The following is a 56,453-nucleotide window of genomic DNA, read 5'->3' on the forward strand; positions in this document are numbered from 1 at the left end:
GGTGGCGCTGACGGTGAATGCCTCGGATGCGGAGCTGGAGCGGATTGTCGAGGCGGTGCCGCTCGACATGTTGCAACTGCACGGCTCGGAGAGCCCGGAGCGCGTAGCCGAATTGCGCGCGCGCTTTGGGTTGCCGATCATGAAGGCCGTGGGCGTGGCGAGCGAAGAGGATCTGCCGGCGCTGGTCGAGTATGGCCGGGTGGTGGACCAGTTGCTGGTCGATGCCAAGCCGCCCAAGGGGGCGGAGTTGCCTGGCGGCAATGGACTCTCCTTTGACTGGCGTTTGATCGCCGGGCGGAGATGGCCGGTGCCGTGGATGCTCGCGGGTGGGCTGACGCCCGGGAATGTGCGCGAGGCGATCCAGTTGACCGGCGCGCGGCAGGTGGATGTCTCCTCGGGCGTAGAGAGCGCGCCAGGCGTGAAGGACGCCGCTCGTATCGCCGCTTTCGTCGAGCAGGCGATAGTGTGCGCGTGATCTGGCGTGAGGCGACGCGGGAGGATGTGCCTGCGATTGTGGCGATGCTGGCCGATGACGTCTTGGGGCAGGGGCGCGAGAGCGCGGATGCAGCGCCGTATCTTGCGGCCTTCGATGCAATGCAGGCAGAAGGCGGCAACCTGCTCATCGTAGGCGAGATTGATGGTTCCGTTGTCGCGACCTACCAGCTGACGATGATTTCCGGCCTGTCGCTCAAGGCGGCACGGCGGGCGCAGGTGGAGAGCGTGCGCGTGGCCTCGGATCGCCGGGGAGAGGGGCTGGGAGCGGCGTTGATGCAGGATGCCGAAGCGCGGGCGCGTGCGGGCGGCTGTGCGTTGATCCAGCTCACCTCGAACCGGTCGCGGGAGCGGGCGCATGATTTTTATGCCGAGCTAGGCTATGTCGCCAGCCATGTCGGCTTCAAGAAGAGCCTTCGTTAGCGCACTGAAAGTGATCTTCCAGCGGAAGATCATGCCTCCGGCGGGGATATTTTTGAACAGATGATGGAGGAGGGGATTTTCCCCGCCCAGCGGTTTGTGTAGGGTCTGCGGACTGTCCGGCCGGGCGGTGGCAGAAGCGAGGTAGAGATGGCCCACGATCTTTTCAATTCCTTCATGAGCGGACCGGACGAGAAGGGTCGGTTCGGAAAGTTCGGCGGGCGGTTCGTGTCCGAGACGCTGATGCCGCTGATCCTGGATCTTGAAGCGCAATACGAGTTCGCCAAGACGGATGAGAGCTTCTGGGCCGAGATGGACGATTTGTGGAAGCATTACGTGGGCCGTCCCTCGCCGCTCTATTTTGCCGACCGCCTGACCGATCACCTCGGCGGGGCAAAGATCTATCTCAAGCGGGACGAGCTGAACCATACCGGCGCCCACAAGATCAACAACGTGTTGGGCCAGATCATCCTTGCCCGCCGCATGGGCAAGACCCGGATCATTGCCGAGACCGGCGCCGGCCAGCATGGCGTGGCCACCGCGACGGTTTGTGCCAAGTTCGGGCTGCAATGCGTGGTCTACATGGGCGCGACCGATGTCGAGCGGCAGGCGCCGAACGTGTTCCGCATGAAGCTTCTGGGGGCCGAGGTGATTCCCGTGACCTCCGGCCGGGGCACGCTCAAGGACGCGATGAACGACGCGCTGCGCGACTGGGTGACCAACGTGCGCGACACGTTCTACTGCATCGGGACGGTGGCGGGGCCACATCCGTACCCGGCCATGGTGCGCGATTTCCAGTGCATCATCGGCAAGGAAGCCAAGGCGCAGATGCTGGAGCGTGAGGGCCGTCTGCCTGATACGCTGATCGCGGCCATCGGTGGCGGCTCCAACGCGATGGGCCTGTTTTACCCGTTCCTTGACGACAAGGATGTCAACATCATCGGCGTCGAAGCGGGCGGCAAGGGTGTGAACGCGAAGATGGAGCATTGCGCCTCCCTCACCGGCGGCCGTCCCGGCGTGCTGCACGGCAACCGGACCTATCTTCTGCAAGACGACGACGGGCAGATCCTGGAAGGGCATTCGATCTCGGCCGGGCTCGACTATCCCGGAATCGGGCCGGAGCATTCCTGGCTGCATGATATCGGCCGGGCGAAATACGTCTCGATCACCGACAAGGAAGCGCTGGCGGCCTTCCAACTCAGCTGTGAGTTGGAGGGAATCATCCCGGCGCTGGAGCCCTCCCATGCGCTGGCTCATGTGGTCAAGATCGCTCCCGAACTGCCGGCCGATCATATCATCTGCATGAACATGTGCGGGCGCGGCGACAAGGACATCTTCACCGTGGCGCGTGCGCTCGGTGTGGATATGGGCGCAGCCGACTGACCGGCTTCGGCCACACACCCGTCTCGGCGTTCGACCAGCGCGCTTCAATGGCGCGACCGGTCATAAACCATGGTTTATGCGCCTCGGCGTCGGGGTTACACCCGCGCCGCTAAACCTCCGGCGGATGGATCGCCGCGCCGGCTTCCGTCACAATTGAGCTCATGACGAGACTGCTCATTGACGGGAGGAAAAAATGACAGGCAAGGCCAAAAAACTTCTTTCTCTGTCTTCTCTGCTCGCAGGATCCGCGTTGGTCTGGGCGGCGTCTGGTGCCGTCTCGATGGCAATGCCGGATATGGGTATGAGTGGCGCGACTGAGCCTTGGAAGGTTCCGTATGACGCCGGTCTGACCGTGACGGAGGGACCGGGAGAGTTCCTGCTCGCCGGGATGTCTGGAGACGCCGGTAACGGTGGCGATCAAGGCAAGGCGGGCAATGACAATGCGGGCGAAGCCCAGAGCGGTGATGACAAATCCGCCGCTGGGAGTGATAATGTCGGCGATCTGGACCGCGACCGGCTCCGGTATCGTGATGGTGACTGCGATGGTGATCAAGACGGTGATTGTGATCGCGACAGGGATCGCTTGCGCGACCGCGATTGTGACGGCGACCCCGACGAAGAGTGCGATCAGGATCGCGACCGTGACCGGGATCGCGATGGCAGCACCGACGACGCAGACGAGAGCTGAAACCTTTGTTCGGACCACCGATGCCCCCTTAGGACTTCGGTCCAGCTCTCCAGGCGCCCGGGCCCCCGGGCCGGGCGCCATTTTCTGATGGGAGGATCCGACATGTTTCGTGTTCTGACCGCCAGTGTTGCCCTTGTTGTTCTCGGCGCATTGCCCTTGGCCGCCGAGAGTGTGCAAGCGCGGGTGGTTCGGGAGTTGCAGGCTCTGGGATATACCGAAATCACCGGAAATCAGACCTGGCTTGGGCGGTACCGGATCGTTGCAAAGGCGCCGGGCCAGAGCCGGGAGATCGTTCTGAACCCCCGTACCGGCGAGGTTCTTCGTGATTACGTGCGCCGTATCGTGCTGGAGGAGGACGGCGACCGGGGGAGTGATCCTGTCGTCGAGGATCCATTGCTGGACGATGCCGATGGCCAGAGTGGCAATGGCGGTGTTGGCCAGGGCGCGGGGGAGGCCGGGAACGGCGCCGGAAACAGCGGAAGCAGCGGGCATGACTAGGCGTGCCGGAGCTGCGTCGAAACGCCCGTTCCCACGGAGCGTGATGGTTGTCGTCGTGGCATTCCAGGTTCTCGGGGCGATCTTCTTTTCCTATGACACGCTTGGGCCCTTGCTGGGGCTGCGCAATGAGCCGCTCGATTGGCACCTACACGAGTTGATCGAGATCTGCGCCGCGGCCGGTCTGATCGTCGGATCGGTCTTCGGTTTCGTGATCCTTCGGCGGAGCGATGCGCGCCGGCGGGTGGCGGAGGAAAAGCTTTCCGCGCTCTCGGTTGCCTTCTGCGAGATGCTGGAGGCGCGGTTCGTCGCATGGCAACTCACCCCGGCTGAACATGACGTCGCCTTCCTCGTCATCAAGGGCTTTTCCACCCAGGAGATTGCCGGGTTCCGCCAAACCTCTCCAGGCACAGTGAAGGCGCAGACCGCCGCGATTTATCGCAAGGCGGGGGTGACCGGACGGGCGCAACTGGTCAGCCTGCTGATCGATGACCTGATGGAAGCGGAGCACCTGCCGCTACGGGTTCCCGCTGCCTGAGGTGGCGTGGGTATAGAGCACTTCAAGAGGAACGATTTCCAGCGCGCGCGCATGGGTGGAGAGCAGGTCGACCTTGGGCGCGCAGCCTTCGTCATGCGCCTGCAGGAACCGGCCGGCGCAGAGGCACCAGTGGTCGCCGGGCTTGAGGCCCGGAAAGCGGAACTCGGGGCGCGGGGTGGACAGGTCATTGCCGACATATTTCGAGTAGGCGAGGAATTCGGCTGTCATCACCGCGCAGACGGTGTGGCTGCCGCGGTCCTCGTCACAGGTGTTGCAGGCGCCATCGCGAAAGAAGCCGGTCAAGGGATCCGTGGAGCACGGGGAGAGCGCGCTGCCGAGCACGTTGGTCGAAGGGTCTTTCTGCATGGTCGATCCCACCTGTTTCGCTGCCATCAAGATAGCGGAGAGAAGGGATCTGTCGAGGGGGAGGTTCCAGCGCTCACGCCAGTTCGGTTGGGCGCCAGTCAGCGAAAGCGGTCGGCAAGCCTTTGCAGGGCAGAACGCGTGTCCGGTTTGTCGGGTGGAGTTTGGGCTGCCGATCCACTGTCGGTGGGATCAGACCCGGTTGTCGGTTGGCTGGTGGAGGAACGCGGCGGGTTCACCCGGAGCGCGATGGCGTTCATGAACTTGCCGGCGTCGCCTGCGGCGAGCGCAGGTGCGCCATCGCCGATCCCGCGCAGCAGATCGTCGAGCCAGTCCGAGTCGGCCTTGGGAAAGTCGCGCAGAACGTAGCCGGAGACAGCGTCCTTGTGACCGGGATGGCCGATGCCGAGGCGCACGCGGCGGTAGTCGGGGCCGATGGCCGCGTGGATGGAGCGCAACCCGTTGTGGCCGGCATGACCGCCACCCTGTTTTACCCGCACCTTGCCGGGGGCCAGGTCCAGTTCGTCGTGAAAGACGGTGACGTCCTCCGGTTCGAGCTTGAAAAAGCGCATTGCTTCGCCGACGGATTGGCCAGAGCGGTTCATGAAGGTCTCGGGCTTGAGCAGCATGATCCGGTCCGAGCCGAAGCGGCCTTCCGAGAGTTGCCCCTGGAACTTGATCCGCCACGGGCCGAAACCATGATCGGCGGCGATCTGGTCCATCGCCATGAAGCCGATATTGTGCCGGTTGCGGGCATATTTTCCGCCCGGATTGCCGAGGCCGACGAAGAGTTGCACGGGACGTGGCTCCTGTTTCGCTTGTTTTGACCCCCTCATGCCGCGAACCGGCCGGCAATGCCAGCCCCACGGTGCAAAAGGGCTCTGACGGTGGAGGGGGCGCTGCCCCCCGCGCGCGGGCGCGCGTCCCCCGGGATACTTTCAGAAAGGTGAAGATCTGTGGTTTCGCGCGGAAATTCGCCTTGGAGAAATGACCAAGCAAAAAGGGCGCGCCGATTGGCACGCCCTTCCCTGTATTCTGAGAGGCGGAAGGATTACTCCTCCGTGCCTTCCTCTGCGTCTTCGTCCTCGTCGTCGCCGCTGGCGGCCAGGCCCGACGGGGCCGAGATGGAGGCGATGTTGAAGTCGCGGTCGATGGTTGCCTTGGAGCCTTCAGGCAGCTTGACCATCGAGATCGAGATGTGGTCGTTGATGTCGAGACCCGCGAGCGAGATTTCCACCTTTTCGGGGATCTCGCCGGCCGTCACGACCAGTTCGATTTCGGGGCGAACCACGGTCAGCACACCGCCACGCTTGATGCCGGGGCTGTCCTTCTCGTCGGTAAACTCGACGGGGATGAACAGCTTGACCTTCGAGGTACGGCGCAGGCGCATGAAATCGACATGCGTCGGCAGGTCCTTGACCACGTCACGCTGCACGTTCCGGCAGATGACGCGCACGTCTTCCTCGCCTTCGACTTGCAGGTTGAAGAGCGTGGACAGGAAGCGGCCCGCCTTGAGGCGCTTCAGCAGTTCGTTGAAGGGAAGGTTGATCGCAATCGGATCAGCGCCGCCGCCATAGACGACGCCCGGTACAAGCCCGTCACGACGAGCTTGGCGAGCGGCCCCCTTGCCTGTCCCCGCGCGAACCGTGGCATTAAGATTCGGAATCTCACCAGCCATTGGTATCTCCTGATATTTGGGCATCCTCCAAGGGTGTATGCCCGGTTGAATGAAGCTGGGGCTATAGGTCGGATTTGCCGTTTTGGAAAGGGGAATCGTGTTTTTGCGTGGCCGAATGTGCGTGCGTGCGATGGTTCGCCGGCCGAGGGAGCCTTGATCGAGGTCAAGGACAGTCTGTTTACCCAAAGTAATGCTGCGAAGACCGGTTCGACGAATCGCGTGCGAGGGGGGAGACTTGCAATGACCGAAACGAATTCCGCCGCCCAGGCGGCCACGGAGCAGATGATGTCGCTGTTCGGGGATTGGCAGAAGGCCGGGCTGGGTGCCTGGGCCTGGGCCAATCCGATGTGGTATGAAATGGTGGTGGAGATGAATGCCGAGATTGCGCGCTTTATTTCCGATCGTCTGAAACAGGATCTCGAGTTCCAGGCGCGGGTTTTACAATGCAGGGACCCGGCGGCGTTGCGCGAATTGCAGTGCCAGTTCATGAAGGAAGCCTTCGAACAATACAGCTCCGAGACGGGCAAGCTGTTCAAGATGAACAGCGCCGCGTTGGATGCCGTCACCGGCCGCGGCACGGACGGCTAACCTTCGATTTTAAACGTGGAAGCCGGGGAGGACCCATATGGGGCGGCTTTCGCGCGGGACTGGAACCCATCCGGTCCCCGGCCGCCGCTTTTCTGCACAAGAATGGCGGCGGTCCTTTTTCCATCATGATGCGCCCCGGAATTGGCAGGCCGAAGGGAAATCCTGTTCCAGGGGGGCGATCTGCGGGTGAGCGCTCTGGCGAAGGCAAGTTCTGCGGGGAGACGGCGCGCGGATACGAAAGGCTCGGATGTCCGTTCTCTGGGGGAGTGAACTTCCGGCTGGCCGATCGTCCGACTCATGGTGATGCGACCGAGCTCCGCTTTTCCATGATGGCAAGTGGCGAGACAAACGGGGAACGCCATGCCCGGTGAGGGCGTGGCAGATTGACGCCAGTGATACCGCTACCCTTGCCGTTTCATGTCCGTTCCGTCGGGAAATCGCGCGGTTTTCCGGTTTCAAAGCGCCAAAAGGCCGAAAGCATGAGATTGTTTTGCAACGTGGTGGGGCGCAGGTATCCGGATGTGCGGGGGCGAGAAAACACCAACAAAATCAGTCATGAAGGTCGGTGGGGGAACTCGGCCTGTCGTTTTTGTGCGCGCCGCAAGTTGGGTTGTAACCGGGGGCCTTGCCATGGCCGGGCGTGCCAGCGCCACGCGAAGGGCCGCTTGCCCCCAAGCCTGCCATGCAGTGAGTGAGGACCCGTTAGCGGTATTTGAATGGTGACAAAACTGCCTATCTCGGTAAGACAACGCCCAAGGGCCTGAGCCTTCCGCAAGGGACCTTGGACCAACAGTTTCGGCGCCATGGAAGATTGCCATTGGCGCTACGATGATCCTGCTCTGAAATGAGGAAAAGACCATGACAGTGAAAGTTGCCATCAACGGTTTCGGCCGCATCGGACGGAACGTGCTCCGCGCCATCGTGGAGAATGGCCGTGACGATATCGAAGTCGTTGCGATCAACGATCTGGGTCCGGTCGAGACCAATGCCCACCTCATCCGCTTCGACTCCGTGCATGGCCGTTTCCCCGCCACGGTCACCACGACCGAAGACACCATCGATGTCGGCACCGGCCCCATCAAAGTAACCGCGCTCCGCGACCCCAAGGAACTTCCCTGGGAAGGTGTCGATATCGCTCTGGAATGCACCGGCATCTTCACCGCTCGTGAAAAGGCCGCAATGCACCTGGAGAACGGCTCCAAGCGCGTGCTGATCTCGGCTCCCGGCGCCGGCGCCGACAAGACCATCGTCTATGGCGTGAACGACGACATTCTGACCGCCGAAGACACCGTCGTGTCGAACGCGTCCTGCACCACCAACTGCCTCTCCCCGTTTGCCAAGGCGATCAATGACGCCATCGGCATCGAGAAGGGCATGATGACCACGATCCACTCCTACACTGGTGACCAGCCGACGCTGGACACGCTGCACAGCGATCTCTATCGCGGCCGTGCGGCTGCAATGTCGATGATCCCGACCTCGACCGGTGCTGCCAAGGCCGTTGGCCTCGTTCTGCCCGACCTGGCCGGCAAGCTCGACGGTTTTGCCATTCGCGTGCCCACGCCGAATGTCTCGGTCGTTGACCTGAAGTTCATCGCCAAGCGTGCAACCTCCGTCGAGGAAATCAACGCCGCCGTGAAGGCCGCTGCCGATGGCCCGATGAAAGGTGTTCTGGGTTACACCAACCTCAAGAACGTCTCCATCGACTTCAACCACGACCCGCATTCGTCGATCTTCCACATGGATCAGACGAAGGTCATGGACGGCACCCTGTGCTCGGTCCTGTCCTGGTACGACAACGAATGGGGTTTCTCGAACCGGATGGCCGACACGGCCGTCAAGATGGGTTCGCTTATCTGAGTTCCCTCGCGGTCAGGATGAACCACCTGACCGAAACTAAAGGAAGCCCCGGCGCTCTCGCCGGGGCTTTCTTCTTGGGGCAATGCAAGTCCGGTGGTGAAGCCCGGGGGGTGAAACCCCAATGGCGGTGCCAGAAGAACGCCTTGGCTAGGTCCGCCAGTTCAGGACACGTTTCTCGATCGCGCCAATCGCCGTGCTGACAAGGATGCCGAGCGCAGACAGGATCACCACGCCGGCAAAGAGCCGTTCAAGATCATAGAGCGCGCCCGCTTCGAGGATATAGGCGCCAATGCCGTATTCGGCGCCCAGCATCTCGGCCGCGACAAGAAGGATGATGCCGATGGCAAGCGAGATCCGGAGCCCCGAGAGGATGCCGGGCATGGCGCCGGGCAGCACGATCTTGCGAACAATGGAGAACCAGCCCATTCCGAAACTCTGCCCCATGCGGATCAGCGTGCGATCCACGTTGTCGACGGCGCCATAGGTTGCCACGACCGTGGGTGTGAAGGTGCCGAAGGCGATAAGCGCGTATTTGGAGCCTTCGTCGATTCCGAACCAGATGACGAAAAGCGGCAGCAGGGCGATCTTCGGGATCGGGAACAGCGCGGCGACGAGCGGGACGAGGCCTGAACGGACATAGGAGAACAGCCCGATCAGGATGCCGGTCGAGACGCCCAGCGTGACGCCGATGGAGGCTCCAACAACGAGGCGCGTGAGCGACGGAACCAGATGCTTGAACAGCATCCCCGTGCTCCAGAGTTCGCCGAAGGTTTTCACCACATCGCTCGGCCGGGGCAGGGTGAGGGCGGAGATCCACCCGGAACGGGTGCCCCATTCGGCCAGGATCAGCAGGCTGGCAAAGACAGCCAGACCAGCCCCACGGATTGCCACCGGGCGGAAACCGCCGCCGCGAAAGGGAACGGGTTGGGCGTGCGTTTCAGGCATTGAGCAGCTCCGCATCGGCCGCGCGGGCCTCTTCACGCATCAGGTTCCACAGGTGCTCCTGCGTCGTTTCAAGCTCGGCATCCATGTGGATGCGATCGGCGAGAGGCTTGTCGATGTGCACGATCTCGCGGATCCGGCCGGGGCGGCGCGAGAGCACCGCGATGGAATGGCCAAGCCGGACCGCCTCGGCGAGGTTATGGGTGACGTAGACGGCGGTGAAGGGGGCGCGTGCCCATAGCGAGACAAGATCCTCCATCAGCAACTCGCGGGTCTGCGCGTCCAGCGCCGAAAGCGGCTCGTCGAGCAGCATGACGGCGGGGTTCACGGCCAGCGCCCTGGCAATAGCCACGCGCTGTTTCATGCCGCCCGAAAGCTGTTTGGGCAGCGCGTCGGCAAAGTCCGACAGGTTGGTGCGGGCGAGTACGTCCGCGGTGATCTCGGCCATGCGGGACTCTGGAAGCCCATGCGCCTCCAGCCCGAGACGCACATTTCCGGCAACGCTGCGCCAGGGCAGCAGGGCGAAATCCTGGAACACGTAGGTCAGCGGGTTCAGGCAGCCCTCCGGCGGGGTGCCGAGCTGCATCACCTGGCCGCTTTCGGGGCGCTCCAGCCCGCCGATGATCCGCAACAGGGTCGATTTCCCGCATCCCGACGGGCCGACCAGGCAAAGGATCTGCCCCGTGGCGATGTCGAGGTCTATTCCGTCGAGCACCGCCATGCCGTCATAGGCGTGGCTGAGCCCTTCAACGCGCAGATCCATCCGCGCTCCTTTCCTTCACGGGCGCCGAACGCGCCCGGTCACAAGAACCGGCCCGATGTTCGGGCCGGTCGGGGGATTGGCAGGACGGTTTCGCCGCCGCCATTGCTTTCAATCGGCTCAGAGCGTCTCGACGAAGCTCGGATTCACCAGCGTGTCCATGGTGATCGCGGCATCGACCAGACCCTCGGACTGGAACCAGCTCAGCTGGTCCTCGACCGAGGCCATGTTGAGCGCGGCGCCCTCGTTGAGACGCATGGTGCCGTTGATGATGCCCGGCGCCGCCTTCTCGCGTTCGCGGTCGGTGTAGACATATTTGTGGATCAGATCGACCATGGCATTGACGCCATACTCGCCGGCGGCCTTGTCGATCATCGTGCTGTTATAGTCGGCAACGCCATTGGAATAGGCTCCGAGGAAGGATTTCACCAGATCGGCCTCGCCGGAGGCGTTCTTCTCGGAAGTGAAGACGGTCGTGACCTGGTAGTTGGGGATATAGTCCGAGACATTGCCGATGATGTGGACCGCGCCGGAGCCGGCGAGCGGCTTGGCGATATGGGGCACTATGGACCAGGCGTCGATCTGGCCGGATTTAAGTGCACCGATGATCGCGCCGACCTTTTGCAGGGGCTTGAACTTGACGCTGACGCCTTCGGCGGCGGCGATCTTGGAGCCCATGTAGTGGAAGGAGGAGCCGGCGGTGGACATGCCGAAGGTCTTGCCGTCCAGCCCCGAGGGCGCTGTAAGACCGGCCTGGAAGGCGGCGTCGGAGGCAAGGATCTTCTGGCCGTCAATGCCGTCTTCCTCGGAGAGCGCGCCGCCGATGACCTTGACCGCGCCCTTCTGCGCCAGCGAGATCAACCCGCCGGAAATGGCGGTGACGCCGAAATCGACATCGCCCGAGGCAATGGCCACGGCCATGGGCTGGGCGGCCTGGAAGAATTTCAGCTCCACATCGACGCCGGCTTCGGTGAAATAGCTGTTCTCATAGGCGACAAACGTGCCGGCATGGCTGGTGAAACGCAGCGCGCCCACCGTGATCTTGCGGTTTTGCGCTATTGCGGGGGCGGCAAGGGCCGCCGCGGTGGCGCCTCCCACAAGCCCGATGGCCTGGCGGCGGTTGAATTTATGCATGGGTTTCCTCCCTCTCACCGTAATCAAATTTGCTTATGGCGCCGGGCGGAACCGGCCCACGCACCGCGCAGGCGAGTCAAACCCTTTGACGCCGGGGCCGCAAGGGTGAAGCCGGATTCATTTCGGGTGAATCTGCCGCAGGGTGTTCCGCTGGGAGGGGCTCCCGCCGGTTTCCAGCGCATCGGAGATGCTTTGGAAACGGTTGGACCGGGCGCGCCCGTCGGGCGCGATGGCGACGGAGTGCCAGGAGCCAGTCTTGTTCTGACCGGAAGCATCCCCGCCGGAGGCGCAGTCCAACGGACTGCTCTGGCCCCTTTGGTGTCAGGCTCTCGCGGCTTCCGCCGCTGTACGGATCGCCTGGATATTTTCGCCATAGGGCGCGGGGTCCGAAACCGAGCCGCCCTTGAACACGGCCGAGCCGGCGACCAGCACATCGGCACCGGCTGCAGCCATGAGCGGGGCGGTTTCGGGTGTCATGCCGCCATCGATCTCGATATGGATCGGGCGGTCGCCGATCATGGCGCGCAGCTTGCGCACTTTCTCGACCTGGGAGTGTATGAATTTCTGCCCTCCGAAACCGGGGTTCACGCTCATCACGCAAATCAGGTCGACCATGTCGAGCATGTACTCGATTTCTTCGATGCCGGTGCCGGGGTTGAGCGCCAGTCCCGCTTTGCAGCCCGCGCCACGGATGGCCTGTAGCGTGCGGTGGGTATGGGGGCCGGCTTCCAGATGGGCGGTGATGATATCGGAGCCGGCCTCGGCGAAGGCGTCGATATAGGCATCGACAGGCGAGATCATCAGGTGCACATCCATCACCGTCGCGATATGCGGGCGGATCGCGGCGCAGAGCGGCGGACCGAATGTAAGGTTCGGCACGAAATGCCCGTCCATCACGTCAACATGAATCCAGTCGGCGCCTTGCGCCTCCACGGCGAGGATCTCCTGGCCGAAATTGGCGAAATCCGCCGACAGGATGGATGGTGCGATCTTGATGGAACGGTCGAACATGGCTCTCTTCCCTTTGGCCAAACGGGCCTTCGGGAGCGGGTTTTACAGGTTCCCACGCTGCTGTCGAGCCGGTTCCGGGCCGCGCCCGCGGATCAGGCGACGTCGAGACGCTTCCAGTGCAGCATTTCCGATTCTACCACCCGGCGGGCAAAGGGGGCCATGCCGGCAGGCCCCGAGGCGCGGTCCTTCACATGGATGCACAGATCGGGCCGCCGGGAAGCGATCACACCGATCAACTCGCCCCGGATGGCATCGTCCAGCCCGGCGCCAATCACGACGCTCTGGATATTCGGCTCGGCGTCCAGTTGCGCGATAACCTCGTCACGGTCATGCGCGCCGAGCCACTGGATCGGCAGGTCCTCCAACTCGTGAATGACATTGCGCATGACATCCGGCAAACGACCGACCAACAGGACAACAGGTTTCATTTCTCCCTCCCTGCAATTGCAAATTGGAAGATCGCCGCCCCAAAGCGGCGGTCCTTTCCCAGCCTAGCACATCCCGAGAGGCGAATCGCTGATCCGGCGCAAGGGCGGGACATGTTTTCCGCTTGTACCCGTGGCGGATAGGGCTTGAAGTGGCTTGGAAATCAGATGGGGCTTCGCATGCTGAGCAATTCCGATCTTGTCGAACTGACCGCATTCCGCAGGGAGTTGCACCGCCATCCCGAACTTTCGGGCGAGGAGGTCGACACCGCGCGCCGCATAGGGGCGGCGCTCGAACCACTGGGAGCGGACAAGGTGCTGACCGGTCTTGGCGGGCATGGGGTCGCGGCTGTGTTCGACACGGGTGTCGAGGGACCGACCGTCCTGTTCCGGGCCGAGCTGGATGCATTGCCGATCGAGGAGATATCGGAGGCGCCCTGGCGCTCGACGGTTCCCGGCAAGGGGCACCTGTGTGGTCATGACGGCCATATGACCATGCTGCTCGCGCTTGGCCGCCTGCTAGAGCGCAAGCCCGTGGCGCGTGGCCGCGTGGTGCTGATGTTCCAGCCCGCCGAAGAGGACGGCAGCGGCGCGCGCGCCGTGGTGGCCGATCCGGGTTTCGAAGCAATCCGGCCCGATTGGGCCTTCGCCATCCATAATGAGCCGGGCCGGCCCTTCGGCACCGTCTCCACCCGTGTCGGCTTGATCAATTGCGCCTCGCGGGGGCTGGAAATCCGGCTGACGGGCAAGACCGCCCATGCGGCGAACCCGGAGGACGGCACCTCGCCCGCCCATGCCGTGGCTAGGCTCATCCCGGCGCTGGAAGGACTGGGGCAGGGGGGCAAGCTGGACGATGATTTCCAGCTGGTGACGCTTACCCATCTCCGCGTCGGCGAGCCGGCCTTTGGCGTGGCACCGGGCGAGGCTGTGCTTTTTGCCACCCTGCGCACGGCACATGATGAAGCGATGGCGGCGATGGAGCAGGATGCGCGGGCGCGCGTGACGGAGATCGCGGAGGCGGAGGGGTTGGAGGTCTCTTTCGCGCTGCACGACATCTTCGCGGCCTCCATCAACGACGCCGAGGCGACGGCGGTTGCCGTTGCGGCGATGGACGCCATTGGCGTGGCCAACGGCGATCAGGGCCTGCCGATGCGCGCCTCGGAGGATTTCGGTGTTTTCGGCTGGGGAGCGAAGGCGTCAATGCTCTGTCTCGGGCCGGGCGAGGATCACGCGGCCTTGCACAACCCGGACTACGATTTCCCGGACGACCTCATCCCCATCGGCGCGGCGATCTTCGAGCGCATCGCGCGGGACCTGCTGGGCTGAGCCTTGCCGTCAGCCCGTGTGACGGGCGCGGAAACGGGCAAATTCCGTCTCGCTCGGCTCACGTCCCGTGAACACGGCGACATAGGCGGGGATGCGGGCAAGGCGCGTCTCGGGGCGCTCCTCGATCTGCATCGAGATATAGCCGAGCTGGGTATAGAGAACTGTCATCGCACGCACCTCGGCCTCCTGAGATGGATAGCCGAAACGTAGGAAAACGTCGGTAATGGCCTTGATCCGCCGCCCGTCTGCCTGCTCGACGCGCGGGTGCAACACTGGATCGGTCCGCGCCCAGTTGCGGATCGCCAAATCCAGCCGGGAGTCGAACAGCTCCGGCATCAGCCAGCAATCGCAGATGTTCAGCATCGCCTCGCAGATCGTCTCGGCATAGGCCACGCATCGCGCTTCAAGGTTGCCGGAATTGCGTGCCTCCCACCGGGTCACCATCGCCTCCAGCAGCGCCTCGCGATCCTTGAAATGCCAGTAGAAGCTGGTCCGCGACAGGCCAAGCGACTTGGCCAGCGGCATCACCTTCACGGCCTCCACGCCGCTCTCGGTCAGCAGCCGATAGGCCGCGTCCAGCCAGAGCTCCTCGGTTCCGCGCTGCTTGGGATGTGACACTGCAATCATGGAGCAGACGTAGCAAGACTCGACAGGTATGACAACTTTCTTGACACATATGTCGAGATACTGCCCGATTGACGCGCGGCGACTCATTCCCGGTCAGAACCACATACCAGCGCAGGAGAAAGACATGCCCAACGATCCGCTGTTGCAGCCCTACCAGCTCAAGCACCTGACGCTTCGCAACCGGATCATGACAACAAGCCACGAGCCCGCCTATTCCGAGGACGGCATGCCCAAGGAACGCTACATTGCCTATCACGAGGAGCGGGCAAAGGGCGGCGTGGCGTTGGCGATGACGGCGGGGTCTGCGGTCGTCTCGCGCGACAGCCCACCCTCGTTCAACAATATTCTCGCCTACAAGGACGAAGTGGTGCCATGGATCCGCCGGCTGACGGACGCGCTGCACGAACATGGCTGTGCGGCAATGATCCAGCTCACGCATCTGGGCCGGCGCACGGGCTGGTCCAAGGGCGACTGGCTGCCCTCGGTGGCGCCGGGGCCGCATTACGAGCCGGCGCACAAGTTCTTTCCCAAGGTGATGGAAGACTGGGACATCGCTCGGATCATCCGGGAGTATGCCGATGCGGCCGAGCGGATGCAGGCAGGCGGCATGGACGGGATCGAGCTGGAGGCCTATGGTCACCTGATCGACAATTTCTGGTCGCCGCTGACCAATGCGCTGGACGGGCCTTACGGTCCGCAGACGCTGGAAAGCCGGATGAAATTCGGCCTGGAGGTGATCGACGCCATTCGCAATCGGGTGGACGACGAATTCATCCTCGGCGTCCGTTTCGAGGCCGACGAGGCTTGGGAAGGGGGCATCGACCGGGCGATGGGGCTGGCCATGGCCGAGCGGATGAAGGCGACGGGGCAGGTCGATTTCCTCAACATCATTCGCGGCCGCATCCACACCGACGCGGCGCTGACCGGCGTGATCCCGGTTCAGGGAATGCGCAACGCACCGCATCTGGAATTTGCCGGATCGCTGCGTGAAGCGGTGGGGCTGCCGACCTTCCATGCCGCCAAGATCCCCGATGTGGCGACGGCGCGCCACGCGGTTTCCGCGGGGCTGCTGGACATGGTCGGGATGACGCGGGCCCACATCGCGGACCCGCATATCGTGCGCAAGATCATGGCCGGGCGGGAAGAGGACATACGCCCCTGCGTCGGTGCCAATTACTGTCTCGACCGGATCTACCAGGGCGGTGAGGCGCTGTGCATGCACAACGCGGCCACGGGGCGCGAGCTGACCATGCCGCATGACATTCCGCGCGCCGAGGTGAAGAAGAAGGTGGTCATCATCGGTGCCGGACCCGGCGGGCTGGAGGCCGCGCGCGTCGCGGCGGCGCGCGGGCATGCGGTGGTCGTATTCGAGGCCGCGCCCGATCCCGGCGGTCAGGTTCGGCTTACCGCGCAATCGGAACGGCGGCGCGAAATGATCTCGATCATCGACTGGCGCATGGCGCAATGCGTGGCCGACGGGGTGGAGTTCCGCTTCAATACATGGGCGGAAGCTATTGATGTTGAGAAAGAAAGCCCGGATGCCGTCATCGTTGCGACGGGTGGTTTACCGAATACGGAGCTTTTCGAGCAAAGCGGAGAGAACGCGCTGCTGACCACGACCTGGGACATCATCTCGGGCGATGTGAAACCGGCTCGTACCGTTCTGGTCTACGACGAATCCGGTGATCATCCGGGCTTGCAGGCCGCACTGGGGGCGGCGCAGGCCGGCGCACAGGTCGAGATCATGACGCCGGATCGGAGTTTTGCGCCCGATATCATGGGGATGAACCTTGTTCCTTACGTTGCTGAACTGCAGGAAAAGGGTGCCACCCTGACCGTCGCGCGCCGGCTGCTTGCCGTTGTGCAGGACGGAAACCGGTTGAAGGCGACGATCGGATCGGACTTCAACAGTCAGACCACCGATCTGTCTGTCGATCAGGTCGTGGTGAATTATGGCACGCGGCCCTTGGATGCCCTCTATTTCGACCTGAAACCCGGATCGACGAACCTTGGCGAAGTGGATTACGATGCGTTGATTTCCGGAGATCCCCAACGGGTTTGCCGCAACCCCGAGGGGCATTACCAAGTCTACCGCATTGGCGATGCCGTCGCCCCGCGCAACACGCATGCCGCGATCTATGACGCGCTGCGCCTGCTCAAGGATATCTGAAGCCTCGATCTGCGCTTGCGGGAACGACCCTCCGGATCGTGCCTCCGGCAGAGATATTTCCGGAAAGATGAAACAAAGACGCGTGTCCCGTCTTCTGCAAGGGCGCGGGGGGCAAAGCCCCTCTTGGCCTTGGGCATTTGGGCCAGTTTCCGAGCAATGCGCCCCTGGCCCAAAAGAAACGGCGCGCCTGTATCAGACGCGCCGTCATGGATTTCGTAGAAGGGGCCGGAACTCAGCCCACGATCATCTGTTTGAGCTTCAACGCTTCGTATTCCAGTTCGCGAAGGCGGAATTTCACCACGTCGCCGATGGAAATCAGACCGGCGATATGTTCGCCGTCCAGAACCGGGATATGGCGGAAACGGCCTTCGGACATGCTGCGCAGAAGGTCCAGAAGCGGGGTCTCGGGAGTGGCCGTGATGACCTCCGTCGTCATCAGGTCCGCGGCGGTCTCATCGAAAGTGTCGTCGGGTTCGTCGGCAAACCCGCGGACGATGTCACGCTCGGTCAGGATGCCAACCATGTGGCCATTCTGATCCTTCACCAGAACCGAGCCGATGCCATGTTCCTTCATCACCTCGGTGACCTTGTGGATCGTGTCGGTGGGGCGGACGGAAATAACGTCATGCCCCTTGCTGGACAGAATGGACTCGGCTGTCGCCTTTGATCTGTCCACAACCGCGGCCTCGACCGACTGGCTGTGGGTGTGCATGCTTTCATGCCCGAAATGGGGCTTCTTGTTCTTGGATACCATCTATCCCTCTCATTGACTTCCCTGGGGCGTGGTTACGCTGTTTCGGCCTGGGACCTGACACAAGTTTAGACCGGGAAGTTGCGACTTCCCAAAGGTAAAATAGGTATTGCTGCCTTGTTGTTAGCGTCATGCATAAAAAAGGGCCGATACGTTTTCCGCATCGGCCCCCTGATCCTTGGACTTGTCCCGGCTCAGCCGCCGAAATCGTCCAGCATGATGTCTTCGCGATCCACGCCCAGTTCCAGCAGCATGTTGATCACCGACTGGTTCATGATCGGCGGGCCACACATGTAGAACTCGCAATCTTCTGGCGCGGGGTGGTTCTTGAGATATTCGTCGTAGAGCACGTTGTGGATGAAGCCGGTGTAACCGGTCCAGTTATCCTCGGGCAACGCATCGGAAAGCGCCACGTGCCATTCGAAATTCGGGAACTCGGCCGCAAGCTCGTCGAAATCCTCGACGAAGAACATCTCGCGCTTGGAGCGGGCTCCGTACCAGAAAGTGATCTTCCGATCCTTGTTCTGCAGCCGCTTGAGCTGGTCGAAGATAAGGCTGCGCATTGGGGCCATGCCGGCACCGCCGCCGATAAAGACCATCTCCTTGTCCGTGTCGCGGGCAAAGAACTCGCCGAACGGACCCGAGATCGTGACCTTGTCGCCCGGCTTGAGGTTGAAGATGTAGGACGACATCTTGCCCGGCGGGATGCCCTGCGTGCCCGGGGGCGGCGAGGCCACGCGGACGTTGAGCATGATCATGCCCCTTTCGTCGGGGTAGTTGGCCATGGAATAGGCACGCTCGATCGGCTCGTCGACGACGGACTCGTACTGCCAGAGATTGAACTTGTCCCAGTCCTCCCGGTACTCGCCCTCGATGTCGAACTCGGTATATTTGAGCTCGTGGGCCGGGGCCTCGATCTGGATATAGCCACCGGCGCGGAAGTTCACGGCCTCGCCTTCCGGCAGGTCCAGAACCAACGCCTTGATGAAGGTCGCCACGTTTTCGTTCGAGCGAACCGTGCATTCCCATTTCTTGACGCCGAAGACCTCTTCGGGGACCTCGACATCCATGTCCTGCTTCACGGCCACCTGGCAGGAGAGACGGTCGCCAGCGGCGGCCTCCCGCTTGGTGATGTGGCTTTCTTCGGTCGGAAGGATCGAACCGCCGCCGGAATGCACACGCACCCGGCATTGCGCGCAGGTGCCGCCGCCGCCACAGGCCGAGGGCACGAAGAGCTTCTCGGCGGCCAGCGTTTGCAGCAGCTTGCCACCGGCAGGGACGTGGATGGTCTTTTCGCCATTGATGGTGATCGCCACGTCGCCCTGTGCCACCAGCTTGGAGCGGGCGAACATGATGATCGTGACCAGCGCGATCACGATCAGGGTGAACAGGGCAACGCCCAGGATGAATGTGGTCATCTCTGCGCCTCCCTTAGAGTTTCACGCCGCTGAAGGACATGAAGCCCATGGCCATCAGGCCCGCGGTGATGAAGGTGATGCCGAGGCCCTGCAAGCCGTCCGGAATGTCCGAATACTTGAGCTTCTCGCGCACGCCGGCCATCGCGGTGATGGCGAGCGCCCAGCCGAAGCCGGAGGAGAGGCCGTAGGTGACGGATTCGGCGAAGTTGTAATCGCGTTCCACCATGAAGAGCGAGCCACCAAGGATGGCGCAGTTCACGGTGATCAGCGGCAGGAAGATGCCCAACGCGTTGTAGAGCGGCGGGAAGTACTTATCGAGCACCATCTCCAGGATCTGCACCATGGCCGCGATCACGCCGATATAGGAGATCAGGCCGAGGAAGGTGAGGTCTACATCGCCGAAGCCCGCCCATTCGAGCGCACCGGGCTTCAGAAGTCCGTTCAGGATGAGGTTGTTGGCGGGCACGGTGATGGTCTGCACCACCATGACCGAGATGCCGAGGCCAAGCGCGGTGGCCACGTTCTTTGAAACGGCGATGAAGGTACACATGCCGAGGAAGAAGGAGAGCGCGAGGTTCTCGACGAAGATCGCCTTAACGGCGAGGGAAATAAGCCCTTCCATCAGTGCGCCTCCTCAATGTGTTGGATCTGGAATTCACGGTCTTCGACCTGCTCCGGCTTCCAGCTGCGGAAGGCCCAGATGATCAGCCCGATGATGAAGAACGCCGAAGGCGGCAGAAGCAGCATGCCATTGGGCACGTACCAGCCGCCATTGTTGACGGTCGGCAGCACCGTGATGCCAAAGAGCGTTCCGGCGCCGAAAAGCTCACGAACGAAGCCGACCAGCATCAGGATCAGGCCGTAGCCCAGCCCGTTGCCGATCCCGTCGACGAAGCTGTCGAGCGGCGGGTTCTTCATTGCAAAGGCTTCGGCGCGGCCCATCACGATGCAGTTGGTGATGATCAGGCCGACAAACACCGAGAGCGTTTTCGAAATGTCGTAGAGATAGGCCTTGAGGACCTGATCCACGAGGATCACGAGCGAGGCGATGATGACCATCTGCACGATGATCCGGATCGAACCGGGGATGTGATTGCGCAGCATCGAGATGAACATCGAGGCGAAGGCCGTCACGAAGGTCACGGCGAGCGCCATGACGAAAGAGACCTGCAACGAGGATGTCACCGCCAATGCTGAGCAGATCCCCAGAACCTGCAGCGTGATCGGGTTGTTGTCGACCAGCGGATCGACCAGGTAGGTGCGTCTTGTCTGCGCCATTTAGAGGCCCCCCGCCTTGAGGTTTTCGAGGAAGGGCGCGAAGCCCTCTTCCCCCATCCAGAAGCGCACAAGGTTGTCGACACCGACCGAGGTCAGCGTGGCACCGGCCAGCGCATCGATATGGTGGTTTTCCATGACCGGCGACGGCACGCCCTTGGCCACCGTGATCTTCAGCTCGCCGCTTTCGTCGCGCAGCGCCTTGCCGGGCCACATGGCCTTCCAGCGCGGGTTGTCCACCTCGGCACCGAGGCCGGGCGTCTCCGCATGGTCGTAGAATTGCAGCCCGAAGATCGAGTTGCCGTCCTCCTCTAGGGCAATGAAGCCATAAAGCGTGGACCAGAGACCGTATCCGCTGATCGGCAGGATTACCTTGTCCAGCTCTCCGGCCGCATCATTGAGCAGGTAGACGACGGAATAGTTGCTCTGGCGGCCGAGCCCGGCAGGGTCCTCTGTCAGAGCCCGGCTCAGCTCCGGATCGGACACCGCGGCGCGGTCGTCGAAACTTGCCGCGTCGAACTGGTCGGTGAAGGTGCCGGTCGTGAGATCGACCACCCTTGGCTCGAAGGCGGAAAAGGCCTCGCGGACGTTGACCCCATCCTCGTAGAGGCCCGCGACCTGCAGAATGTTCATCTGCTTGTCCTTGAGCTTGTTCACCTCCTGGATGGGCCGCAGGCTCACCGCGGCGGCCGAGACCACCATGGAGCAGAACAGGCAGAGCGCGGTGGCGACGAACACGGTCTTTGGAACCGAGTCGACCGGAAGCGCCTTCCAGCGGGCCAGCAGGCCCTCGTTATTGGCGTCGTTCTCAGGCATTTCGCTTTGCCCTCCGAGCGATGTTGGCCCGCACGACGAACCAGTCGATGAGCGGGGCGAAGATATTGGCGAACAGGATGGCGAGCATCATGCCCTCGGGGAAGGCCGGGTTGACCACGCGGATCATCACGACCATGAAACCGATCAGCGCCCCATACCAGAAGCGGCCGACATTGGTATGCGAGGCCGTCACCGGCTCGGTCACCATGAAGGCGAGGCCGAAGGCCCAGCCCCCCAGCACCATGTGCCACCAGAACGGCATTGCGAACATCGGGTTGGTGTCCGACCCGATCAGGTTCAGCAGGGTGGAGAAGGCGATTGTGCCAGCGATGCACCCCACGACCAGCCGCCAGTTGGCGATCTTGGTGACGAGCAGGAAGGCCAGCCCGATCATGCACATGAAGACCGAGGTCTCGCCGAAGGAGCCCTGCATGTTGCCCCAGAAGGCCGAGGCGAAGGAGATGTCATGCGCGGCCAGCCCGGACACGCCCTCCTGCGCGGTGATCCCGAGCGCTGTTGCGCCGGAGAAGCCGTCCACCGGGGTCCAGATCGAGTCACCGGACATCTGCGCGGGATAGGCGAAATATAGGAAGGCCCGTGCGACAAGCGCCGGGTTGAGGAAGTTTTTCCCTGTCCCGCCAAAGACTTCCTTGCCGATCACGACACCGAAGGAAATGCCGAGCGCCACCTGCCAGAGCGGCGTGGAGGCCGGCACGATCAGCACGTAGAGGATCGATGTGACGAAGAAGCCCTCGTTGACCTCGTGGCCGCGGATGATCGCGAACAGGATTTCCCAGAAGAGACCCACGATCATCGTGACCGCGTAGATCGGCAGGAAATAGAGGAAACCGTGGAACATGCTGGACAGGATGCTGTCGGGGTTCAGCCCGAACCCGAGCCACTGCATGAGGGCGATCCGCCAGCCGGTATGCGCGTCCTCGCCGAGCGCGGCAAGCGCCACGTTGGCGCCGTGGCCGGTGTTCCACATGCCGAAGAAGGCACAGGGCAGGGCGGCGATCAGGACATAGATCATGATCCGCTGCATGTTCGTGAAGGTACGGGCATGCGGCGCGACGGTGGTGACTGTGCGGTGCGAGAAGAACAGCGCCGCGATGGATTCGTAGAGCGGATACCAGGACTGGTACTTCCCGCCCTTCACAAAATGCGGTTCGAGCTTGTCGAAGAAATTCTGGATAAACTTCATCCCTCAGCCCTCCTTCTCGATCTTGGTCAGGCTGTCGCGCAGCGCGATGCCGTACTCGTATTTGGCCGGGCAGGCAAAAGTGCAGAGCGCGAGATCTTCCTCGTCCAACTCCAGCGCGCCAAGTTTCTGGGCGTTGTCGGTGTCCATCACAAGCAAGGAGCGCAGCAACTGCGTCGGCAGGAAGTCCTGCGGCATCAGTTCCTCGAATGTCCCGATCGGCACCATCGCACGGCGTCCGCCATTCAGGTTCGAGCCCATCGAGAACTTCTTTGCCCGGGTGAAGGCGGAGGCCAGCACCGGCAGAACGGCGTATTGCTCAGGGCGCGGTGTGATCCAGGCCAGGAACTTCTGCGTGCGGTCCTCGTCGATCAGCGTCACGGCGCGGGCATAACGGCCGAGATAGTCGAAAGCGGCCCCATCGCTCATCCGTCCGGTCAGGACCGAACCGGAAATCGTGCGCAGCGGTGCATCGCCGTCAACTTCGCCATCGGTCAGATCGGCGAGCGAGGCGCCGAGATTGGTTCGAATCAGACGCGGGTTGGAAGCGCGCGGACCGGCCAGCGAAATCACCACGGAGGTGTCCAGCTTGCCGGTGTCCATCAGCGTGCCAATCGCGATGACATCCTGGTAGGAAATGGTCCAGACATGGCGCTCGGCGGTGGGCGGTTCGAGGTAGTGAATATGCGTCCCGGCAAGGCCCGCAGGATGCGGCCCGGAAAAAGTGGCCACCTCGACGCCCGCGACATCTCCGCCCGGAACAGACGCGCCGCTCGCGTGGCACAACCATGTCCGGCCTTCGCTCAGCTGCGCAACGGCCCTGAGGCCGGCCACGAAGGCTTGCGGTTTCTCGGCGATGATCAGGGCCGGGTCCGCAGCCAGCGGCTCGCTATCCATCGCGGTGACATAGATCGCGGCCGGCCGTGTGTCGGCGGCGGGGATCTTGGAATAGGGGCGCGTGCGGAACGCCGTCCAAAGGCCTGATTTCAGGATTTTTTCGGCAACTTCGTCTCCGCCGGAACCCTCCGGAAGAATGCCGAAATCCACGCCCGCATCGAACATGTTGTCGACATCGATCACCACGCTCTGCAACACCCGTCGGGCGCCGCGATTGATCGCGCGCACCCGCCCCGTGGCTGGCGCGGTAAAGACGACCTCAGGCGAATCCTTGTGACAATAAAGCGGCTGGCCGCGTTGGACACTGTCGCCCTCGGCGACAAGCATCTTGGGTTTGAGACCGATGGAATCGGCCCCGATCACCGCGACGGAGCCAATCGCTGGCCCATCGTGGATTGTCTGTTCCGGCGCCCCGTTAATGGGTAGGTCCAGACCCTTCTTGAATGAGAATTCGGGCATGTAACTCGCTGCGGTTTCCGTTCCGGTTCGATCGTTCCTCCGACCTGCGGACCATACGCCCCGTGCTGCTTTCCGGGGGCATTGTATGCATTGGCCTACAGACGTTCCTGATCCTATTAAGGAGTTCTACGCCGCAGCGCAACATTTTGCCCGGAAGCCGATTGTCTCAGTGCGGAAGGCCTTCCTCTTTCCGGAAATACCCTTGGGGGGAGCGCCGCCCCTCGGGCGGCGCGCAGGGGGCAGACTGCCCCCATCCGGCCCCGTTACCGGCAAAAGACCGCCCGCGTTGACAGCCCCCCCAAAAAGGTGCCAGACCCCCGGAAAAGCAATTCCACCCGGGAGCTTCCCTATGCGCGCCATTTACCTGCTGCCCCTTGGCCTCCTGCTTTCCGGCTGTTTCGGAGAGGAAGAGGGCGAAACCTATCGCTTTTCCGGCGAGACGATGGGCACGAGCTACAATGTCGTTGCTGTCGACGTACCCTCCGAGGTTACCGAGACGGAAATCGCCGTGGCGATCGAGGAGACGCTCAAGGCGGTCAATGCGTCGATGTCGAATTGGGACAAGCAATCGGAAGTCTCGCTCTTCAATGCCATTCAGAGCACCGAACCGGTAGAGATCTCGGCCGAGTTCGCCCATGTCATGGCGGCGGCGGACAAGGTGCACGCGCTTTCCGATGGCCGCTTCGACGTGACGCTGTTTCCGCTGATCGAACTGTGGGGGTTTGGCGCCAAGAAACCGGGCGAGCCGATTCCGTCGGACGCGGAGATCGCGGCGGCGCTGGAGCATGTCGGGCAGGCAGAGTTGGTCACGCTCGAGGGCGAGACGCTGACCAAGCGCGATCCGGCTGTCTCCGTCAACCTGTCCGCAATCGCCAAGGGCTATGGCAATGACGCGGTGGCCGAAAAACTGCGGGAATTCGGTATCGAGAACTACCTCGTCGAGATCGGCGGCGACCTGGTCTCGGCCGGCCGGAATGACAAGGACGAGGCCTGGAAGATCGGCATCGAGACGCCGGATTCCAAGACGCAGACGGTGGAAATGGTTCTGCCGGTCTCCGATCTCGGCATGGCGACCTCCGGTGATTACCGCAACTTCTTCGAGCAGGACGGCGTGCGCTATTCGCACCTGATCGACCCGACCACCGGCCGGCCGGTGACACACCGGGCGACCTCTGTGACGGTGCTGGCCGAGAACGGGATGATGGCCGATGCGCTGGCCACGGCAATGATGGTTATGGGCGAGGAGACCGGCATGGCTGTTGCCGAGGCGAACGATCTGGCCGTGTTTTTCATCTCGCGCGCTCCGCAAGGGTCCGATCAGGATTACGTGAAACATGCCAGCGCGGCATTTGAAAAACTGCGCAAGGCAGAGTAGATACGGAAGACCGGCCGCAAGGACAGACCCATGGCAACATTCGTGCTCGCATTCCTCCTGTTGACGACCATCGTCGTGGCGATGGCCATTGGCGTGATCGTCGTCGGTCAGAAAATGCGCATCAAGGGAAGCTGCGGCGGGCTCAACGCCATCGCCGGCGCGGATAAATGCGTGGTCTGCCAGAAAGACATCGATCCGGATTCGCCCTTGCGGGACAAGCTTCAATGCAAGCGCGCCCGGCGGATGGTCGAGGAGATGGAGGCGTCCTGACAGCTCCGACTGCATGGACCGCATGTCGAAGCCAGAGGCTTCGATGCCTTCCGCGAGGATATTTTCGGTCAGAAGAAGCGTGAAGTCGCTCCAATCGGGGGGCTTCACATTTCCATTGGCAGGAAGGCCAGGGCGAGGAAGGCAGCGAGCGCGGGCAGCCCGTAGGCCCAGGATTTCAGTTTCCAGTTCGGCCCCTGCGCCTTCCAGTTTTGTCGGAAGCCGCGTCCACAGAAGACAAGCAGCAGAAATAGCGGCACGGCCGTGATTGGCGTCAGGAAAAACGTGTCGTGCATGGGCGCATCCGGTATCAGGGAGCGCCTGTCTTGGCACAGCCGGGCTTGCCGGTCCAGAGCCGAGCGGGCTGTTTGCATTTTGGCCAAAACGGACAAAAACGCCCCATTTGGCGGAGGCGTGTAGAAAACTCAGGGTTTCGGAAGCCCGGTCAGGGGTCAGGCGGTCCTGAGCATCTTTTGCTGGGTTTCGATCTGGGTGTGGTCGATCTGGCCCAGGATCCTGTGGTCCGGCTCGCTGAGAAGCGTGGCGCCGGTATTGTCGAGCATCGCGGAGAAGGCGCGGGTTGCGTCATCGGCGACGATCATCACCACGGCTTTCAGTCCGCCATCGTCTGCCTTTCCGATGGAATGCACCGAGGCGCTGGTCAGCGTGGCAGGTTCCGCCAGGCTGTCCAGCAGAAGATGGATTGCACAGGCCGCATGCAGGTGATGGCAGACCTGGATCGCCAATTTTGCCCGCGATGTTGGGGTGACGGCCAGGCGTTTTCCCAGTTTGTGCGGATAGTGGAAAAGGATTTCGTCGATCCGGTCATAGCGGAGGCGGCGCAGTTCGGCGAGGCTCGGGCCGGGCGCGGCTGCCTGTGGCCGCTCCGGGACGGCCTCAAACAGGGCGAAACCTTCCTCGATCAGGACACCGAATCTTTCGCCGGCAACGGTGCGCATCCAGCGGGCAGGGGCGATCTTGTCCGGGCCGGTGGTCAGGTGCTGGACACAGCCGATATGGATCACGGGTTCGGGCGTCTGCCGGGACGCAGCGGCCATGCCAAAGCCGACATTTGCCGGGTTGGACAGGAAATGATCGATCTCGGCTATGGTTTCGGCGATTCCGGAGCCACGGCGCCGCCGGGCCTTCGTGATTGCGCGCCGTTGGGCGCGTCCGAAGTCCGAATCGTCGACCACTTCGAGCCAGGGTTGCGTGATGATCCATTCCGCGAGGGCCGAGACAAGCAGGCCCTCGGCTTCCAGCGCCTGGAACTGGTGATCGAGGCGCGTCAGCTCGGGCGCTTCGTCTTCATCCTCGCCGGTCAGGTCGGCGGCATCTTCAGGGTTGAGCGCGATCCAGGTCTGCATCTTTTCGAACAGGTCACGATACCTGTCGGCCCCGCAAGCCCGAAGTGCCTTGCCGGAATCGGACAGGGCGTCGGCCAGGCTTTGTTGGGAGCGACCGATGAAGCCGGCATGACCCCATGTGTTCACTTCACGGCGGTAGAGGTCGGCGTGATAGAGTTGCAGCGCTTCGGCGGGGAAGTCTTCCCGGCGGTAGCGTGCCTTTTCTGTCAGAACCGAGACATGGGAAGAGATATCGGCCACCAATGCGCCGGGATCCGTGGCGATGGAGCGGATGGAACAGGAACGCACGATGACCGGCTCGAAGGTTCTTTGAGTAGGGGTCATGGGCGGAATCGAAGGGGACGTCGTGTCGGGCGCAGCGGCGGAAACTCTTCGAAATCTTGAAAGAAGCTTCCTGAGCATTCTGCTTTCCCTTCATGCCATATTCCGGTGTTCCATTTGTCTCCAAAGCTCACGGCAGAAACATGGCGAAAGCGGGGAGTTCATCTGAAGTTTGACCTAAAGGAAGGCGGTTCTGTGACGCTGTCGCGAGGCAAAACAGGACGCCCCGCCACGGCAAATCCAGCAGCGTCGGGGCGATCAATGGGCGGGGCGTTCAGGCTTGCGGTTCGGGCGGCCTGCCGCTCAAGTTAGTCTTTGAAAACGCGTGCGAAAATTGTATCTACATGCTTGGTGTGATAGCCGAGATCGAACTTCTCCTCGATCTCCTCGGCCGACAGAGCGGCGCAGACATCGGCGTCGCCCAGCAGCTCGGTCTTGAAGTCCTTGCCTTCTTCCCAGACCTTCATCGCGTTGCGCTGCACGAGGCGATAGGCATCTTCTCGACTCACGCCGGCCTGGGTGAGCGCCAGCAGCACGCGCTGCGACATGACCAGCCCGCGGAACTTGTTCATGTTGGCAATCATGTTGTCGGGGTAGATCACCAGCTTGTCGATCACCGTGGTCAGGCGCGCGAGGGCGAAATCGAGCGTGATGGTGGCGTCGGGGCCGATATTGCGCTCCACCGAGCTGTGCGAGATGTCGCGTTCGTGCCAGAGGGCGACGTTCTCCATCGCCGGCACCACGGTCATGCGCACCAGACGGGCGAGGCCGGTGAGGTTCTCGGTGAGCACCGGATTGCGCTTGTGCGGCATGGCCGACGAGCCTTTCTGGCCCTTGGAGAAGAACTCCTCGGCTTCCAGCACTTCGGTGCGCTGCATGTGACGAATCTCGGTGGCGACATTCTCGATCGAGGAGGCGACGACGCCGAGCGCGGCAAAAAAGGCGGCGTGGCGGTCGCGCGGGATGACCTGGGTCGAGATCGGTTCGACCTCCAGACCCATCTTGGCGCAGACATGCTCCTCGACCGCCGGGTCGATATTGGCAAAGGTGCCGACCGCGCCTGAGACGGCGCCGGTGGCGATTTCCATCCGCGCCTTTTTCAACCGGTTCAGGTTGCGGTCCATCTCGGCATAGAAGCGGGCGAAAGTGAGGCCCATCGTGGTGGGCTCGGCGTGGATGCCGTGCGAGCGGCCAATGCGAATCGTGTCCTTGTGCTCCAGCGCACGGCGCTTGAGAGCGGCCAGAAGGCCCTTCACATCCTCGATCAGGATATCGGCGGCGCGCACGAGCTGGACGTTGAAACAGGTGTCGAGCACATCCGAGGAGGTCATGCCCTGGTGGACGAAACGGGCCTCATCGTTGCCGATGATCTCGGCAAGGTGGGTGAGGAAGGCGATGACGTCGTGCTTGGTGACGGCCTCGATCTCGTCGATGCGGGCAACGTCGAACTCGACATCCTTGGCTTTCCAGACGGCCTCGGCATTCGCCTTCGGGATCACGCCAAGCGCGGCCTGGGCGTCGCAGGCATGGGCCTCGATCTCGTACCAGATGCGGAACTTGGTCTCGGGCGACCAGATGGCAACCATGTCGGGGCGGGAATAGCGAGGGATCATGCGGGCGGCCTTCGGTTTGATATGAAAAGCGCCGGTGTCATAGCGGGCGGGGCGGGATGGAGCAAGCGTTCTGGCGTGTCGGACACGCGCTTGCCCGGCGAGAGGCAAGCGGCTAGTCCCGCGGGGACGGGAAAAGGCGTGAGGCGGGCGGAGATGACGGGAGCGGAGCACAAGCCGATGGACGGGCCGGATCTGGGCGGTTTTCTCGGCCTGTGGCGCATGGAGCGCGTAATTGACGACCGCCGCGCGGGCGAGATCCTGCGCCTGAGCGGTCGGGCGGAGTTGTCGAAGGCCGGCGACGGTCGGTTATGCTACTGCGAGACCGGGCAGCTGGATCTGGCCGGCGGGCAGAAGCTGCAGGCGGTACGGCGCTATTTCTGGCGCGCGGAGGGCGGCACGATCCGGGTGGATTTCGAGGACGGCCGCTATTTCCACAGCTTCGATCCTGCCGCTGCCGATCCCGATGCCGCGCATTGGTGCGACCCCGACCAATATGATGTGCGCTACGATTTCGCGCGGTGGCCGCGCTGGAAATCGGTCTGGCAGGTTCTGGGTCCACGCAAGGATTACACGATGACGACCTGGTACCGGCGCTCGCAGGACGGCTCAGCGTAGGCCGGTTTCCTCCAGCATTCCCCGACGCTTGGCCTCGTAATAATAGCCGCGCGAGTACCATTGGACGGCGCGGTCGAAACTGCCATCGGCGAGCATCCATGCGCCGCGCAGGTATTTCACCGCGTATTTGAGGTTGGTCTCGGCGTCGAGCAAAGCGCTGGGCGGGCCGTCATGGCCCATGGTGCGCGCCGTAGCCGGCAGGATTTGCATCAGCCCATAATAAGGCCCGTTGCGAGCGGCGGGGGTGTGGGTGCTTTCGCGGATCACCACCCGGTGTACCAGCGCGGGGGGCACTTCGTAGAGAAGCGCGTAGCGGTTGATCAAAAGGCGCAGTTCGGGGGTTTCGTTTGGATGCAGCGGCGCGTCATAGGCGGCGTTCAAGCGGCTGACATCGGGGCCCTTGCCCGCACCACTCGTGCCGCAGGCGGCAAGGCTTACCAGCAGCAGGACGAGGGCAGGGCGCAGAAGAAATGGTGGCATGAAGACACTCCGGGAACTCGGGAGAAGTGCTAAGCCGTCGCCGCGCCGCCGGGCAAGCGAAACTTTCAGGCGGAGCAGCTCGCCCCGCCGAGTACGCAGAATTTCGCGCAGTGCGGGTGATTGAGCGCCACGGCGCCCTCTGCCTCGGCCAGTGTCTTGCCCATCTCGAATTCCGGCTCGTAGGCCAGCAGCGTGCAGGCCAGCACGGCCGGGCTCGCCGCGCCGCGCCGTTTCACGACCATCCGCGAGGAGGCGCACATCACGGAGGCAGGCGATTTGCCAAGGATGTCCCAACAGGCGGTGGTGATCTCGGGCACCTCGACCGACATGTCCATTTCCGGAAACAGCACCGTCATGGCCGGATCCTGCGCATCGATGGCGAAATCCTTCGCCGCAAAAAGGCTTGCATAGCCGTTGCGAGCCGCGGCCTCGCTCTCGCCCCAAACGGTGCGCCCGGCCACTGCCATGCGGAACCCGCCGTCGCGCAGCCATTCCATGCCTTCGATCGTGCGGTCGAAACTGCCGGCGCCGCGTTCCTCTTCATGATGCTCGCGCGTCCAGTGATCGAGCGAGATACGCAGCGTGAGCCTGTCGCCAAAGCGGTCGCGGAGCATTTCCAGCCCCTTCTGCATCTGTGGACGCATCATCGGCCGCATCGCATTGGTCAGGATCAGCACCTCGTAGCCGCGCTCAAGGCTGCGGCGTGCCATCTCGATCATCTCGGGGTTCATGAACGGCTCGCCGCCGGTGAATCCGATCTCGCGCACGCCCCAGCCGCGCTCCTCCAATTGGTCGAGATAGGTTTCGACCTCGTCGGCGGTGATATAGACGAGCGCGTCATTTTCCGGCGAGCTGTCGATGTAGCAGTTCCGGCAGGTGATATTGCACAGCGTTCCGGTGTTGAACCACAGCGTCTGCGGGTCGCTCAGCGCCACCTGTGCGCGTTCCTCTCCATCCGCCGTCCGGTTCGGATCGGAGAATTTCCCGGCATTCGCCCCGTCGGTCTTTTCGTTCAACCCGTCATTCAGGTCCTTCACCCGCATCACTCCCTGCAGCTGCGCTGTTTCACCAAGTGCTAATCCCTGCTAACAGGAACCGAAAGGGCACAACCCGTAACTGACGTTGATGTGAACCCCTTGGATCAAGGTCGTGTTTGCGCTAACGGTGCAGGCGAAACCAAGCCTACCCAGTTTGCCGCGCGCTCGCGGCTTCGCTTTGCAGGAGCTCGAAAATGGTAGCACGCATTATTCCGGTGGAGCCGTTCGATCTGGTGATCTTCGGCGGGACGGGCGATCTGGCCCGGCGCAAGATCTTTCCCGGTCTTTACCGTCGTCTGGCCGATGGGCAGATGCCGCCGGAGGCGCGGCTGATAGGCGCGGCGCGCAGTGATTCTGATGATGCGGAATTTCGCGCGCTGATATCCGCCGCATTGGAGGAATTCCTGCCTGCGGAAAGTCTTCGGCCCGAAATCGTCTCGCAATTCCTCGACATGCTGTCCTATGTGAAAATCGATGCGCTCGGCGAAGGCGGCTGGCCAGAGCTCAAGGGGAAGATGCGGGAGGGTGCGGTTCACGCTTTCTATTTCTCTGTCGCGCCGTCTCTTTTCGGCCCGATTGCCGAGCGGCTCAAGGAGCGCGGCATCGCGGACGGACAGGCGCGGATCGTGGTGGAAAAGCCCTTCGGCCATGATCTCGCCTCGGCCAAGGCGCTCAATGCGAGCCTTGCGGCGCATTTCGATGAGACGCAGATCTACCGGATCGACCATTACCTGGGCAAGGAGACGGTGCAGAACCTGATGGCGGTCCGCTTCGGCAACATGCTGTTCGAGCCGCTCTGGAACAGCCAGTATGTCGATCACATTCAGATCACCGTCGCCGAGACGGTGGGCGTGGGCGGCCGGGGTGAGTATTACGACCGGATCGGCGCGATGCGGGACATGGTGCAGAACCACCTGTTGCAGCTCGTCTGCCTGATCGCGATGGAGCCGCCCGCGCGTTACGACCATGACGCGGTGCGGGACGAGAAGCTCAAGGTGATCCGGGCACTCGACCCGATGGAGCCCGACGACATCGTGCGCGGCCAGTATGCCGCGGGTCCGGGCGGGCCGTCCTACCTCGAAGACGTGGGCGATCCGCGCAGCCGTACGGAGAGTTTCCTTGCTATGCGGTTGGAAGTGTCTAACTGGCGTTGGGCGGGCACGCCCTTCTACGTGCGCACCGGCAAGCGGCTCAAGGCACGTGCCTCGGAGATCGCCATCGTCTTCAAGGACGCGCCGCACTCGATCTTTGACGTGCCGCGCGGGCGGCACTCCAACATCCTGTCGATCCGGTTGCAGCCCAACGAGGGCATGCAGCTTGGCGTGACGATCAAGGAGCCGGGGCCGGGGGGCATGCGGCTGATCGACGTGCCGCTCGACATGACCTTTGCCGAGGCGCTCGGCGACGACCATGACGCCATTCCTGATGCCTATGAACGCCTGATCATGGACGTGATCCGTGGCAACCAGACGCTCTTCATGCGCGGCGACGAGGTCGAAGCGGCCTGGGCCTGGACCGATCCGGTGATTGCAGGTTGGGAAGCGCGGGGGCATATTCCCTCACCATACGATCAGGGCTCGTCCGGGCCCGACGACGCGCTGATGCTGTTGCATCGCGACGGCAGGAGATGGAGGGAAATCCGGCCATGAATTTCATCGAGTACCCTGACAGGGATCTGATGATGATCGGCCTTGCCGATCGATTGTCGAGCGAGTTGGAAAACACGCTGCTGACGCAGGCACGTGCAACGCTTTGCGTGCCCGGCGGTACGACCCCGGGGCCGGCCTTCGATTCGCTCTCGGCTTCCAACCTCGACTGGAGCCGCGTGAACGTCGTGCTGTCGGATGAACGCTGGGTGACCGAGGACCAGCCGCGCTCCAACACGCGGCTGCTGAAGGAGCGTCTTCTGGTCGGCAATGCGGAGCGCGCCTACTTGCAGCGGATCCGTGCCGAAACCGCGACGCCCGAAGAGGCGATGGATGCGATGATCGCCGAAGTGCGGCTGATCCTGCCGATCACGGTCCTGCTGCTGGGGATGGGCAATGATTACCACATTGCCTCGATCTTCCACGATGCCGACAATTTCGAGAAAGCGCTCGCGCCCGACGCGCCGCCGCTGATGGCGATGCGTTCGCCCACCGCGCCGGAACCGCGGGTGACGCTGACGGCGCCCGTGCTCGCCAACGCCATGCATACGCATATTCTCATCACCGGGCCGGAGAAACGCGAGGCCCTTGAGCGGGCGCGCAACTTGTCGCCTCGTGAAGCGCCGGTGAAGCTCGTATTGAATGACGCAACCGTTCATTGGGCAGAATAGAGGTCCCCATGTGGAATGAGCTGAAGGCCTACCGGGCCAGTGTCGACAACCGCTCCATCCTGTCGCTTTTCGACTCCGATCCCGGTCGCGGCGGCAATTTCTCCGCCAGTTTCGGCGATATGCTTTTCGATTTCTCGAAGACCAATATCGATGCCAAGGCGCTCGACCTGCTGATCAAGCTTGCCGAGGGCGCGGATCTGGCGGGCCGACGCGACGCGATGTTCTCGGGCGAAAAGATCAACGAGACCGAGGGCCGCGCCGTGCTGCACACCGCGCTGCGCAATCTCGATGGCGGCCCGGTTCTGGTCGATGGCGCGGACGTGATGCCGGAGGTGCTGGCCACGCTCGACCGCATGGAAGGTTTCGCCGCCAACGTGCGCGACGGGATTTTCAAGGGGCAGGGCGGCAAGATCACAGATGTCGTCAATATCGGCATTGGTGGCTCCGATCTCGGCCCGGTCATGGCGCTGCAGGCGCTGATGCCCTATGCGGACGGGCCGAAATGCCACTTCGTTTCCAACGTGGATGGCGCGCATGTGTCAGACGTGCTGCGTCCGCTCGACCCGGCGACGACGCTGGTGATCGTCGCGTCCAAGACCTTCACCACCATCGAGACCATGACCAACGCGCAGACCGCGCGGGCCTGGATGAGCGAGAAAGTCGCCGATCCGGCGGCGCAGTTCGCGGCGCTCAGCTCGGCCACGGAGAAGACCGCCGCCTTCGGCATCGATGCCTCCCGCGTCTTCGGCTTCGAGGACTGGGTCGGCGGGCGCTATTCCATGTGGGGGCCGATCGGCCTCAGCGTGATGCTCGCCATCGGTGGCCCGGCTTTCCGCGCCTTCCTGCGTGGCGCGCAGGCGATGGACAATCATTTCAAGGCGGCGCCGCTGGCGGAAAACCTGCCGGTCCTGCTGGCGCTTGTCGGCATCTGGCATCACCAGATCTGCGGCTACCCCTCGCGCGCCGTGCTGCCCTATGAGCAGCGGCTGCTGCGCCTGCCGGCCTATCTCCAGCAGCTTGAAATGGAGAGCAACGGCAAGCGCGTCTCGATGGACGGCGCCGATCTGGAGGTGGTCTCGGGCCCGATCGTCTGGGGCGAGCCGGGCACCAATGGCCAGCACGCCTTCTACCAGTTGATTCACCAGGGCACCGGCGTTGTGCCGTGCGAATTCATGGTCGGCGCGCAGGGGCACGAGGCGGACCTCGCCCATATGCATCGTCTGCTCGTGGCCAACTGCCTTGCCCAATCCGAAGCGCTGCTGCGTGGCCGGTCTCTGGAAGAAGCGACCGCGATCATGGCGGCCAAGGGGCTGGAAGGGGCTGAGCTGGAACGTCAGGCGCGCCACCGCGTCTTCCCGGGCAACCGTCCCTCCACCACGCTGGTCTACCCGCTGCTGACGCCCGAGATTTTCGGCCAGATCGTGGCGCTTTACGAGCACCGTGTGTTTGTCGAAGGCGTGATCCTCGGCATCAACAGCTTCGACCAATGGGGCGTCGAGCTTGGCAAGGAGCTTGCCACGGCGCTTGGCCCGGTCGTGGCCGGCGAGAAGGGTACCGAGGGCAAGGACGGCTCCACCGCGCTGCTGGTGGAAACAATCCGCAAACACGGCGGCTGATCGAAAGACGTAGCGGGAGGCCGTTCGCGCGGCCTCCGCGAAAACTGGATGACGGGGGCAGGCCGAGAGATTCGGTGCCTGCCCTTTGTCTTTATTTGGGGGCGAAGGTCGGCCCGACAGAACTCCACGAGACATTCAGGTGGGTCACCAGCGCCTCCTCGGCGGCGTCCGGGTCCCGTTCCAGAATCGCGGTGTAGATCGCCAGGTGACTGGCATAGCTTTTCCGGTTGAACTCTGGAGAGCCCTCCATCCGCCGCCAATGTGGCGCCAGCCACGTGGTATAGGCGCTGTGAAGCGTCGGGAAGATCGGGTTTCCGGGGATCGTGTAAAGGACCCCGTGAAAATCCATGTCGGTGTCATAGAAGGCATCGAAATCCATGATCGCCGCCTCATTGGCAGCAAGGGCTTCCTTCAGTTCGGCGATATTCTCCCGAGTGGCCGATGTTGCGGCATCCCGAACCAGCCCTCGCTCGACAAAGACGCGGCTCTCGAACAACGATTCCGCGCCCTGTTGATGCTGCAGCATGAGTTGCACGATCGAACCGACGGTGTTGAGCGCGGTATCGAAGCCGGGTTTGCGGATGATCGGCCTGTAGCGCGGCTTCGCTTCCAGCAGGCCGCGCCCGGCAAGGGTCGCGACCGCTTCCCGCACGACGGTCCGGCTGGCCGAGAACCTTTCCATGAGGTCCCGTTCCGACGGCAATGGCGTGTTGTGCAGCAGCGTCCCAGACAGGATCTGTTCCTGGATCCGCTCGACGATTGCGTCCGAGGCGCGTCCGTCCGGCGCGGCGTTTTCGATGGCCTTTGAGCGACTCGCCTTGGTCACGGTTATGTGCCTTTGGTCTGATGATACGGGTAGGGTATAACCTTCTGGGCCGGGTATTCCAGTAAAAACCTACCAAATCCGGTTGGTTGTTGTCGTTTGCGCTAAAGGAGATTGACCTTTGGGCGCTAGTTCGTTTAGGTTCGCCCCAATTTGGTCGGTCCAAAGCATTCGGGCGAAACGGAGGATTTTTCGAAATCCGGTGGGGCATCCCGCCACCCGTTATCTGCGCCCTTCTGTGCTGGAGCGTCCTTGCCACATGTGCCGGAAAGGGAACCAGATATGGCCTGCATCGTTTCTCTTCGGGCACAGCGTTTCGCGCTCCCGCTCGGCGAGCTGCATTCTTTCCCGATCGACGGTTACACAACCCGCCCTGACGTGTTCGAGGACAGCCTTGCTGTTGCCCCCGACACGCCCGGCACCGGTGTGGTTTTCGATTGGGACAAACTGAACGCCGCCAACGACCTGGCGGCCTGAGGAGGACGAAAGAGAGTCATGACTATCACGGCAGCATTCTACCGAGGCGACAAGAGCTTCGAAGTGAAACAGATCGAGGCCGAGGCGCCGGGCGCCGGTCAGGTCCAGATCGAAGTCGCGTTCTGCGGCATTTGCGGCACGGACCTGCACGCCTATCTCGGGCACATGGACGGGCGCGTGGGCTTCGACCGCATTCTTGGCCACGAGATGTCGGGCACCGTCAAGGCCGTCGGCGAGGCTGTCGAGGGCTGGAAGGAAGGCGACCGTGTCGTCGTTCGCCCGCTCGATCCTTGCGGCGAATGCCCGGCCTGCAAACGTGGCCACAGCCATATCTGCCACAAGCAGACCTTCATTGGTCTCGACAGCCAGGGCGCGATGCAGCAGCTCTGGAATGTGCCGGCCCACACGCTGCACCGCGTCCCCGAGACTGTCTCGCTGCGCGACGCTGCTCTGATCGAGCCGTTGGCCGTGGCCTGCCACGACGTACGTATGGCCGAAGTGGCGGAGGGCGAGGACGTCCTGGTCATCGGTGGTGGACCCATCGGCATGCTGGTCGCCATGGTGGCCCGTGCCGCCGGCGGCAAGGTGACGATCTCCGAGGTGAACGAGAACCGCCTGGCCTATGCCGACAAGCTCGGCTTCGACACGATCAACCCGAAAGAGGTCGATGCCGCCGCAGAGATCATGAAGAAGACCGGCGACAAGGGCGCGGATGTGATCTTCGAGGTCTCCGGCACCCAGCCGGGCGTTGACCTGATGACGGAAGCCGCCTGCACCCGCTGCCGCATTGTCATGGTTGCCATTCATGCGAGCAAACCGACGGTGGACATCTTCCGCTTCTTCTGGCGCGAACTGAAACTCATCGGCACGCGCGTCTACGAACCCGAGGATTACGAAAAGGCGATCGCTTCCATCGCGGCCGGTGACATCGATGCCGACAGCTTCATCACCGATATTCGTCCCCTCGACAAGATCGGTGAGGCCTTTGCCGAGCTGACCGCCAACCCCAACGCGATGAAATCGCTTCTCCAGATCAACGGGTGATAAAATGTCTGACCTGAACATGTTCGACCTTACGGGCAAGACTGCCCTCGTAACCGGCGCCAAGCGCGGCATCGGCAAAGGCATGGCGCTTGGCCTCGCGCAGGCGGGTGCCGACATCATCGGTGTTTCGGCCTCTCTTGAAGCCGAAGGTTCGGCAGTGGGCAAGGAAGTCGAGGCACTGGGCCGCAAATTCAAGGGCTATTCCTGCGACTTTGCCGACCGTTCCGCGGTGACCGCTTTCGCCGCCAAGGTTCTGGAAGAGAACCCGCAGATCGATATCCTGATCAACAATGCCGGCACCATCATGCGCAAGCCGGCCGCCGAGCACCCCGATGAGTGGTGGGACAAAGTGATCGAGGTGAACCTCAGCGCACAATTCGTGCTGACGCGCGAGATCGGCCGCTCGATGATCGAGCGCGGCTCGGGCAAGATCATCTTCACCGCCTCGCTGCTGACCTTCCAGGGCGGTATCACCGTGCCGGGCTACGCGGCATCCAAGGGCGGGATCGGCCAGCTCACCATGGCCTTCGCCAACGAATGGGCGTCCAAGGGCGTGAACGTCAACGCCATCGCTCCGGGCTACATCGCCACCGACAACACCCAGGCGCTGCAGGACGACCCGGAGCGCTCCGTCGCCATACTCGGCCGCATCCCGGCTGGCCGCTGGGGCAAGCCCGAAGACTTTGCCGGCCCGGCCGTCTTCCTTGCCTCGGATGCCGCCAACTACGTCCACGGCGCGACACTGCTGGTCGATGGCGGCTGGATGGGCCGCTAAGTCAAACAGGCTGGGCAGAAAGACACCGGGGGTCGCCTTTGGGCGGCCCCTTTGCTTTTGGCCGGTTCGAAACGCCTTCGCCTTGAGATGGGAGCGTATAGACCGTTCGGGGGCACGCGCTTCGCGCGCGGGGGGGGGGGCAACACCCCCATTGCTATCCTGTCGATATTGGCGCAGCGAAAGGACCTTGCTCTTCGGCGTTCTGTCGCGCTCGGGAGGGCTGGTTCGAACGCTCAGTTCAGCGCTACGACATATTTCACCACTCGGTTATTGTCGCTGTCGGAAAAGTAATAGGCGGGGCCACGTATGGCGACGCCTTCGGGATCGTCGAGCAGGCCGGGGCCCATGCCAGGGCTGCCGCTGCCGATCACGCCCAGAAGGCTGTCGGTGGCCGGGTCGATCAGAAGCACCCGATGGGCGTCCTGGTCGGCGACCACGAGCTTTCCGAAATCGTCCACATCGAGGTAGCGCGGGCCGATGAAGCCGAATTGCGGGCCGGACAGGATTCGAAGTTGTTCGAGCTCGGGGGAGAATTGCACAAGGCGGCGGTTGAAATTGTCGGCGACCCAGATCGTGCCATCCGGAGCCTCGGCAACATCATGTGCGCCGGGCATGCCGCCGGCGGTGGCAAGTAGGGTCTCTCCTTCAACGGCCATTAGCTGGCCCGTTCCCGAGGCCATGACATAGAGACGCCCGTTCGAATGGGCCAGCGCGCCTTCGGTGCGGGGGAAGGGACCAATGAGCCCTTCGTTAACGGGTGCGTCGCCCGAGAAGTCGAATATCCCGACGGCGTTCGAACCGGTCACGGCGATATAGGCCTTGCCGTCCGGTCCGAAGGAGATGTCATGCACATTTGGCAGCATCCCGTCGCCAAAGGTTTCCAGCAATTCGAGCGTGTCGGGGTCCAGCACGGCGATGCGGCTGCCGAATTTGTCGGCCACGTAGAGCCGTCCGTCCGGTCCGAATGCAAGGTCATGCGGGTCGTTCAGCACCTGCGGACTGGCGCCGGCGAAGCTGGCGAAAGGGGCAGGGGCGTCCTGCGCCATGGGCGCCTGTGCGAGCGCAAGCAAGGCCAGCGCCGTTCGGCAGGCATGGCGAATTGGATTCAACATCGCGGTCTCCGTTCCTGTTCGACAGGGTAGCGGCGTTCTGGAACGGAGCAAGTCCCTGCTTCTCTCCTGCTGTCAGCCGAACAGCGAGAGAGCCGCTCCGCCAAGGGCTGCGACCAGCACAACGATCCAGGGCGGCGTTTTCCAACTGATCAGCAGAACGAAGCAGAGAAGCCCGAGCGCAAAGCTGCGCATATCGGTGATCGCGCTGGTGAAGACCGGCGCGTAGAGGGCGGCGCCTAGGATGCCAACCACGGCGGCGTTTGTGCCCATCATGGCGGCCTGTGCGCGGGCGAGGTTGCTAAAACGCCCCCAGAAGGGCAGCGCGGCCAGCAACAGCAGGAAGCCGGGCAGGAAGATCGCCAGCAGCGCGATGCAGGCGCCGGTTTGGCCGTTGGGGGCAGGCGTGACGCTTGCGCCGAGATAGGCGGCGAAGGTGAAGAGCGGGCCCGGAACGGCCTGTGCCGCGCCATAACCGGCAAGGAAACTGTCATGGCTCAGCCAGCCATTGCCGACGGTTTCGGCCTCCAGCAGTGGCAGCACGACATGGCCGCCGCCAAAGACAAGCGCCCCCGAGCGGTAGAAACCATCGAAGAGCGCCCAGCCCTGTCCCAGACCCGCCAGAAGCGGCAGGCCCAGCAGGAGCAGGGTGAAGATGGCAAGGCAGGCAAGGGCAAAGGCGCGCGAAACCGGCACGGCGAGCGCGCCTTCGGCTGGCGCGGGCTGGGGGCGCAGGAAGGTCAGACCGGCAAGCCCGCCCGCAAGGATCGCCGCGATCATACCGACGGCGCCGGGCAGGACGGCCAGAAGGCCCACGGCCAGCACGCCAATGGCCGCGCGCTCCCTGTCGGGGCAGAGGCTTCGGGCCATGCCGAGGACGGCCTGGGCAACGATGGCCACGGCGACGATCTTGAGGCCCGACAGCAGGCCAAGCCCAACTGGACCGGAGAGCGAGGCCGACCCAAGGGCAAAGACCAGCAGCAATAGGGCGGAGGGCAATGTGAAGGCCGTGAAGGCGGCAAGCGCCCCCAGCGGGCCGGCGCGCATCAGTCCGATTGCAAAACCCGTCTGGCTCGATGCGGGACCGGGCAGGAACTGGCACAACGCCACGAGGTCGGCATAGCTCCTGTCGGTCAGCCAGCCGCGGCGGCTGACGAACTCCTCCCGGAAGTAGCCCAGATGCGCGATCGGGCCCCCGAAGGAGGTCAGGCCGAGCTTGAGAAAGGCAGCGAAGACCTCGCTTGGGGTGCCCGGTTGCGATGTCGGGGAGGGGCGCTGCCCGCCCGCGCCGGAGGGGGTTTTCTGCACTGTCATCGGTCCTGTTCCCGAGCGATTTCCGCTTCCCGGAGATTTGCAGCTTTGGCTCGGATCGCAAGGGGCGATTGCGGGCGAAGCCTGCGCCGGAGGGACTCAGGAGTGAATGCAACCGCAGCGCAACTATGTTGCGGTTTTCGTGACAATTCTTTAGCTATGCAATTCTGTGGTGGCGCTATGCGCTGAAAGCATGACGGGAATACACTACAGTCAGGCCTTTGACGTCGAGGGCAAGAAAATTTACAAATTTTATCAGAAATTTGCAAAGGCGTCGGGGTAGCGATAACAAAGCCGGTTGGCAGCGAAACTATGGGCCGTTTCGGTCCCTTTTTGTGATATGGTCGCCGGTAGTTCATTTTCCGTACGACCCGGTCCCCGGAAGGTCTGTGTCTAATCGTGGTATGTTTGGTCGGACCTAAAAGTTGTATGCATGCGTCAAATGAAATGTGGTGGATATGATGAAAGACACTCTCCAGAAGGATCCGAAATTCCCCGGTGTACCGGCCGTCATCCACGGTAATGGCGCGATCGCGCAGGTGATGGGGCAGGTTTGCGGCGGTGTCATCGGCTATCCGATCACGCCCTCGACCGAAATCGCCGAAATCTACGAGGCGTTCCGTGCCGGAGGGGGGGTCAACATCTGGGGCCGTCACCCGTTCTTCTTCGAGCCTGAAGGCGAGCACTCGGCGCAATCCGGCGCCCTCGGTGCGGCCCTGACGGGCGGGCAGTATATATCGAACGCCTCGTCGAGCCAGGGCATCCTCTACGGGATCGAATCCCACTATGTGACCGTCGGCAAGAAAGTCGGCGGTTTTGTCATGCAGGTGGCCGCGCGCTCCGTCTCGCGCCATTCGCTGAACGTGATGGCCGGCCATGACGACGTCTATGCGCTGCTGCCGTCGGGCTACACCATCCTGTTCGGCTCCAACCCGCAGGAAGCGGCCGACCTCGCCGCGATCTCCTACAAGGTCTCCTCACTGTCGATGATCCCCGTCGCCAACGCGATGGACGGTTTCGTGACTTCGCACATGATGAGCGAAGTGATGATGCCGGAGGACGCACTGCTCGAGGAGTTCGTCGGCGATCCGAACGGCCGCATCCCGTGCCCGACCGTGGCCCAGGAGATGCTGTTTGGCGCCAAGGGGCGGGTCTTCCATCTCAAGCGCTATCTTGGCCGCCATAGCGCCGACCTCGCGCAGGACGACTATGTTGCACTCGTCGATTTCCTCGATGCCAATGCCGAGGCCGTCGAAAAGGACAATGAAGCCGCGCTGGTCGATCAGACGCTCGCCAGGCTTCCCGAGGAGTTGCACGCGCAATGGCGCCGGCAGTGGAAGAACGCCTTTGAAAAAGGTACCCGCCAGCGCGTTCCGGCGCAGGTGGACGTGCATAACCCCGGCCTCACCGGCGGTGTGCAGAACCAGCCGGACTACCAGGCCGGCGCTGTCGATCACCGCACCCACTTTGTGCGCGACGTGCCGCGCTTCGTCCGCGAAGCGATGGACGAATACACCGCGCTTACCGGTCGCCACTACTCGCCCGTGAAAACCTTCGAATGCGAGGATGCCGAGACCGTCCTCGTGGGCCTCGGCTCCGTCACCGACGATGCCGAAGCCATCGCCTCCTATCTGCGCCGTCAGGGCCGCAAAGTGGGTGTCGTCTCCATCAAGATGCTCCAGCCCTTCCCGGAGGCCGAACTGGTCGCCGCCCTCAAGGGCAAGCGGGCCGTTACCATTCTTGAGCGTTCCGACGTCACCGCGCTGACCGGCCTGGTCAACCAGGCGCTGGTCAAGGCGGTCGAGAATGCCGCCGGGACACGCTACCCGGGCATCGAGCCGCTCAGCGAGCTGCCCAAGCTGACCACCGCGATCTTCGGGCTTGGCGCGCATGACCTGCAGCCGCGCCACCTGATCGCGGCCTATGACAACATGGACGAGCGCTGCGAGCCCTTCGTCTATCTCGGCTCCCAGTTCTTCTCCAAGACGCCGAGCCCGCAGCTTGCCGCGCTTCAGGACAAACTGCGTGCCGCCTATCCGGAAACGGAGCTGATGGCGCTGGAGACCAAGCCCAACCCGCGGCTTCTGCCCGATGACGGCCTGCGCATCCGCTTCCACTCGGTTGGCGGCTACGGCACGATCGCCACCGGCAAACTGCTGACGGATATCCTTGCCAATGCGCTCCAGCTGCATTCCAAGGCGGCACCGAAATATGGCTCGGAGAAATCCGGGGCGCCGACGAATTACTACATTACCCTCAGCCCCGAAGAGGTGAAGATCACCAACGCGGATCTTGAGGATGTCGAGGTCGTGGTCTCGCCCGACCACAAGGTCTTTGCGCATTCCAACCCGCTGCGCGGGTTGGTCGAGGGAGGCACTTTCGTTCTCCAATCGCAGCTCTCGCCGCTGGAGGTATGGGAGGAACTCCCCTCCGCGATGCGCAAATTTATTGTCGAGAAGAAGATCCGCTTCTTCGTGCTCGACGGGTTCTCCATTGCCAAGAAACATGCCCCGCGTCCCGAGCTTGAGACACGGATGATGGGCATCGCCTTTATCGGCGCAATCTGTGGCAACGTGGAACGCATCACCGAAGGCGCCTCCGACGAGGCGGTGATGGAAAAGATCCGCACCCAGATCGCCAAGAAGTTCGGCGGCAAGGGGCAGGCGGTTGTCGATGGCAACATGGCGGTGATCCGCGATGGTGCGGCGGCGACGGTTCGGGTCGATTATACCGCGCCGGAGTTCGTCGAGGTGACCGCAAAGGCCGATATCGCGCCGCATTTCTCTTCCGCGATCTCCGGCAACATGTGCCGCATCGCGCAGGATTCCTCGTCCGCCGGCCTGTTCGACGCCGAGTATTTCGAGGAAACCGTTGGCCGACCGACCCGCGAGGGGACCGTCGGCGAGGCACCGGTTCTGCCCGGAGTTGGCATGTTCATGCCTTCGGGGACCGCTGCGGCGCGTGACAAGGGCCTGTTCCGGCGCGATGTGCCGGTGCTGGATCCGTCGCTCTGCACTGGCTGCCTGGAATGCACCATGGTCTGCCCCGATGCCGCCATCCCGGCCACGGTTGTCGATATCGACGACCTGCTGAAAACGGCGCTGAAGGAGATCGAGATGCCGGCCGCGCAGCGCGAGACGGTGCGCGATCATATCCGCGATATCGGCGCCAATGTCCGCGCGGCCTATCTTGCCAGCAAGGAGGCCAAGGGCTTCGGCCAGCTGGTCTCAGAGGTGGTGGATTCGATCGAGGTCGAGAGCGCGGTCGTCAAGCGCAACCTCAAGCTAATGGCCGAAGGTGCGGCGCTTCTGCCGGTCTCCCGCACGCGTCCCTTCTTCGACGCGATGGAAGCGGAGCGTGGCGGTTCGGGTGGCCTGTTCGCGGTCGTCGTCGATCCGTGGAAATGCTCCGGCTGTCTGGAATGTATCGAACTCTGTGGCCCCGGCGCGCTGAGCGTCGCCGAGCAGGACGAGCCGCTGCTCGAAAAGCTCCAGGCGGAATTCGAGTTCCTGTCGAAAACGCCGAACACGCCGGCCCGCTTCATCGAACATGCCTTTGATCCAGGCGGGGACATCAAGCGCATGATGCTTGACCGCGACACCTATTACGCCACCACCGGCGGGCATGGCGCCTGTCGTGGTTGCGGCGAGGTGACGGCCCTGCGGCAGGTGGTTTCGGCCACCCATGCGATCCATGACCGCAAGCTCAAGACCCATGTCCACGAGCTTGAGGACCTGATTGCCGAGTTGGAAGCCAAGCTTCCGCAGGTTGGCGATGACGCGGCCCGCAAGGCGCGGATCACCGATGCGTTGAAGGTGCTCGAAAAACGGCTCTTCCTGATGGAAGGCGGCCCGACCGGCAACGGCCCGGCGGCGATGGTCGTGGCGAACGCCACCGGCTGTTCCTCGGTCTATGCCTCGACCTTCCCGTACAACCCCTATCAGGACCCTTGGGTGAACTCGCTCTTCCAGGACGGCCCGGCGCTTTCCAAGGGGATCTTCGAGGGGATCACGGCGTCGACCAATGTCGACTTCAAGGCGATGCGGGTTGCCAGGCTGGAACTGGCGGACGCCTATGACACCGCCGACGAGGCCCTCCTGCGCAAGTTCGAGTGGCAGGATTACAATCCGGCCGAACGCGCCCTGCTGCCAACGGTGATCAACATCTCCGGCGACGGCGCGGCCTATGACATCGGCTTCGGCGCGCTGTCGCGGCTGCTGGCCTCCAACACGCCCGTAAAGGTGATGGTGCTCAACTCGGGCGTCTATTCCAACACCGGCGGGCAGGCCTCCACGGCCTCGCTCTCGGGGCAGGACAGCGACCTGAGCCGCTTCGGCCCGGCCTCCCACGGCAAGCAGGAAGACCGCAAGGAACTCGGCATGATTGCCGCCTTCCACCCGGAAGTCTACGTGGTGCAATCCGCCACGGCGATGCCGGGGCACTTCCTCAAGAGCTTGATGGGCTACCTGCAGCACAGCTCCAGCCCGGCCCTGCTCGATGTCTACACGCCTTGTCAGGCCGAGCACGGCATCGCCGATGCGGCCGCTGCGCAGCGCGCCAAGCTGGCCGTCGAGGCCCGCGTCGCGCCGCTCTTCGTGCACGACCCGAAGGCGGGCGAGACCATCGAGGAGCGCTTCTCGCTCGACGGCAACCCGGCGGTGGACAAGGACTGGACCACGGTCACCCTCGAGTACATCGAGGATGGCAAGCTCCAGCTCAAGGAAGTCTCCCTGACACCGGCGCATTTCGCCTTCGACGAGACCCGCTTCAAGAAGCAGTTCCGTCCGCTCAGCGCAAATGCCAACGCGGTGCCGATCGAGGACTTCATCAATCTTCCGAAAGCGGAGCGCGTGGGCAAGGCGCCCTATGTGCTGGCCACGGATGCCGAGAAACGCCTGATCAAGCTCGAAGTGGGCAACACGGTGGTTCATCTGGTCGAGGAGCGTCGCCGCTCCTGGCGGACGCTGCAGCACCTTGCCGGCCAGGTGGTCGACAAGCTCGATGCCGCGCATCACGCCGAGATCGATGCGCTTCAGGCGCGCTACGAAGAAGCGGTCGAGGCCCGCGAGGCATCGATGGACTCTATCGCCACCGGCATGAGTGCCCTGGCGGCGGCCTCGGGTGCCCCGGCGGCTGTCGGAATGACCGGCGCTCTGGCCCCGGTTGCGGGCGCGGCGCCCACGGCGGCGGCGGCGGCCCCGGCCGGCAATGGCGGCGCGCTTCCGCATATCGCGGAGGAGGACATTGCGAAATGTTCGGACTGCAAGACCTGCTACCAGGAGATCCCGGAGCTCTTCGAACTGACCAAGATGGTCGTGGATGGGGAGGCCAGGAACGTGGCCCGCACCATCCCCGGCGCGCTTGAGAAGATCGAGATCACGGATGAGCTCAGGGCGCGGGTCGCCAGGGTGGCCGCAAACTGCGACTCGGAGATCATCAAATGAACGTAGAGGCTTCAAACACACAGGACGAACTGTTCCAGCAACAGATCGAAGTCCTGAAGAAGCACCTGATGGCGGACCCACGTTCGCTCAGGAACATCTTCGTCGCTGACGGAACCCAGGCCATGGCCTGGGAATTCCAGCAGCCCGAGATTTCCGAGAACTTCATCGGTGTGCTCTGGAACCTGCTGCTCAAGGAGGACGACATGTCCACCGTGCTGCAGCGCTTCCTCTGGGACCTGCCGCTCAAGTACAAGCGCAAGTTCGTGCGCGCCCTGGACCATCACCTGTCGGGCCGTTACCCGATGTTTAAGGGGCTGTCCGAGGGCTGGCCGGCGGAAAACTTCATCCCGCCCTACGTGCGTCCGCCGGAAGAGCGGTCCGCAGATTTCGAATTGGTGAACACGGGCTATCTCGGCTACCGCGCGCTCGGCTATTCCCTGCGCGAGGTGGACCTGTTTGTCTGGCTGGAGGTCATGCGCGACAAGCAGTGTGACGACAAGCCCTGCGAGCTCGGTGTGCTCAAGGAGCGGATCAAAAACCGCCCCGAGACCAAGATCGGCGGCTGCCCGGTCAAGATCCACATCCCCGAGATGATCGACCTTCTGGGCAAGGGCAAGATCAAGCAGGCGCTGCAACTGATCGAAAGCTCCAACCCGCTGCCCAACGTGACGGGCCGGGTCTGCCCGCAGGAACACCAGTGCCAGGGCGTGTGCAAGCATACCAAGCGGCCGATCGAGATCGGACAGCTGGAATGGTACCTTCCGGAGCATGAGAAGCTCGCCGATGCCGACCGGCTGGAGCGGTTCAAGGGCATCATCTCCCCATGGGAGCGCGCCGAGAAGCCGCCGGTGGCGATTGTCGGCTCTGGTCCCTCCGGCCTGATCAACGCCTATCTGCTGGCGGTCGAGGGCTACCCGGTGACGGTGTTCGAGGCCTTCCACGAACTGGGCGGCGTGCTGCGCTACGGTATCCCGGAATTCCGGCTGCCGAACTCGCTGATCGACGACGTCGTGCAGAAGATCGACCTGCTGGGCGGCAAGTTCGTCAAGAACTTCGTCGTCGGCAAGTCGGCGACGCTGAACGACCTGAAGGAAGCCGGCTTCTGGAAGATCTTCGTCGGCTCCGGTGCCGGCCTGCCCACCTTCATGAACGTGCCGGGCGAGCACCTGAACGGTGTGATGTCGGCCAACGAGTTCCTGACCCGCGTGAACCTGATGCGCGGACGGAGCCCGGAATTCGAGACCCCGCTGCCGGAAGTGAAGGACCGCCATGTCCTGATCGTTGGCGGTGGCAACACGGCAATGGATGCCGCGCGCACGGCCAAACGACTGGGCGGCAAGGTGACCATCGTTTACAGGCGGACCAAGGCAGAGATGCCGGCCCGCGTCGAGGAGTTGCATCACGCGCTGGAAGAGGGGATCGAAGTCGCCGAGCTGCGCGGCCCGACGGAGTTCGTTGGCGACAGCCACACCCATTTCGTCACCCACGCCATCGTCGATATCAACGAGCTGGGCGAGCCGGATGCCTCCGGGCGTCGGCGTCCGCAGGCGACGGGCGAGCAGATCACCATGCCGGCCGATCTGGTCATCATGGCGCTCGGCAACAAGTCCAACCCGATCATCCCCGAGGCGGAGCCGGATCTGAAGCTCTCAAAATGGGGCACGATCGAGGTCGAGGACGGCCAGGAGACCTCCATCAAGGATGTCTACACCGGCGGTGACGCGGCGCGCGGTGGCTCCACCGCGATCCTCGCCGCAGGCGACGGCCAGGCGGCGGCGCGCCAGATCGTCGGCGACATTCCGTTTGACGCCGAGGAGATCAAGAAGCGTGTCGAGGCGGCCAAGGCCTATACCGACATGGGCCAGGCCCGCCAGTCCATCGTGGTGCATCGCGACGTAGCCGAAGGCATTGTCGAGATGTCGGTCTATGCGCCGGTCGTGGCCAAGGCGGCCAAGGCGGGCCAGTTCGTCCGCGTGCTGGCCTCCGAGGATGGCGAGCTGATCCCGCTGACGCTGGCCGACTGGGATGCCCGCAAGGGCACGATCGATATCGTGATCCAGGGTCTCGGGACCTCCTCCAAGCTCATGAACCTGATGCAGGAAGGCGAGGCCTTTGCCGGTATCGCCGGCCCGCTCGGCCGACCAAGCGACGTGCATGCCTACGCGGCGGACGAGACGGTTGTCTTTGCCGCTGGCGGCGTGGGCCTGCCCGCGATCCTGCCGATTGCCAAGGCGCATCTGGAGAAGGGCAACCACGCCACGATGATCATCGGCTTCCGCTCCGCAGGGCACCTGTTCTGGACCGGTGACGATGATCGTATGGGCCAGCTCAAGGCCAAATACGGCGACAAGCTCGATATCATCTATTGCACCAATGACGGCACGTTCGGTGTTGGTGGCTTCGTCACCGGGCCGCTCGAAGAGATGCTGAAGGACGGCAAGATGTCGAAGGGCCGGAAACTGGCCGAAGTCATCTCCGTCGGTCCGCCGATGATGATGCGCGCGGTGAGTGACCTGACCCAGCCCTACGGCGTGCCGACGGTCGTCAGCCTCAACTCGATCATGGTCGATGCGACGGGCATGTGCGGTGCCTGCATGGTGCCGGTGGTACGTGATGGCAAGCCGATGCGGATGCATGCCTGTATCGACGGCCCGGAATTCGACGCCCATACCGTCGAGTGGGACAAGTTCATGCCCCGCTTCAACCAGTTCAAGGCGCAGGAAGTCCGCAGCCTGAAAGAACACGGGCTGGCCTGAGCCGGTTAAGCAGATCCGAACCTTCGGGTGACGAAGGTACAGTCTAGAAAGCGCCCCGCCGAACCTCCGGCGGGGCTTTTTTCTCGCTCTCACGGCGTCGGCGACGCTTTCATCGAGATGGCGGAACGGCACGGCTGACGGATGGCCGCGATGCGTCGCCATCAGGGTTCGAGCAGGACCTTGGAGTCCTTCTGCGAATAGGCCGCCGGAAGCTCGGTCAGGGCGTTGTCCAGGGGCACGGACGCCGTGATGTCGGTGTGCCAGGTGCCTTCGGCAAACCGTGCCTGCACCTCGCCCACCACGGCGCCAATCTTTTCGGGAGCGGTTTCGCGCAGCCAGCTTGCCAGCCAGAATCCCTCGATCCGCTTCTGCTTGAAGATGAATTGCGGCAGTTGGGTGAGCGTAGGCGGGGTGGGAGCGAGCCGGCCATAGGAGATCCAGCGCGCCTTTTCCGGCATGGCAAAGAACAGATCGGCCGAGATCTGGTCCCCGACCGCGTCGAGCAGGATTCGCGGGGAATGCGCCTCGAAGAGCGCGGAGATCCGGTCCGAGAGCCCGTCGCCCTCGGTGACGAGAACATCGGCCGCGCCGAGCTCCTGCAGCGTGGCGGCCGGCGCGGCGCGTCGGATGACGGCCAGGGCGCCGATGCCGTGATCCTTGCCCAGCCCGATGAGGAATTTCCCGAGCTGCGAGCTGGCCGCGGTCACGACGAAGCTGTCGGCGCCGTCGTCGCGGACAATGTCGAACATCGCCATCGCCGAGAGCGGGTTGACGATCAGCCCGGCGGCATCCTCGTCGCGCAGATCGGGGCGCAGCGGGATCAGCATCGGTATGGGCGCGAGGCAATACTCGGCCCAACTGCCCGAGCCCGCTGCAAAGAAGCTGACGCGCTGGCCAACCAGCGGCGTGTCGCCCGCCACAACGGTGCCGGTGCCTTCGAACCCGGCCGCCTGGTCCTTCACGCGCGCCTGTCCGTAGACGCCCTTGATGAAGGCAATGTCGGACGGGTTCACCGCCGCGCGCGCAACCTTGATCAGCGCGAGGCCGGGCCCCGGCTGCGGCACGTCCAGCTCCCGCAGTTCCACATAGGGCGCGAGATCGGTCAGTTCCTGCGTGGCCGGCGCATTGGCATAGCCGTCTTCGAGAAGGGCAAGGCCCTTCATCTTCGTTGGAATATCCATTCTGTCCTCCGTCATGACTTGCCCGAAGTCGTCATCCCGGCCCGAAAGGTCAAGGGCGACACCGGCTTTCCCTCGTGTCGCCCCGGAATGTTCCTGTCAATCTGCCGTGTTCGCGCGCCAGTGGGGTGCGTGCACGGTCAGAGTTCCTGCAATTCCCGCCACGAATTCAACGGGCCCATGAGCGCGATCCGTTTGCCGTGATGACGTTCCATCCGGTGCAGCACTTCCTGCAGGAAAGCGATGCCTTGCGGCGCGTAGGGGCCCTTGTTCAGCATCACGCATTCGGCGCGCTGGCCCATGGCGGCGTCTGTCACTTCGGCCCGGCTGGCCAGGCCTTCTTTCATCAGGCTTTCGAGCACCTGGGTTGCCCAGACCGTCGGAACATGGGCGGCCGCGCACATCCACAGGATTTCCTCCTGCATCTCCGAGGTCCGGTCCATGCCAAGCTCGACCGAGAGGTCGCCGCGCGCGATCATCACCGCAACCGGCAGTCGGCCTCCGGCTTGAACCAGCAGGCGCGGCAGGTTGCGGACCGCCAGTTCGGTCTCGATCTTCAACATCACCGCCGGCAGCGGAGCGTCGCCCAGCCGCTCTTCCAGCGCGGTGATCAGGTCGCGCACATCCTGCGACGTCTGCACGAAGGAGAAGCCGATCGTGTCGGCATGGCGGGCGACGAAGTCGAGATCGTTCAGGTCCTTTTCCGTCAGCGCCGGGATCTCGACCGCCACGCCCGGCAGGTTCACGCCCTTTTCATGCTTGATCTTGACGCCGCTGGGGCGGACGGAGGTGACCTCTATCACCGCGCCGTTCTCATCGAGGCTCTCCACGACGCCGCCGATCTTGCCATCGTCGAGCCAGACGCGGGAGCCGATCACCAGCCTGTCGATCAGTTCCGGGTGATTCAGCGTTGCCACCGCAAGGCCCTTGCGATCCTCGGGCAGCTCGCGGACGAGCGAAAAGCGATCGCCGGAGAAGAGGCGCTTTCCCTTGAGCTTGTCGCCGAGATCCGTGCGCACCTTGGGCCCGCCAAGATCCATGTTGATGCGCACCGTGCGGCCCACCTCGCGCGAGATCTCGCGGATATGCCGGATCATCGCTGCCCAGGCGGTTTCGTCGTCATGGGCGCAGTTGATGCGCAGTGACGTTGCGCCGGCATAGACGAACTGGCGGATGATATTCGCGTCTTCCGCGGCCTCGCTGGGCAGGGTGACCATGATCCGGGTCCCCGGCTGGCCTTCGCCGAACATCGCGTCCCGGGCGCGCGAGACGCGTTGCGGCCCGTCGTGAAAGGAGGAGGGGATGGGGTAGGGCTCCGGCGTCAGTCCGGCAACGCAGGCAAGCGTGGCGCTGGCGGCATCGAGCGTGGGGCCGACATGGCTCTCGCAGCGACCGAGCGAGGACATGCCCATCAGGACGAGGCCATCCTGAATGCCGCGCAGGTCGACCTTTCGCAAGGCCAGGTAGCGGGCGAGGTTTTTCGCAGAAGGCAGGAAGTCTTCGCGTTCGATCGCCGGGCGCCAGCCGTCGAATGTCTGTTCGGCCTCCTGTTCGATCGCGTTTCGAAGTCGGGACAGGTTCGCATGCATTTCGGCGGCACTTTCGGTGGCAGAAAGCAAAGGCGCACTCGGAGACGACTTCATGGGAAACCTCCTCAAAAACGAACGGTCCATGGGGGCGCTCGTGTCTCTACTCTGAAATCTGGTCAGCGCCGGCGCGTATTTCAATCGGCAGCCGCCAAAAGGGACCGGTTGCAACAAAAAAGCCGGGCCACGAAGGGCCCGGCAAGGAAACCAACGGGGAAGCAGAACTCCCCCTCGGGATTAATTCAGATCGCGAGATATTCGGCCCGCAACTCCGCATTCTCCAGCACTTCGGCCGCGGTGCCATCAAAGACGATGGAACCGGTATCGAGGATGACGGCGCGGTCGGCCAGTTCCAGCGCGCGCACGGCGTTCTGCTCCACGATGACGGTGGTGATGCCCTGTTCCTTGATGTGGATGAGGGTCTTCTCGATCTCGTCCACGATCACCGGGGCGAGGCCTTCATAGGGCTCGTCCAGAAGCAGCACCTTGATGTCCCGGGCCAGCGCGCGCGCGATGGCGAGCATTTGCTGTTCGCCGCCCGAAAGGGTCACGCCCTCCTGCTTGCTGCGCTCGCCAAGGCGGGGGAAGAGGTCATAGAGACGGTCGAGGCTCCAGCCGATGGGCTCGACGATCTGGGCCAGTTGCAGGTTCTCCTCCACCGTCAGGCCGGGGATGATCGAACGGTCTTCCGGCACGAGGCCGATGCCGCATTTTGCTGCCTGGTGGCTTCTCATCGTGTGCAGATGCTGGTGGTCGAGCCAGATCTCGCCATGGGTGACCTGCGGGTCGTCCATCCGCGCGATGCCGCGCAGCGTGGTCGTCTTGCCCGCGCCATTTCGGCCGAGCAGCGCCAGGATCTCGCCTTCGTGCACGTTGAAGGAAATGCCCTGGATGATGTAGCTCTCGCCGTAATAGGCATGCATGTCATAGATCGACAGGTAAGCCGGCGCGGTTGCCGCCAGGTTGGCGTTCTTTGAAAAGTCCGGTTTGACATTCATGAGTCAGCCTCCGACCCGGCCGAGGCGCTCGCCGCGATCACGGGAGCCTCCGGCGGGGATATTTGAGAACAGATGATGGTGCAGGCCATCAGGCGGCCTCGCCAAGGTAGGCTTCGCGGACCTTGGGATTGCCACGGATGTTTTCAGGCGAATCCTCGACCAGGGGCGTGCCCTGGGCGAGCACGGTGATCCGGTCGGCGAGGCTGAACACCACGTGCATGTCGTGCTCGATGATGGCGATGGTGATGTCACGCTTCTCCTTGATCTCCTTGAGCAGGTCGATCGTGTTGTTGGTGTCGGCGCGCGCCATGCCGGCGGTGGGCTCGTCCAGCAGCAGCAGGCGCGGCTCCTGCAGCAGGCACATTGCCATCTCCAACCGCCGCTTGTCGCCGCGCGAGAGCGAGGCGGCATGCATGTGGATCTTGTCCTGCATGTTCACCTCGGTCAGCATCTCCTCGGCATGTGCCACGATGTCCTTTTCGGAGGCGACGCTTTCAAAGGCGTGCATCCGGAAGGAACCGTCGCGCTTGGCGAAGGCGGGGATGACCATGTTCTCGAACACGGTCAGGTCGCCGAAGATCTCGGGTGTCTGGAACACCCGGGAAATGCCCATCTGGTTGATCTCGTAGGGGGTGCGTCCCAGCACCGACTGGCCGTCGAACATGACAGAGCCGGTATCGGGGATGAGCTTGCCCACGAGGCAGTTCAGCAGGGTGGATTTGCCGGCACCGTTTGGCCCGATGATGGCGTGCACGGTGTTTTCGGCCACGGAGAGGTTCACGTCACCCAGGGCTTGCAGGCCGCCGAAGCGCTTGTTGACCCCTTTGACTTCAAGAATTCCCATGTCTCAGGTCTCCTTATTCCGCCACGTGCGGGGTTTCTTTGGGGTGATGCTCGGGATCCTTCGGGTCCGCGGGCTTCTTGCCACGGTTGCGGATGAAGTTGCCGATCCGCTGACCACCCTCGACGAGGCCGCCGGGCAGGAAGGTCACCACCAGCATGAACAGGATGCCGAGCGTCAGGTGCCAGCCCTTGCCGACGAAGGGATGCACGATGAAGACCAGGAAGTCTTCCATCCCGTCGGGCATGAAGGCGAACCACTGGTGCAGCACGTTGTCGTTGATCTTCGAGAAGATGTTCTCGAAATACTTGATGAAGCCCGCGCCCAGGACCGGCCCGATGAGTGTTCCGGCACCGCCGAGGATCGTCATCAGCACGATTTCGCCAGACGCCGTCCACTGCATCCGCTCGGCGCCCGCAAGCGGGTCCATCGAGGCGAGCAGGCCACCGGCCAGGCCGGCATACATGCCCGAGATGATGAAGGCGGCGAGCGTGTAGGGCTTGGGGTTCAGGCCCGTGTAGTTCAGGCGCTGCTGGTTCGATTTGACCGCGCGCAGCATCAGCCCGAAGGGCGACCGGAAGAGACGGATGGACAGGTAGAACACCACCAGCATGATGGCTGCACAAAGGTAGTAGCCATTGTTGAAGGTGAACTCCCAGCCGCCCATTTTCAGCTCCAGGAAATTGTCGCGCATGGCCCAGCCGAAGAGGTGGGGCACGTCCGGCATGTTTTCGCTATGCAGGATCTGCGGATCGCCGGCATAGACCTGAAGACCGGTTTCACCATTGGTCAGGTTGAACTTGGGGTTCGACAGGACCGAGTAGGCGAGCGCGAAGGACATCTGCGCGAAGGCAAGTGTCAGGATCGAGAAGTAGATCCCCGAGCGGCGCAGCGAGACATATCCGATCAGCACCGAGAAGAGACCCGCCATGATGACCGAGAGCAGGATGGCCGGAACGACGTTGTAGGAGAGCAGCTTGAACATCCAGACGGCGGCATAGGAGCCCACTCCTAGGAAGGCCGCGTGGCCGAAGGAGAGGTAGCCGGTGAGGCCGAACAGGATGTTGAAGCCGATGGCGAGGATGCCGAAGATCACGAAACGCTGCATCAGGTCCGGGTAGCCGGCATTGAACTGCGCCATCGCGGAGTCGACGGGGAAGGGGTTGAGGATGAACGGTGCAAACAGCGTCAGTATGGCGACGACGATCAGCAGCGTCATGTCCTTCTTGTTGAGACCCATGGGATTAATCCTCCATCACGCCCTTGCGGCCCATGAGGCCCCTCGGACGGGTCAACAGAACGATGATGGCGACCAGGTAGATGATGATCTGGTTGATGCCGGGAATGGTGGTGGTGGCCCAGGTGGTGGAGGCGAAGCTCTCCAAGATACCGAGCATGAAGCCAGCGAGCACGGCGCCGGGCAGGCTGCCCATGCCGCCGACCACGACCACGACGAAGCTGAGCACGAGGAAATCCATGCCCATGTGATAGTTTGGCGGGTTGATCGGTCCGTACATCACGCCGGCAAGGCCCGCCACGGCGGCGGCGAGGCCGAACATGGTGGTGAAGCGCTTGTCGATGTCGATGCCGAGCAGGCCCACCGTCTCGCGATCCGCCATGCCGGCACGAACGACCATGCCGAAAGTGGTGAATTGCAGGAAGGAGAAGACGCCGCCGATGATCGCGATGGCGAAGAGGAAATAGACCATCCGCCAGATTGGGTAGGCGATTTCAAGCCCGAAAGCCGCGCCGATATTGACGACACCGAGAAGCGCGTCGGGCGGCGGGGTCTGGATCGGGTTGGCGCCGAAGAAATACTTGATGATTTCCTGAAGCACGATCGCGAGGCCGAAGGTCACCAGGATCTGGTCGGCATGGGGGCGCTTGTAGAAATGCTTGATCAGGCCGCGCTCCATCGCGTAGCCGACGCCGATCATGATCGGGATGGCGATGATGACCGAAAGCGGCACAGCCCAGTCGATGATTGCACCGCCGACCTCGGGTCCGAACCAGCCTTCCACATAGGGTGTCTTCACCTTCAGCGGATTGCCGAGAAAGTCCGTCTTGGTCTCGTCGATCGTCTCGAAGGAGAGCGAGAGCAGGCGTTGCAGTGTGACGGCACAGAACGCGCCGAGCATGAACAGCGCGCCATGGGCGAAGTTCACGACGCCGAGCGTGCCGAAGATGAGTGTGAGCCCGAGCGCGATCAGCGCGTAGGCGGAGCCCTTGTCGAGCCCGTTCAGAATTTGAAGTAGGATCGCGTCCATTGTTCCCGCCTGTCAGAAGTGTCAGGGGCGCCGGCGGGGATGCAGCCCCCGGGCGTCTCGTGAATCCGGCCGCGCGGGATGCGCGGCCGGTCTGTGTTGCGTGAGTGGGTTACGCGCCGTTGTTGCACTCGCCGAGCGAGGCCTCGTCGCCACCGAACATCGGGTGGTTCGGCGGGTAGGTGACCTGAGCGGCGGGGGTGACTTCGACGACTTCGAGAAGGTCGAACTCGGACTGCGGGTTCTCCTTGCCCTTCACGACGAGGACGTCCTTGAAGCACTGGTGGTCTTCGGCACGGTAGAGCGTCTTGCCGTTGCCCATGCCGTCGAACTCGAAGCCTTCGAGGGCGGCGGCGACATCGCAGGGTGCGAAGGAGCCGGCGCGGGTGACGGCATCGGCATAGAGCAGGGTCTGCACGTAGCAGGTATGCGCAGCCTGGCTCGGCGGGAAGCCGTACTTCTCACCGAAGGACTTCACGAAGGCCTTGGAACCCTCATCCTGCAGCGACCAGTGCCAGTTGGTCGAACCGACAATGCCCTTGATGTTCTCGCCGGCGCCGCGCGCCATCAGGCGGGAGAAGAGCGGAACGACGATCTCGAAGTTCTTGCCGTTCACCTGCTTCTCGCGCAGGCCGAACTGAACCGCGTTGGTCAGCGAGTTGACCATGTTGCCGCCATAGTGGTTCAGAACCAGAACGTCGGCGCCGGAGTTCAGGACCGGGGCAATGTAGGAGGAGAAGTCCGTGGAAGCCAGCGGGGTGAGAACGTTGTTCACGGTCTCCCAGCCGAGCGCCTCGGTTGCGGCTGCGATGGATTCCTGCTGGGTCCAGCCCCAGGTGTAGTCGGCGGTCAGGTGATAGGCCTTGCGGTCATCGCCATAGAGATTCTTGAGCACCGGGGCGAGCGCCGCGCCGGACATGTAGCCGTTGAAGAAGTGACGGAAACCGTTCGCCTTGCGGTCCTTGCCGGTGGTGTCGTTGGAGTGGGTGAGACCGGCCATGAAGATGACGCCGGCTTCCTGGCAGAGGCCCTGCACGGCGATGGCAACGCCGGAGGAGGAACCGCCGGTGATCATGATCGCGCCGTCTTTTTCGATCATCGACTTCGCGGACGCGCGGGCGG

The 56,453-nt window shown here is 63.2% G+C and carries 52 protein-coding genes (2 of these 52 only partly in view); 21 read left to right on the forward strand and 31 right to left on the reverse strand.

Translation table 11 applies throughout. The annotated features are described in order from the left end of the window. From AX756_RS18100 to AX756_RS18125, 6 genes are all read left to right on the forward strand, one after another. A protein-coding gene (locus tag AX756_RS18100; RefSeq protein WP_068314961.1) for a phosphoribosylanthranilate isomerase crosses the window boundary here: on the forward strand, positions 1 to 475 show its 3' portion. The gene continues 176 nt to the left of window position 1, outside the view; 475 of the gene's 651 nt are visible here — the last part of the coding sequence; its start codon lies beyond the left edge, outside the window; the stop codon is at positions 473 to 475. Next, positions 472 to 915, forward strand: a complete 444-nt coding sequence (locus AX756_RS18105) for a GNAT family N-acetyltransferase (protein ID WP_438938413.1) — start codon at positions 472 to 474, stop codon at positions 913 to 915. The genes AX756_RS18100 and AX756_RS18105 overlap by 4 nt, the downstream gene beginning before the upstream one ends. A gap of 147 nt (positions 916 to 1,062) precedes the next feature. Then, the gene (gene trpB, locus AX756_RS18110; protein ID WP_068314964.1) at positions 1,063 to 2,295 is read left to right on the forward strand and encodes a tryptophan synthase subunit beta; all 1,233 of its coding nucleotides are present in this window, start codon (positions 1,063 to 1,065) and stop codon (positions 2,293 to 2,295) included. Between the two features lie 193 nt (positions 2,296 to 2,488). Continuing rightward, positions 2,489 to 2,983 (forward strand): hypothetical protein, encoded by a 495-nt coding sequence (locus AX756_RS25725; RefSeq protein ID WP_156461556.1) that lies wholly within the window; start codon positions 2,489 to 2,491, stop codon positions 2,981 to 2,983. 102 nt (positions 2,984 to 3,085) lie between these two features. Continuing rightward, entirely contained in the window at positions 3,086 to 3,481 is a 396-nt protein-coding gene (locus AX756_RS18120) for a hypothetical protein (RefSeq protein WP_068314970.1), read from the forward strand. Further along, positions 3,474 to 4,016, forward strand: coding sequence for a helix-turn-helix transcriptional regulator (locus AX756_RS18125; protein WP_068314973.1), 543 nt, complete (start codon positions 3,474 to 3,476; stop codon positions 4,014 to 4,016). The genes AX756_RS18120 and AX756_RS18125 overlap by 8 nt, the downstream gene beginning before the upstream one ends. Here the strand turns inward: AX756_RS18125 and AX756_RS18130 are convergent. The 3 genes from AX756_RS18130 to AX756_RS18140 all read right to left on the reverse strand — a co-directional run bounded on the left by AX756_RS18130 (position 3,996) and on the right by AX756_RS18140 (position 6,057). Next, positions 3,996 to 4,382 (reverse strand): DUF2237 family protein, encoded by a 387-nt coding sequence (locus tag AX756_RS18130; RefSeq protein ID WP_068314976.1) that lies wholly within the window; start codon positions 4,380 to 4,382, stop codon positions 3,996 to 3,998. The genes AX756_RS18125 and AX756_RS18130 overlap by 21 nt on opposite strands. Before the next feature lie 98 nt (positions 4,383 to 4,480). Continuing rightward, complete coding sequence (pth, locus tag AX756_RS18135; RefSeq protein ID WP_068314979.1) at positions 4,481 to 5,176, reverse strand: aminoacyl-tRNA hydrolase; 696 nt, start codon at positions 5,174 to 5,176, stop codon at positions 4,481 to 4,483. 254 nt (positions 5,177 to 5,430) lie between these two features. After that, complete coding sequence (locus AX756_RS18140; protein WP_068314982.1) at positions 5,431 to 6,057, reverse strand: 50S ribosomal protein L25/general stress protein Ctc; 627 nt, start codon at positions 6,055 to 6,057, stop codon at positions 5,431 to 5,433. A 153-nt stretch (positions 6,058 to 6,210) separates the two neighbouring features. Between AX756_RS18140 and AX756_RS18145 the strand changes: the two genes are divergently transcribed. Then, positions 6,211 to 6,645, forward strand: a complete 435-nt coding sequence (locus AX756_RS18145) for a phasin family protein (RefSeq protein WP_156461557.1) — start codon at positions 6,211 to 6,213, stop codon at positions 6,643 to 6,645. 858 nt (positions 6,646 to 7,503) lie between these two features. After that, positions 7,504 to 8,505 (forward strand): type I glyceraldehyde-3-phosphate dehydrogenase, encoded by a 1,002-nt coding sequence (gene gap / locus AX756_RS18150; RefSeq protein WP_068314989.1) that lies wholly within the window; start codon positions 7,504 to 7,506, stop codon positions 8,503 to 8,505. Between the two features lie 147 nt (positions 8,506 to 8,652). On the opposite strand, the gene AX756_RS18155 is transcribed toward gap, so the two are convergent. The 5 genes from AX756_RS18155 to AX756_RS18180 all read right to left on the reverse strand — a co-directional run bounded on the left by AX756_RS18155 (position 8,653) and on the right by AX756_RS18180 (position 12,780). After that, positions 8,653 to 9,450 (reverse strand): ABC transporter permease, encoded by a 798-nt coding sequence (locus AX756_RS18155; RefSeq protein WP_068314992.1) that lies wholly within the window; start codon positions 9,448 to 9,450, stop codon positions 8,653 to 8,655. Further along, positions 9,443 to 10,210, reverse strand: coding sequence for an ABC transporter ATP-binding protein (locus AX756_RS18160; protein ID WP_068314995.1), 768 nt, complete (start codon positions 10,208 to 10,210; stop codon positions 9,443 to 9,445). The genes AX756_RS18155 and AX756_RS18160 overlap by 8 nt, the downstream gene beginning before the upstream one ends. 117 nt (positions 10,211 to 10,327) lie before the next feature. Beyond that, the gene (locus AX756_RS18165) at positions 10,328 to 11,341 is read right to left on the reverse strand and encodes an ABC transporter substrate-binding protein (protein ID WP_068314997.1); all 1,014 of its coding nucleotides are present in this window, start codon (positions 11,339 to 11,341) and stop codon (positions 10,328 to 10,330) included. 321 nt (positions 11,342 to 11,662) lie between these two features. Further along, positions 11,663 to 12,352: a ribulose-phosphate 3-epimerase gene (gene rpe / locus AX756_RS18175; RefSeq protein WP_068315003.1), complete on the reverse strand. Its 690-nt coding sequence runs from the start codon at positions 12,350 to 12,352 to the stop codon at positions 11,663 to 11,665. A gap of 92 nt (positions 12,353 to 12,444) precedes the next feature. After that, on the reverse strand, positions 12,445 to 12,780 hold the full coding sequence (locus tag AX756_RS18180) for a hypothetical protein (protein ID WP_068315006.1): 336 nt from the start codon (positions 12,778 to 12,780) through the stop codon (positions 12,445 to 12,447). A 177-nt stretch (positions 12,781 to 12,957) separates the two neighbouring features. On the opposite strand from AX756_RS18180, the gene AX756_RS18185 reads away from it, so the two are divergent. Beyond that, positions 12,958 to 14,103, forward strand: coding sequence for an amidohydrolase (locus AX756_RS18185; RefSeq protein ID WP_068315167.1), 1,146 nt, complete (start codon positions 12,958 to 12,960; stop codon positions 14,101 to 14,103). Positions 14,104 to 14,112: 9 nt separating this feature from the next. Here AX756_RS18185 and AX756_RS18190 read toward each other — a convergent pair whose 3' ends face one another. Beyond that, positions 14,113 to 14,730, reverse strand: a complete 618-nt coding sequence (locus AX756_RS18190) for a TetR/AcrR family transcriptional regulator (protein ID WP_068315009.1) — start codon at positions 14,728 to 14,730, stop codon at positions 14,113 to 14,115. Positions 14,731 to 14,854: 124 nt separating this feature from the next. Here AX756_RS18190 and AX756_RS18195 point away from each other — a divergent pair, with 124 nt between their 5' ends. Further along, positions 14,855 to 16,900, forward strand: a complete 2,046-nt coding sequence (locus AX756_RS18195) for an NADH:flavin oxidoreductase (protein ID WP_068315012.1) — start codon at positions 14,855 to 14,857, stop codon at positions 16,898 to 16,900. A gap of 232 nt (positions 16,901 to 17,132) precedes the next feature. Here AX756_RS18195 and AX756_RS18200 read toward each other — a convergent pair whose 3' ends face one another. The 7 genes from AX756_RS18200 to AX756_RS18230 form a co-directional block, all read right to left on the reverse strand. Next, positions 17,133 to 17,654, reverse strand: coding sequence for a CBS domain-containing protein (locus AX756_RS18200; protein ID WP_068315015.1), 522 nt, complete (start codon positions 17,652 to 17,654; stop codon positions 17,133 to 17,135). 191 nt (positions 17,655 to 17,845) lie between these two features. Continuing rightward, a complete protein-coding gene (gene nqrF, locus AX756_RS18205) occupies positions 17,846 to 19,069 on the reverse strand; it encodes an NADH:ubiquinone reductase (Na(+)-transporting) subunit F (protein WP_068315018.1) in 1,224 nt (407 codons plus the stop codon). Between the two features lie 13 nt (positions 19,070 to 19,082). Then, positions 19,083 to 19,691, reverse strand: a complete 609-nt coding sequence (gene nqrE / locus AX756_RS18210) for an NADH:ubiquinone reductase (Na(+)-transporting) subunit E (protein WP_068315021.1) — start codon at positions 19,689 to 19,691, stop codon at positions 19,083 to 19,085. Beyond that, positions 19,691 to 20,347: an NADH:ubiquinone reductase (Na(+)-transporting) subunit D gene (locus tag AX756_RS18215; protein WP_068315024.1), complete on the reverse strand. Its 657-nt coding sequence runs from the start codon at positions 20,345 to 20,347 to the stop codon at positions 19,691 to 19,693. Before AX756_RS18215 ends, nqrE begins: the two co-directional genes overlap by 1 nt. Next, positions 20,348 to 21,160, reverse strand: a complete 813-nt coding sequence (locus AX756_RS18220) for a Na(+)-translocating NADH-quinone reductase subunit C (protein WP_068315027.1) — start codon at positions 21,158 to 21,160, stop codon at positions 20,348 to 20,350. Further along, entirely contained in the window at positions 21,153 to 22,364 is a 1,212-nt protein-coding gene (locus AX756_RS18225; protein ID WP_068315030.1) for an NADH:ubiquinone reductase (Na(+)-transporting) subunit B, read from the reverse strand. Before AX756_RS18225 ends, AX756_RS18220 begins: the two co-directional genes overlap by 8 nt. Before the next feature lie 3 nt (positions 22,365 to 22,367). Continuing rightward, a complete protein-coding gene (locus AX756_RS18230; RefSeq protein WP_068315033.1) occupies positions 22,368 to 23,717 on the reverse strand; it encodes a Na(+)-translocating NADH-quinone reductase subunit A in 1,350 nt (449 codons plus the stop codon). A gap of 349 nt (positions 23,718 to 24,066) precedes the next feature. Between AX756_RS18230 and AX756_RS18235 the strand changes: the two genes are divergently transcribed. Continuing rightward, positions 24,067 to 25,092, forward strand: coding sequence for an FAD:protein FMN transferase (locus AX756_RS18235; protein WP_068315036.1), 1,026 nt, complete (start codon positions 24,067 to 24,069; stop codon positions 25,090 to 25,092). A 30-nt stretch (positions 25,093 to 25,122) separates the two neighbouring features. Next, complete coding sequence (gene nqrM / locus AX756_RS18240) at positions 25,123 to 25,362, forward strand: (Na+)-NQR maturation NqrM (protein ID WP_068315039.1); 240 nt, start codon at positions 25,123 to 25,125, stop codon at positions 25,360 to 25,362. Positions 25,363 to 25,466: 104 nt separating this feature from the next. Here the strand turns inward: nqrM and AX756_RS18245 are convergent, their stop codons facing one another. The 3 genes from AX756_RS18245 to purB all read right to left on the reverse strand — a co-directional run bounded on the left by AX756_RS18245 (position 25,467) and on the right by purB (position 28,660). Then, positions 25,467 to 25,655 carry a hypothetical protein gene (locus AX756_RS18245; protein WP_068315042.1) on the reverse strand — a complete coding sequence of 63 codons (189 nt, stop codon included), beginning with the start codon at positions 25,653 to 25,655 and terminating at the stop codon, positions 25,467 to 25,469. Between the two features lie 156 nt (positions 25,656 to 25,811). Beyond that, the gene (locus AX756_RS18250) at positions 25,812 to 27,050 is read right to left on the reverse strand and encodes a DMP19 family protein (RefSeq protein WP_156461558.1); all 1,239 of its coding nucleotides are present in this window, start codon (positions 27,048 to 27,050) and stop codon (positions 25,812 to 25,814) included. 305 nt (positions 27,051 to 27,355) lie between these two features. Next, positions 27,356 to 28,660 carry an adenylosuccinate lyase gene (purB, locus tag AX756_RS18255; RefSeq protein WP_068315049.1) on the reverse strand — a complete coding sequence of 435 codons (1,305 nt, stop codon included), beginning with the start codon at positions 28,658 to 28,660 and terminating at the stop codon, positions 27,356 to 27,358. A 153-nt stretch (positions 28,661 to 28,813) separates the two neighbouring features. Here purB and AX756_RS18260 point away from each other — a divergent pair, with 153 nt between their 5' ends. Beyond that, positions 28,814 to 29,275 carry a DUF6314 family protein gene (locus AX756_RS18260; protein ID WP_231701093.1) on the forward strand — a complete coding sequence of 154 codons (462 nt, stop codon included), beginning with the start codon at positions 28,814 to 28,816 and terminating at the stop codon, positions 29,273 to 29,275. Here the strand turns inward: AX756_RS18260 and AX756_RS18265 are convergent. Beyond that, the gene (locus tag AX756_RS18265) at positions 29,267 to 29,755 is read right to left on the reverse strand and encodes a lytic transglycosylase domain-containing protein (protein ID WP_068315052.1); all 489 of its coding nucleotides are present in this window, start codon (positions 29,753 to 29,755) and stop codon (positions 29,267 to 29,269) included. The two genes, AX756_RS18260 and AX756_RS18265, sit on opposite strands and share 9 nt — an antisense overlap. A gap of 65 nt (positions 29,756 to 29,820) precedes the next feature. After that, positions 29,821 to 30,792 carry a radical SAM protein gene (locus tag AX756_RS18270; RefSeq protein WP_438938414.1) on the reverse strand — a complete coding sequence of 324 codons (972 nt, stop codon included), beginning with the start codon at positions 30,790 to 30,792 and terminating at the stop codon, positions 29,821 to 29,823. 194 nt (positions 30,793 to 30,986) lie between these two features. Between AX756_RS18270 and zwf the strand changes: the two genes are divergently transcribed. Genes zwf through pgi form a run of 3 tightly spaced genes read left to right on the forward strand, consistent with a single transcriptional unit; the run spans position 30,987 to position 34,725 of the window. Next, on the forward strand, positions 30,987 to 32,441 hold the full coding sequence (zwf, locus tag AX756_RS18275) for a glucose-6-phosphate dehydrogenase (protein WP_068315055.1): 1,455 nt from the start codon (positions 30,987 to 30,989) through the stop codon (positions 32,439 to 32,441). Continuing rightward, entirely contained in the window at positions 32,438 to 33,109 is a 672-nt protein-coding gene (gene pgl, locus AX756_RS18280) for a 6-phosphogluconolactonase (protein ID WP_068315059.1), read from the forward strand. Before zwf ends, pgl begins: the two co-directional genes overlap by 4 nt. 8 nt (positions 33,110 to 33,117) lie before the next feature. Continuing rightward, complete coding sequence (pgi, locus tag AX756_RS18285) at positions 33,118 to 34,725, forward strand: glucose-6-phosphate isomerase (protein ID WP_068315061.1); 1,608 nt, start codon at positions 33,118 to 33,120, stop codon at positions 34,723 to 34,725. 91 nt (positions 34,726 to 34,816) lie between these two features. On the opposite strand, the gene AX756_RS18290 is transcribed toward pgi, so the two are convergent. Then, positions 34,817 to 35,551, reverse strand: a complete 735-nt coding sequence (locus AX756_RS18290; RefSeq protein ID WP_068315064.1) for an FCD domain-containing protein — start codon at positions 35,549 to 35,551, stop codon at positions 34,817 to 34,819. A gap of 279 nt (positions 35,552 to 35,830) precedes the next feature. On the opposite strand from AX756_RS18290, the gene AX756_RS18295 reads away from it, so the two are divergent. The 3 genes from AX756_RS18295 to AX756_RS18305 are packed head-to-tail and all read left to right on the forward strand — an operon-like array spanning position 35,831 to position 37,844. Continuing rightward, positions 35,831 to 36,025, forward strand: a complete 195-nt coding sequence (locus AX756_RS18295; RefSeq protein WP_068315067.1) for a hypothetical protein — start codon at positions 35,831 to 35,833, stop codon at positions 36,023 to 36,025. 18 nt (positions 36,026 to 36,043) lie between these two features. Beyond that, a complete protein-coding gene (locus tag AX756_RS18300) occupies positions 36,044 to 37,069 on the forward strand; it encodes a zinc-dependent alcohol dehydrogenase (RefSeq protein WP_156461559.1) in 1,026 nt (341 codons plus the stop codon). 4 nt (positions 37,070 to 37,073) lie between these two features. After that, the gene (locus AX756_RS18305; RefSeq protein ID WP_068315071.1) at positions 37,074 to 37,844 is read left to right on the forward strand and encodes an SDR family NAD(P)-dependent oxidoreductase; all 771 of its coding nucleotides are present in this window, start codon (positions 37,074 to 37,076) and stop codon (positions 37,842 to 37,844) included. Positions 37,845 to 38,077: 233 nt separating this feature from the next. Here AX756_RS18305 and AX756_RS18310 read toward each other — a convergent pair whose 3' ends face one another. Continuing rightward, on the reverse strand, positions 38,078 to 38,956 hold the full coding sequence (locus tag AX756_RS18310; protein ID WP_068315074.1) for a Vgb family protein: 879 nt from the start codon (positions 38,954 to 38,956) through the stop codon (positions 38,078 to 38,080). 72 nt (positions 38,957 to 39,028) lie between these two features. After that, positions 39,029 to 40,267, reverse strand: coding sequence for a chromate efflux transporter (gene chrA / locus AX756_RS18315; protein ID WP_082739180.1), 1,239 nt, complete (start codon positions 40,265 to 40,267; stop codon positions 39,029 to 39,031). 458 nt (positions 40,268 to 40,725) lie between these two features. Between chrA and AX756_RS18320 the strand changes: the two genes are divergently transcribed. Then, on the forward strand, positions 40,726 to 45,708 hold the full coding sequence (locus AX756_RS18320; RefSeq protein WP_068315181.1) for a 2-oxoacid:acceptor oxidoreductase family protein: 4,983 nt from the start codon (positions 40,726 to 40,728) through the stop codon (positions 45,706 to 45,708). Next, complete coding sequence (locus AX756_RS18325) at positions 45,705 to 48,464, forward strand: sulfide/dihydroorotate dehydrogenase-like FAD/NAD-binding protein (protein WP_068315077.1); 2,760 nt, start codon at positions 45,705 to 45,707, stop codon at positions 48,462 to 48,464. The genes AX756_RS18320 and AX756_RS18325 overlap by 4 nt, the downstream gene beginning before the upstream one ends. A gap of 161 nt (positions 48,465 to 48,625) precedes the next feature. Here AX756_RS18325 and AX756_RS18330 read toward each other — a convergent pair whose 3' ends face one another. The 7 genes from AX756_RS18330 to AX756_RS18360 all read right to left on the reverse strand — a co-directional run. Then, positions 48,626 to 49,645, reverse strand: a complete 1,020-nt coding sequence (locus tag AX756_RS18330) for an alcohol dehydrogenase catalytic domain-containing protein (RefSeq protein ID WP_068315080.1) — start codon at positions 49,643 to 49,645, stop codon at positions 48,626 to 48,628. A gap of 137 nt (positions 49,646 to 49,782) precedes the next feature. After that, on the reverse strand, positions 49,783 to 51,285 hold the full coding sequence (locus AX756_RS18335; RefSeq protein ID WP_068315083.1) for a pyruvate kinase: 1,503 nt from the start codon (positions 51,283 to 51,285) through the stop codon (positions 49,783 to 49,785). A gap of 185 nt (positions 51,286 to 51,470) precedes the next feature. Next, positions 51,471 to 52,226, reverse strand: a complete 756-nt coding sequence (locus AX756_RS18340; protein ID WP_068315086.1) for an ABC transporter ATP-binding protein — start codon at positions 52,224 to 52,226, stop codon at positions 51,471 to 51,473. Positions 52,227 to 52,314: 88 nt separating this feature from the next. Beyond that, positions 52,315 to 53,070, reverse strand: a complete 756-nt coding sequence (locus AX756_RS18345) for an ABC transporter ATP-binding protein (RefSeq protein ID WP_068315088.1) — start codon at positions 53,068 to 53,070, stop codon at positions 52,315 to 52,317. Between the two features lie 13 nt (positions 53,071 to 53,083). Next, positions 53,084 to 54,307: a branched-chain amino acid ABC transporter permease gene (locus AX756_RS18350; protein ID WP_068315090.1), complete on the reverse strand. Its 1,224-nt coding sequence runs from the start codon at positions 54,305 to 54,307 to the stop codon at positions 53,084 to 53,086. Between the two features lie 4 nt (positions 54,308 to 54,311). Continuing rightward, positions 54,312 to 55,334 (reverse strand): branched-chain amino acid ABC transporter permease, encoded by a 1,023-nt coding sequence (locus tag AX756_RS18355; protein WP_068315093.1) that lies wholly within the window; start codon positions 55,332 to 55,334, stop codon positions 54,312 to 54,314. A 109-nt stretch (positions 55,335 to 55,443) separates the two neighbouring features. After that, positions 55,444 to 56,453 carry the 3' portion of a substrate-binding protein gene (locus AX756_RS18360; protein ID WP_068315096.1) on the reverse strand. It continues 340 nt past the right edge of the window, so only the last 1,010 of its 1,350 coding nucleotides appear in the window; its start codon lies beyond the right edge, outside the window; the stop codon is at positions 55,444 to 55,446.

Origin of the sequence: Aliiruegeria sabulilitoris, assembly GCF_001558155.1 — a bacterium.
GTDB lineage: Bacteria > Pseudomonadota > Alphaproteobacteria > Rhodobacterales > Rhodobacteraceae > Tropicimonas > Tropicimonas sabulilitoris.

What these genes read in the sequence shown, in the direction of transcription:
- AX756_RS18235 (WP_068315036.1), top strand. Translation starts at nt 24,067, where the DNA reads ATGCGCGCCATTTACCTGCTGCCCCTTGGCCTCCTGCTTTCCGGCTGT.
- AX756_RS18265 (WP_068315052.1), bottom strand. Translation starts at nt 29,755, where the DNA reads ATGCCACCATTTCTTCTGCGCCCTGCCCTCGTCCTGCTGCTGGTAAGC.
- AX756_RS18215 (WP_068315024.1), bottom strand. Translation starts at nt 20,347, where the DNA reads ATGGCGCAGACAAGACGCACCTACCTGGTCGATCCGCTGGTCGACAAC.
- purB (WP_068315049.1), bottom strand. Translation starts at nt 28,660, where the DNA reads ATGATCCCTCGCTATTCCCGCCCCGACATGGTTGCCATCTGGTCGCCC.
- AX756_RS18125 (WP_068314973.1), top strand. Translation starts at nt 3,474, where the DNA reads ATGACTAGGCGTGCCGGAGCTGCGTCGAAACGCCCGTTCCCACGGAGC.
- AX756_RS18320 (WP_068315181.1), top strand. Translation starts at nt 40,726, where the DNA reads ATGAAAGACACTCTCCAGAAGGATCCGAAATTCCCCGGTGTACCGGCC.
- AX756_RS25725 (WP_156461556.1), top strand. Translation starts at nt 2,489, where the DNA reads ATGACAGGCAAGGCCAAAAAACTTCTTTCTCTGTCTTCTCTGCTCGCA.
- AX756_RS18245 (WP_068315042.1), bottom strand. Translation starts at nt 25,655, where the DNA reads ATGCACGACACGTTTTTCCTGACGCCAATCACGGCCGTGCCGCTATTT.
- AX756_RS18165 (WP_068314997.1), bottom strand. Translation starts at nt 11,341, where the DNA reads ATGCATAAATTCAACCGCCGCCAGGCCATCGGGCTTGTGGGAGGCGCC.
- AX756_RS18220 (WP_068315027.1), bottom strand. Translation starts at nt 21,160, where the DNA reads ATGCCTGAGAACGACGCCAATAACGAGGGCCTGCTGGCCCGCTGGAAG.
- AX756_RS18335 (WP_068315083.1), bottom strand. Translation starts at nt 51,285, where the DNA reads ATGAAGTCGTCTCCGAGTGCGCCTTTGCTTTCTGCCACCGAAAGTGCC.
- zwf (WP_068315055.1), top strand. Translation starts at nt 30,987, where the DNA reads ATGGTAGCACGCATTATTCCGGTGGAGCCGTTCGATCTGGTGATCTTC.
- chrA (WP_082739180.1), bottom strand. Translation starts at nt 40,267, where the DNA reads ATGACAGTGCAGAAAACCCCCTCCGGCGCGGGCGGGCAGCGCCCCTCC.
- AX756_RS18120 (WP_068314970.1), top strand. Translation starts at nt 3,086, where the DNA reads ATGTTTCGTGTTCTGACCGCCAGTGTTGCCCTTGTTGTTCTCGGCGCA.
- AX756_RS18200 (WP_068315015.1), bottom strand. Translation starts at nt 17,654, where the DNA reads ATGGTATCCAAGAACAAGAAGCCCCATTTCGGGCATGAAAGCATGCAC.
- AX756_RS18305 (WP_068315071.1), top strand. Translation starts at nt 37,074, where the DNA reads ATGTCTGACCTGAACATGTTCGACCTTACGGGCAAGACTGCCCTCGTA.
- AX756_RS18180 (WP_068315006.1), bottom strand. Translation starts at nt 12,780, where the DNA reads ATGAAACCTGTTGTCCTGTTGGTCGGTCGTTTGCCGGATGTCATGCGC.
- AX756_RS18250 (WP_156461558.1), bottom strand. Translation starts at nt 27,050, where the DNA reads ATGACCCCTACTCAAAGAACCTTCGAGCCGGTCATCGTGCGTTCCTGT.
- AX756_RS18185 (WP_068315167.1), top strand. Translation starts at nt 12,958, where the DNA reads ATGCTGAGCAATTCCGATCTTGTCGAACTGACCGCATTCCGCAGGGAG.
- AX756_RS18355 (WP_068315093.1), bottom strand. Translation starts at nt 55,334, where the DNA reads ATGGACGCGATCCTACTTCAAATTCTGAACGGGCTCGACAAGGGCTCC.
- AX756_RS18345 (WP_068315088.1), bottom strand. Translation starts at nt 53,070, where the DNA reads ATGGGAATTCTTGAAGTCAAAGGGGTCAACAAGCGCTTCGGCGGCCTG.
- nqrF (WP_068315018.1), bottom strand. Translation starts at nt 19,069, where the DNA reads ATGACCACATTCATCCTGGGCGTTGCCCTGTTCACCCTGATCGTGATC.
- AX756_RS18260 (WP_231701093.1), top strand. Translation starts at nt 28,814, where the DNA reads ATGACGGGAGCGGAGCACAAGCCGATGGACGGGCCGGATCTGGGCGGT.
- AX756_RS18340 (WP_068315086.1), bottom strand. Translation starts at nt 52,226, where the DNA reads ATGAATGTCAAACCGGACTTTTCAAAGAACGCCAACCTGGCGGCAACC.
- AX756_RS18190 (WP_068315009.1), bottom strand. Translation starts at nt 14,730, where the DNA reads ATGATTGCAGTGTCACATCCCAAGCAGCGCGGAACCGAGGAGCTCTGG.
- nqrE (WP_068315021.1), bottom strand. Translation starts at nt 19,691, where the DNA reads ATGGAAGGGCTTATTTCCCTCGCCGTTAAGGCGATCTTCGTCGAGAAC.
- AX756_RS18230 (WP_068315033.1), bottom strand. Translation starts at nt 23,717, where the DNA reads ATGCCCGAATTCTCATTCAAGAAGGGTCTGGACCTACCCATTAACGGG.
- AX756_RS18330 (WP_068315080.1), bottom strand. Translation starts at nt 49,645, where the DNA reads ATGGATATTCCAACGAAGATGAAGGGCCTTGCCCTTCTCGAAGACGGC.
- pgi (WP_068315061.1), top strand. Translation starts at nt 33,118, where the DNA reads ATGTGGAATGAGCTGAAGGCCTACCGGGCCAGTGTCGACAACCGCTCC.
- AX756_RS18310 (WP_068315074.1), bottom strand. Translation starts at nt 38,956, where the DNA reads ATGTTGAATCCAATTCGCCATGCCTGCCGAACGGCGCTGGCCTTGCTT.
- AX756_RS18225 (WP_068315030.1), bottom strand. Translation starts at nt 22,364, where the DNA reads ATGAAGTTTATCCAGAATTTCTTCGACAAGCTCGAACCGCATTTTGTG.
- gap (WP_068314989.1), top strand. Translation starts at nt 7,504, where the DNA reads ATGACAGTGAAAGTTGCCATCAACGGTTTCGGCCGCATCGGACGGAAC.
- pgl (WP_068315059.1), top strand. Translation starts at nt 32,438, where the DNA reads ATGAATTTCATCGAGTACCCTGACAGGGATCTGATGATGATCGGCCTT.
- AX756_RS18300 (WP_156461559.1), top strand. Translation starts at nt 36,044, where the DNA reads ATGACTATCACGGCAGCATTCTACCGAGGCGACAAGAGCTTCGAAGTG.
- rpe (WP_068315003.1), bottom strand. Translation starts at nt 12,352, where the DNA reads ATGTTCGACCGTTCCATCAAGATCGCACCATCCATCCTGTCGGCGGAT.
- trpB (WP_068314964.1), top strand. Translation starts at nt 1,063, where the DNA reads ATGGCCCACGATCTTTTCAATTCCTTCATGAGCGGACCGGACGAGAAG.
- AX756_RS18195 (WP_068315012.1), top strand. Translation starts at nt 14,855, where the DNA reads ATGCCCAACGATCCGCTGTTGCAGCCCTACCAGCTCAAGCACCTGACG.
- AX756_RS18325 (WP_068315077.1), top strand. Translation starts at nt 45,705, where the DNA reads ATGAACGTAGAGGCTTCAAACACACAGGACGAACTGTTCCAGCAACAG.
- AX756_RS18155 (WP_068314992.1), bottom strand. Translation starts at nt 9,450, where the DNA reads ATGCCTGAAACGCACGCCCAACCCGTTCCCTTTCGCGGCGGCGGTTTC.
- nqrM (WP_068315039.1), top strand. Translation starts at nt 25,123, where the DNA reads ATGGCAACATTCGTGCTCGCATTCCTCCTGTTGACGACCATCGTCGTG.
- AX756_RS18295 (WP_068315067.1), top strand. Translation starts at nt 35,831, where the DNA reads ATGGCCTGCATCGTTTCTCTTCGGGCACAGCGTTTCGCGCTCCCGCTC.
- AX756_RS18130 (WP_068314976.1), bottom strand. Translation starts at nt 4,382, where the DNA reads ATGCAGAAAGACCCTTCGACCAACGTGCTCGGCAGCGCGCTCTCCCCG.
- AX756_RS18350 (WP_068315090.1), bottom strand. Translation starts at nt 54,307, where the DNA reads ATGGGTCTCAACAAGAAGGACATGACGCTGCTGATCGTCGTCGCCATA.
- AX756_RS18160 (WP_068314995.1), bottom strand. Translation starts at nt 10,210, where the DNA reads ATGGATCTGCGCGTTGAAGGGCTCAGCCACGCCTATGACGGCATGGCG.
- AX756_RS18140 (WP_068314982.1), bottom strand. Translation starts at nt 6,057, where the DNA reads ATGGCTGGTGAGATTCCGAATCTTAATGCCACGGTTCGCGCGGGGACA.